51 protein-coding genes and 4 pseudogenes (2 of these 55 only partly in view) are annotated in these 57,671 nt (G+C 59.0%); 24 read left to right on the top strand and 31 right to left on the bottom strand.

The window, feature by feature from the left end:
• The 3 genes from J2X43_RS15230 to J2X43_RS15220 all read right to left on the bottom strand — a co-directional run.
• Nucleotides 1-2,086 carry the 5' portion of a CHAT domain-containing protein gene (locus J2X43_RS15230; protein ID WP_112389435.1) on the bottom strand. Its footprint begins 1,814 nt before the window's first position, so only the first 2,086 of its 3,900 coding nucleotides appear in the window; the start codon lies at nucleotides 2,084-2,086; its stop codon lies off the left edge, out of view.
• On the bottom strand, nucleotides 2,083-2,589 hold the full coding sequence (locus J2X43_RS15225) for a hypothetical protein (protein ID WP_112389436.1): 507 nt from the start codon (nucleotides 2,587-2,589) through the stop codon (nucleotides 2,083-2,085). The genes J2X43_RS15230 and J2X43_RS15225 overlap by 4 nt, the downstream gene beginning before the upstream one ends.
• Nucleotides 2,590-2,968: 379 nt before the next feature.
• Complete coding sequence (locus tag J2X43_RS15220; RefSeq protein ID WP_112389437.1) at nucleotides 2,969-4,267, bottom strand: CHASE2 domain-containing protein; 1,299 nt, start codon at nucleotides 4,265-4,267, stop codon at nucleotides 2,969-2,971.
• Nucleotides 4,268-4,494: 227 nt separating this feature from the next.
• On the opposite strand from J2X43_RS15220, the gene J2X43_RS15215 reads away from it, so the two are divergent.
• Entirely contained in the window at nucleotides 4,495-5,067 is a 573-nt protein-coding gene (locus J2X43_RS15215) for a DUF805 domain-containing protein (RefSeq protein ID WP_112389438.1), read from the top strand.
• On the top strand, nucleotides 5,064-5,234 hold the full coding sequence (locus J2X43_RS15210) for a hypothetical protein (protein ID WP_162706047.1): 171 nt from the start codon (nucleotides 5,064-5,066) through the stop codon (nucleotides 5,232-5,234). Before J2X43_RS15215 ends, J2X43_RS15210 begins: the two co-directional genes overlap by 4 nt.
• 669 nt (nucleotides 5,235-5,903) lie before the next feature.
• Here the strand turns inward: J2X43_RS15210 and J2X43_RS15205 are convergent.
• From J2X43_RS15205 to J2X43_RS15135, 15 genes are all read right to left on the bottom strand, one after another.
• Complete coding sequence (locus tag J2X43_RS15205; protein WP_112389440.1) at nucleotides 5,904-6,689, bottom strand: SDR family oxidoreductase; 786 nt, start codon at nucleotides 6,687-6,689, stop codon at nucleotides 5,904-5,906.
• A gap of 45 nt (nucleotides 6,690-6,734) precedes the next feature.
• Complete coding sequence (locus J2X43_RS15200; RefSeq protein WP_112389441.1) at nucleotides 6,735-7,508, bottom strand: SDR family NAD(P)-dependent oxidoreductase; 774 nt, start codon at nucleotides 7,506-7,508, stop codon at nucleotides 6,735-6,737.
• A gap of 10 nt (nucleotides 7,509-7,518) precedes the next feature.
• The gene (locus tag J2X43_RS15195) at nucleotides 7,519-8,853 is read right to left on the bottom strand and encodes a dihydroorotase family protein (RefSeq protein ID WP_112389442.1); all 1,335 of its coding nucleotides are present in this window, start codon (nucleotides 8,851-8,853) and stop codon (nucleotides 7,519-7,521) included.
• 16 nt (nucleotides 8,854-8,869) lie between these two features.
• Entirely contained in the window at nucleotides 8,870-10,561 is a 1,692-nt protein-coding gene (locus J2X43_RS15190; protein WP_112389443.1) for a thiamine pyrophosphate-requiring protein, read from the bottom strand.
• Nucleotides 10,554-11,462 carry an allantoinase PuuE gene (locus J2X43_RS15185; protein WP_112389547.1) on the bottom strand — a complete coding sequence of 303 codons (909 nt, stop codon included), beginning with the start codon at nucleotides 11,460-11,462 and terminating at the stop codon, nucleotides 10,554-10,556. The genes J2X43_RS15190 and J2X43_RS15185 overlap by 8 nt, the downstream gene beginning before the upstream one ends.
• On the bottom strand, nucleotides 11,462-12,499 hold the full coding sequence (locus J2X43_RS15180) for an NAD(P)-dependent oxidoreductase (protein ID WP_112389444.1): 1,038 nt from the start codon (nucleotides 12,497-12,499) through the stop codon (nucleotides 11,462-11,464). Before J2X43_RS15180 ends, J2X43_RS15185 begins: the two co-directional genes overlap by 1 nt.
• 32 nt (nucleotides 12,500-12,531) lie before the next feature.
• Entirely contained in the window at nucleotides 12,532-13,284 is a 753-nt protein-coding gene (locus J2X43_RS15175; RefSeq protein ID WP_310295147.1) for an SDR family oxidoreductase, read from the bottom strand.
• Between the two features lie 8 nt (nucleotides 13,285-13,292).
• Entirely contained in the window at nucleotides 13,293-14,726 is a 1,434-nt protein-coding gene (hydA, locus tag J2X43_RS15170; RefSeq protein WP_112389446.1) for a dihydropyrimidinase, read from the bottom strand.
• On the bottom strand, nucleotides 14,723-15,982 hold the full coding sequence (locus J2X43_RS15165) for an MFS transporter (protein ID WP_112389447.1): 1,260 nt from the start codon (nucleotides 15,980-15,982) through the stop codon (nucleotides 14,723-14,725). The genes hydA and J2X43_RS15165 overlap by 4 nt, the downstream gene beginning before the upstream one ends.
• A gap of 3 nt (nucleotides 15,983-15,985) precedes the next feature.
• Nucleotides 15,986-18,076, bottom strand: a complete 2,091-nt coding sequence (locus J2X43_RS15160) for an ABC transporter ATP-binding protein (RefSeq protein WP_112389448.1) — start codon at nucleotides 18,074-18,076, stop codon at nucleotides 15,986-15,988.
• A complete protein-coding gene (locus tag J2X43_RS15155) occupies nucleotides 18,073-18,948 on the bottom strand; it encodes an ABC transporter permease (protein WP_112389449.1) in 876 nt (291 codons plus the stop codon). The genes J2X43_RS15160 and J2X43_RS15155 overlap by 4 nt, the downstream gene beginning before the upstream one ends.
• Before the next feature lie 3 nt (nucleotides 18,949-18,951).
• Nucleotides 18,952-19,965 (bottom strand): ABC transporter permease, encoded by a 1,014-nt coding sequence (locus tag J2X43_RS15150; protein ID WP_112389450.1) that lies wholly within the window; start codon nucleotides 19,963-19,965, stop codon nucleotides 18,952-18,954.
• A gap of 71 nt (nucleotides 19,966-20,036) precedes the next feature.
• Entirely contained in the window at nucleotides 20,037-21,707 is a 1,671-nt protein-coding gene (locus tag J2X43_RS15145) for an ABC transporter substrate-binding protein (protein WP_112389451.1), read from the bottom strand.
• Between the two features lie 162 nt (nucleotides 21,708-21,869).
• Entirely contained in the window at nucleotides 21,870-22,901 is a 1,032-nt protein-coding gene (locus tag J2X43_RS15140) for a GlxA family transcriptional regulator (RefSeq protein WP_310295142.1), read from the bottom strand.
• 351 nt (nucleotides 22,902-23,252) lie between these two features.
• Entirely contained in the window at nucleotides 23,253-23,531 is a 279-nt protein-coding gene (locus tag J2X43_RS15135; RefSeq protein WP_162706048.1) for a helix-turn-helix domain-containing protein, read from the bottom strand.
• Between the two features lie 665 nt (nucleotides 23,532-24,196).
• Here J2X43_RS15135 and J2X43_RS15130 point away from each other — a divergent pair.
• Together J2X43_RS15130 and J2X43_RS15125 are read left to right on the top strand one after the other, a co-directional pair.
• Entirely contained in the window at nucleotides 24,197-24,805 is a 609-nt protein-coding gene (locus tag J2X43_RS15130) for an SOS response-associated peptidase family protein (RefSeq protein ID WP_112389453.1), read from the top strand.
• 833 nt (nucleotides 24,806-25,638) lie between these two features.
• Nucleotides 25,639-28,191 (top strand): excinuclease ABC subunit UvrA, encoded by a 2,553-nt coding sequence (locus J2X43_RS15125; protein WP_310295139.1) that lies wholly within the window; start codon nucleotides 25,639-25,641, stop codon nucleotides 28,189-28,191.
• Nucleotides 28,192-28,379: 188 nt separating this feature from the next.
• On the opposite strand, the gene J2X43_RS15120 is transcribed toward J2X43_RS15125, so the two are convergent.
• Both J2X43_RS15120 and J2X43_RS15115 read right to left on the bottom strand, forming a co-directional pair.
• Nucleotides 28,380-28,685, bottom strand: coding sequence for a putative quinol monooxygenase (locus J2X43_RS15120; RefSeq protein ID WP_112389548.1), 306 nt, complete (start codon nucleotides 28,683-28,685; stop codon nucleotides 28,380-28,382).
• Between the two features lie 289 nt (nucleotides 28,686-28,974).
• Nucleotides 28,975-29,328 carry a hypothetical protein gene (locus J2X43_RS15115; protein WP_162702709.1) on the bottom strand — a complete coding sequence of 118 codons (354 nt, stop codon included), beginning with the start codon at nucleotides 29,326-29,328 and terminating at the stop codon, nucleotides 28,975-28,977.
• A 135-nt stretch (nucleotides 29,329-29,463) separates the two neighbouring features.
• On the opposite strand from J2X43_RS15115, the gene J2X43_RS15110 reads away from it, so the two are divergent.
• Nucleotides 29,464-29,736: a hypothetical protein gene (locus tag J2X43_RS15110; protein WP_162698811.1), complete on the top strand. Its 273-nt coding sequence runs from the start codon at nucleotides 29,464-29,466 to the stop codon at nucleotides 29,734-29,736.
• An 853-nt stretch (nucleotides 29,737-30,589) separates the two neighbouring features.
• On the opposite strand, the pseudogene J2X43_RS15105 reads toward J2X43_RS15110, so the two are convergent.
• Nucleotides 30,590-31,097, bottom strand: a pseudogene (locus J2X43_RS15105) (DUF6428 family protein).
• Nucleotides 31,098-31,139: 42 nt separating this feature from the next.
• On the opposite strand from J2X43_RS15105, the gene J2X43_RS15100 reads away from it, so the two are divergent.
• The 8 genes and pseudogenes from J2X43_RS15100 to chrA all read left to right on the top strand — a co-directional run bounded on the left by J2X43_RS15100 (nucleotide 31,140) and on the right by chrA (nucleotide 37,090).
• Nucleotides 31,140-31,496: a helix-turn-helix transcriptional regulator gene (locus J2X43_RS15100; protein WP_112389458.1), complete on the top strand. Its 357-nt coding sequence runs from the start codon at nucleotides 31,140-31,142 to the stop codon at nucleotides 31,494-31,496.
• Nucleotides 31,493-32,002, top strand: a pseudogene (locus tag J2X43_RS15095) (arsenate reductase ArsC); the annotation flags it as partial. The gene J2X43_RS15100 and the pseudogene J2X43_RS15095, both read left to right, overlap by 4 nt.
• Nucleotides 31,976-32,434: an arsenic resistance N-acetyltransferase ArsN2 gene (gene arsN2, locus J2X43_RS15090; protein WP_310295995.1), complete on the top strand. Its 459-nt coding sequence runs from the start codon at nucleotides 31,976-31,978 to the stop codon at nucleotides 32,432-32,434. The pseudogene J2X43_RS15095 and the gene arsN2, both read left to right, overlap by 27 nt.
• Before the next feature lie 5 nt (nucleotides 32,435-32,439).
• The gene (arsB, locus tag J2X43_RS15085; protein ID WP_112389459.1) at nucleotides 32,440-33,513 is read left to right on the top strand and encodes an ACR3 family arsenite efflux transporter; all 1,074 of its coding nucleotides are present in this window, start codon (nucleotides 32,440-32,442) and stop codon (nucleotides 33,511-33,513) included.
• Nucleotides 33,510-33,938, top strand: a complete 429-nt coding sequence (arsC, locus tag J2X43_RS15080) for an arsenate reductase (glutaredoxin) (protein WP_162706057.1) — start codon at nucleotides 33,510-33,512, stop codon at nucleotides 33,936-33,938. Before arsB ends, arsC begins: the two co-directional genes overlap by 4 nt.
• Nucleotides 33,895-34,638 (top strand): arsenical resistance protein ArsH, encoded by a 744-nt coding sequence (gene arsH / locus J2X43_RS15075; protein WP_162706050.1) that lies wholly within the window; start codon nucleotides 33,895-33,897, stop codon nucleotides 34,636-34,638. The genes arsC and arsH overlap by 44 nt, the downstream gene beginning before the upstream one ends.
• Complete coding sequence (gene arsK / locus J2X43_RS15070; RefSeq protein ID WP_310295135.1) at nucleotides 34,635-35,876, top strand: arsenite efflux MFS transporter ArsK; 1,242 nt, start codon at nucleotides 34,635-34,637, stop codon at nucleotides 35,874-35,876. The genes arsH and arsK overlap by 4 nt, the downstream gene beginning before the upstream one ends.
• Nucleotides 35,873-37,090 (top strand): chromate efflux transporter, encoded by a 1,218-nt coding sequence (gene chrA / locus J2X43_RS15065; RefSeq protein ID WP_112389463.1) that lies wholly within the window; start codon nucleotides 35,873-35,875, stop codon nucleotides 37,088-37,090. Before arsK ends, chrA begins: the two co-directional genes overlap by 4 nt.
• Before the next feature lie 58 nt (nucleotides 37,091-37,148).
• Here the strand turns inward: chrA and J2X43_RS15060 are convergent.
• A pseudogene (locus J2X43_RS15060) lies at nucleotides 37,149-37,810 on the bottom strand (SMC-Scp complex subunit ScpB).
• A gap of 1,201 nt (nucleotides 37,811-39,011) precedes the next feature.
• On the opposite strand from J2X43_RS15060, the gene J2X43_RS15055 reads away from it, so the two are divergent.
• Nucleotides 39,012-39,365, top strand: coding sequence for a hypothetical protein (locus J2X43_RS15055; protein ID WP_148194294.1), 354 nt, complete (start codon nucleotides 39,012-39,014; stop codon nucleotides 39,363-39,365).
• 199 nt (nucleotides 39,366-39,564) lie between these two features.
• Here J2X43_RS15055 and J2X43_RS15050 read toward each other — a convergent pair whose 3' ends face one another.
• Nucleotides 39,565-39,894 (bottom strand): hypothetical protein, encoded by a 330-nt coding sequence (locus J2X43_RS15050; protein ID WP_112389465.1) that lies wholly within the window; start codon nucleotides 39,892-39,894, stop codon nucleotides 39,565-39,567.
• Between the two features lie 612 nt (nucleotides 39,895-40,506).
• On the opposite strand from J2X43_RS15050, the gene J2X43_RS15045 reads away from it, so the two are divergent.
• The 3 genes from J2X43_RS15045 (at nucleotide 40,507) to J2X43_RS15035 (ending at nucleotide 42,631) form a co-directional block, all read left to right on the top strand.
• A complete protein-coding gene (locus J2X43_RS15045) occupies nucleotides 40,507-40,650 on the top strand; it encodes a hypothetical protein (RefSeq protein WP_162698809.1) in 144 nt (47 codons plus the stop codon).
• 593 nt (nucleotides 40,651-41,243) lie between these two features.
• Nucleotides 41,244-41,573 (top strand): hypothetical protein, encoded by a 330-nt coding sequence (locus J2X43_RS15040; protein WP_112540142.1) that lies wholly within the window; start codon nucleotides 41,244-41,246, stop codon nucleotides 41,571-41,573.
• A 788-nt stretch (nucleotides 41,574-42,361) separates the two neighbouring features.
• Complete coding sequence (locus tag J2X43_RS15035) at nucleotides 42,362-42,631, top strand: HNH endonuclease (protein WP_310295130.1); 270 nt, start codon at nucleotides 42,362-42,364, stop codon at nucleotides 42,629-42,631.
• A gap of 297 nt (nucleotides 42,632-42,928) precedes the next feature.
• Here J2X43_RS15035 and J2X43_RS15030 read toward each other — a convergent pair whose 3' ends face one another.
• Entirely contained in the window at nucleotides 42,929-43,900 is a 972-nt protein-coding gene (locus J2X43_RS15030) for an alpha/beta hydrolase (RefSeq protein ID WP_310295128.1), read from the bottom strand.
• Nucleotides 43,901-43,970: 70 nt separating this feature from the next.
• Nucleotides 43,971-44,489, bottom strand: coding sequence for a Dps family protein (locus J2X43_RS15025; protein ID WP_112389472.1), 519 nt, complete (start codon nucleotides 44,487-44,489; stop codon nucleotides 43,971-43,973).
• 373 nt (nucleotides 44,490-44,862) lie between these two features.
• On the opposite strand from J2X43_RS15025, the gene J2X43_RS15020 reads away from it, so the two are divergent.
• The 5 genes from J2X43_RS15020 to J2X43_RS15000 all read left to right on the top strand — a co-directional run bounded on the left by J2X43_RS15020 (nucleotide 44,863) and on the right by J2X43_RS15000 (nucleotide 49,593).
• Entirely contained in the window at nucleotides 44,863-46,437 is a 1,575-nt protein-coding gene (locus J2X43_RS15020; protein WP_310295125.1) for an ATP-binding protein, read from the top strand.
• A complete protein-coding gene (locus J2X43_RS15015; protein ID WP_112389474.1) occupies nucleotides 46,430-47,071 on the top strand; it encodes a response regulator transcription factor in 642 nt (213 codons plus the stop codon). Before J2X43_RS15020 ends, J2X43_RS15015 begins: the two co-directional genes overlap by 8 nt.
• A gap of 91 nt (nucleotides 47,072-47,162) precedes the next feature.
• Nucleotides 47,163-47,534 (top strand): response regulator transcription factor, encoded by a 372-nt coding sequence (locus J2X43_RS15010; RefSeq protein ID WP_112389475.1) that lies wholly within the window; start codon nucleotides 47,163-47,165, stop codon nucleotides 47,532-47,534.
• Between the two features lie 26 nt (nucleotides 47,535-47,560).
• On the top strand, nucleotides 47,561-47,866 hold the full coding sequence (locus tag J2X43_RS15005) for a UBP-type zinc finger domain-containing protein (protein ID WP_112516722.1): 306 nt from the start codon (nucleotides 47,561-47,563) through the stop codon (nucleotides 47,864-47,866).
• Between the two features lie 53 nt (nucleotides 47,867-47,919).
• Nucleotides 47,920-49,593, top strand: a complete 1,674-nt coding sequence (locus J2X43_RS15000) for an FAD-dependent oxidoreductase (protein ID WP_310295122.1) — start codon at nucleotides 47,920-47,922, stop codon at nucleotides 49,591-49,593.
• Nucleotides 49,594-49,685: 92 nt separating this feature from the next.
• On the opposite strand, the gene J2X43_RS14995 is transcribed toward J2X43_RS15000, so the two are convergent.
• Nucleotides 49,686-50,801 carry an FAD-dependent monooxygenase gene (locus tag J2X43_RS14995; RefSeq protein WP_310295120.1) on the bottom strand — a complete coding sequence of 372 codons (1,116 nt, stop codon included), beginning with the start codon at nucleotides 50,799-50,801 and terminating at the stop codon, nucleotides 49,686-49,688.
• Between the two features lie 10 nt (nucleotides 50,802-50,811).
• Entirely contained in the window at nucleotides 50,812-52,035 is a 1,224-nt protein-coding gene (locus J2X43_RS14990) for an MFS transporter (protein ID WP_112389479.1), read from the bottom strand.
• A gap of 153 nt (nucleotides 52,036-52,188) precedes the next feature.
• On the opposite strand from J2X43_RS14990, the gene J2X43_RS14985 reads away from it, so the two are divergent.
• A complete protein-coding gene (locus J2X43_RS14985) occupies nucleotides 52,189-54,483 on the top strand; it encodes an FdhF/YdeP family oxidoreductase (RefSeq protein ID WP_310295118.1) in 2,295 nt (764 codons plus the stop codon).
• A 127-nt stretch (nucleotides 54,484-54,610) separates the two neighbouring features.
• Here J2X43_RS14985 and J2X43_RS14980 read toward each other — a convergent pair whose 3' ends face one another.
• From J2X43_RS14980 to J2X43_RS14970, 3 genes and pseudogenes are all read right to left on the bottom strand, one after another.
• Complete coding sequence (locus J2X43_RS14980; RefSeq protein WP_112389481.1) at nucleotides 54,611-54,904, bottom strand: type II toxin-antitoxin system RelE/ParE family toxin; 294 nt, start codon at nucleotides 54,902-54,904, stop codon at nucleotides 54,611-54,613.
• Nucleotides 54,901-55,143, bottom strand: coding sequence for a type II toxin-antitoxin system ParD family antitoxin (locus J2X43_RS14975; protein WP_112389482.1), 243 nt, complete (start codon nucleotides 55,141-55,143; stop codon nucleotides 54,901-54,903). Before J2X43_RS14975 ends, J2X43_RS14980 begins: the two co-directional genes overlap by 4 nt.
• 420 nt (nucleotides 55,144-55,563) lie before the next feature.
• Nucleotides 55,564-56,162 (bottom strand): annotated as a pseudogene (locus J2X43_RS14970) (ribonuclease activity regulator RraA); the annotation flags it as partial.
• Between the two features lie 152 nt (nucleotides 56,163-56,314).
• Here J2X43_RS14970 and J2X43_RS14965 point away from each other — a divergent pair.
• On the top strand, nucleotides 56,315-56,965 hold the full coding sequence (locus J2X43_RS14965) for an HD domain-containing protein (protein WP_310295116.1): 651 nt from the start codon (nucleotides 56,315-56,317) through the stop codon (nucleotides 56,963-56,965).
• A 9-nt stretch (nucleotides 56,966-56,974) separates the two neighbouring features.
• Here the strand turns inward: J2X43_RS14965 and J2X43_RS14960 are convergent, their stop codons facing one another.
• Nucleotides 56,975-57,671, bottom strand: partial view of a DJ-1/PfpI family protein gene (locus J2X43_RS14960; protein WP_310295114.1) — the 3' portion only. The gene runs 263 nt beyond the window's last position; only the last 697 of its 960 coding nucleotides appear in the window; the start codon falls outside the window, past its right edge — the gene reads right to left on this strand; the stop codon is at nucleotides 56,975-56,977.

Here is a 57,671-nt window from a genome sequence, read left to right as displayed (position 1 = left end):
TCTGCTCCTCATAGGTATCCGCCAGCCAAAGACTGAATATCGTTTGCGGAGGGCTTGCGGACTGATAACGCTCGATAGCCGGAAGAGCCCATGATTTCGCCATGTCGACCTTTCCAGCCTCGAAGAGCGCGGTAGAGATGAAAGCTGCGTCGAAGTCGTCAGACACCTGGTCGGCAAAGCGAGTGTCGTTCGGCGTTTGCTGGATATAGGTGTCGTGGTCCTTTGGCGTCTTGAGAAACGCCTGCTCGCGCTTCGAAAGCTTACGCTCCTGGAACTGAGCCACCTCACCAGGCGAGAACGCGGCTTTCGCCAAAGGCCGGAGGGCTGCGTATTCGGGGGCCGCGAGAAGTTTCAGAATTCGCCAATTCGGAATAGCGAAAAACGGCTTGACCTGTCCTAGCTCCAACCTTTTCGAGGCACTCTGCAACTCGGCACGTAACTGATCAGGCGAGATCGCCGCATCATCGGCGCAAAACGACGCGCGCACGATCGCCGGTAGCTCCGTTGGTTGTTGGGCGCAAATCGCCTCAGCGACCTTCGGTCCGATAATTGCCAACTTCGAAACAGGACCCGGGCCTTCCTCCTCGTCGCCTTGGAGCAACGCTGCCGCACCCAGCCGTCTCAACGCGTCCATGAACGCATCTGGTTGGTCACGGATGATGGCCGCGTAGAAGGCATATTCAGCCGATGATGGAGCATCCACGTCGGTAAGGCGCTCATACGCCGAGAGAAAGCTGTCCGGAGAGCCGTGATAGGCCTCGAAGGCAGACATCAGCCCGAGGCTGTCCGCAAGGAACTTCTTCCCGATAGGTGTTTCGCGGACGTCGGCGGGCAGCAGGTCGATACCCATCTCGACCAACTGCCGGCCCTGCCCGATGATACCTTGCATTCGCATCCATCCGGCCCACTGAACGGACGCAGCACAAAATGGAGGGATGACTGGCTGGCTACGATCGAAGCCAGGCAGGTCAAAACCACTGTATCCGGTGTAGTTCCCTGGAATCAGCCGGCAGAAGTAAGCGGCATTCTCACGGTCTCCAGAATCGTAGATTTCCTGCCATTGCGATAGCAAGGTGAACAGGTTGTTCCTCCCTTCCGCGATGAACGGCATAAGAGTGTGATCGACGAAGAATTTCGTTGCAACGTAGTCGTAGGGCCCCATCTCATAGGCGGCCTTGTCGTCGCTCCAGCTGACGGATTGGCCGGCGTCGGGATCATCGTAGATGAAAAACGGCCGCGGCTTCATCCGGCCGATGAATAGACTGCGATCGCTCTCGCTTGTCGCTATCGAAAACAAGGAAGCGATCTCCTCATAGGCCGCATCGCGTTTGCCTGCCTCAGCAAGGCCGGCAGCCTTGCTGCGAGATGCTTCGAGCTTCGCGATGAGCGGATTGCCTTCCGTCTCGGCAATTCGTAGCCGCTTGAGTGGACCATCCAGGCTCGCGTGCCCACTTCCGGTCGGAACGTTGTAGACGTTTCGCGCGATCTTAATCTCTGCTTCGGCTACCTTTCGTTTCGCCTCAGGACCTTCTACGGCGTCAAACAATGTCGGGAAAAACTGAAGTTGGTAGGCGTTGTCGTTGTATCGCTTCCAGTGAATGGCAAGTCCATTTCGCAAGTTGGACTCGGCGCTCTTCTTGTCGCCCAAGGCAAGAAACGCCATGCCTGCAAACCGATAGGCGCGCGCCCGTTGGATGATATAGCCGTCATGCTCCGCCTGATAGGGCTTCAGCATGTCTGCGCCTGACACCAGTGCAGCGGTCGCCCTCCTGAGTTTGTCGGTTTTGGCTTTGCCCTGCAGGAAATTGGCCTGCTTGTATGCCACTTCGCCGATGTCGCAGAGCAATACGCCAACCTGCCGGCTGTTCTTGCCGAACTGAACCTCGCTTGCCTCGATCAGCCGGCGAAGCACCACGACAGCGTTATCCAGTTGGTCGGATGTCACGTAGTCGGTCTGGATGATTTGCTTGATCGCGGAATGCTCCGGCCCTGTGATCATGCCTTCCATCGCCGAGCTCGCCGTGGCAGCGACGAAATAGAGCAAAGTGCTGAATGCCGTCGCGACAAACAAACGGAAGACTTTCATGGCCAGTCTCCGTATTCGATCGCGCTGGTCAGTGCAGTCTTGATGCGGGGCTCGAGTGCAAGACCCTTGATCTGCTGGACGCCTTCGAATGCCCAGTCACCGCCGCTCTTCGAGATTGCCGCGACGATTTGGGATGCCCGGTCGTAGTCATCCACGGGCTTTGCAGCTTTCTTGTCCTCGAAAGCTGCGATCCCGTAGATGTTGTAGGAAACCACCTTGGACGCATCGGCCACTTCCAGGCGAAATGCTTTGCCAGGCTCGATGAGAACGCGAACGCTGCCGGTGCGAGCGCCATCGGCTACGATGCCGTCGACCTTCTTGCCGTCAGAAGCAATTGCCTTCAGCCGGAAGGGTGGCTTGCCGTCCACCCAGCGCACCTCAAGCGTCCTGCCTCCCGCGACAAGCAAGGGCTTCGCCACATTGTCCAGGGCGGGAACGCGAAGGCCGTAGGACTCCCTGCTGCGCATCGGCTTCGACTTGCGTTCGGGGTCCCACCAGCCCAAGACTTCCGCCAGTTGCTGATATCTGCTCGAGACGTCATCTGTCAGTCCGGAGGACGGGACAGAATATGACGAAACGCGACTGATCGAACATCCCGGCTCCTCGGACCTCGATGTGTCGGGTGAGAGCAATAGTCCGCAGGCCCCGCCTCGGTTTAGTTTGACAAAGCCGGGTTCTGGAATATCGAGGCGATCCCCCTCCTCCAAAACACTCCCCAGCTGGAACTCCATCGCTGTGCCCGATCGCGTGCCGATGATGGAGGCCGCGCCTTCGTAGTCGACGATCACGGCCGCCGGCTGTCCCGCCAGAGATGCCACGGGAGCAAAGAGAATACAGCTCGCCAGTATGAAACATGTCGGTTCTTCCAACATCCAGACACGTCTACCCATTGAGAAACGACCTCCAGCTGCGCCCCTCAAGAAACCCGCGGCATATCGATTCAACAGACTCCAGTGCAATGACCAGCACCCAGATTACGATGGCGTACTGGACGACAGACTGGGCGGCGGCAGCGCCGAGATTGATGTTGCAGGCGGTGTACACAACGATGCCCACCAGCAGTGCCAACGGGGCCGAGATCAGAGATTTGAAGGTGAAGGTCAGAAATGCGACGAGACCCGCGAGGAACATGCTCGATAGGATGACGGCGGCCTTCGTCGGATACTCTGCAGCTGCAATAGCCTTTGTGGAATTGGCGACCGCATTTGCGATAACGCGCATTCCTTCCATTTCCCCGATCGGGGTGTCGTGGAAGTCCCCGTTGGAGGCGTAGCTGTTTCCAATGATGACGAAGCGATCCGCCAACGCACTGGCGGCGATGGGACGCTGCGCAAACTGGTATCCCGACAACTGAATGAGAGCGGGCACATGACCGTCTTCGACCATCATTGCGGACATCGCAGTGTCACTCTTTGGGAATGAAAACTGGATCGCCGAGCTCTTCTCTGCGTCGCTCAACCACCTTGGCACAGCACTCGGCATGTCTTGCCCTTCGCGAGCGCAGCCTACGCCGTCGCGGCTGCCAAGATATCTCTGAGCAGTCTCGACCATCGCCGCGCCACCCAACTTGAATGCATAAGACAGTATCGCCGGAGACAGGAGAGCTTGGCAGGCACCCTTAGGCACTTCCCAAAGGTTCCAGTTTCTAACCTTGGCACCGTCACCCACCTCAAAAAGAACGTTCACCCAAAAGAGCGGTTTTCCGGCTTTGAAATGCATATCAAAGTCGGACGGCGAGGCAGGGAGGCTGTTCCCGTCGGGGTCGAACGAAAGCTCTCTTGGGAAGAGCAAGGGCGGGTCTGATGGTCGCCATCTGTCGAGTAAGTCGTGCAGTACGTCGGCGTCCTTGCCACCTCCCGCGGATATATCGAGGTCAACAAGGATTGCCCGCGGACTGGATGTCCTCGCCTTCTCTATCAAGCCGGCGATGATCGCCTTGGTGATTGGAAAAGGACGTTGCCACGCCTCGAAGCTTTGGTCATCGATGCGCACCAGCGTCACCGGCACGCTGGGCAACGAAAGGAAGCCGAGGCCCTGGGAAACAGCGTGAATCTTGTCGAGAGTTGGGTTGTCCGTGATGGATTCCACCCATTCCTTCAACCAGAATGGTGCGACAGCCGCAATCAGCCCAAAAGCTAGCAATGTCACAATAACAAGCCTGTAACGGCTACGTAACTTCATCGCCCCACACGCCAGACACGAGATTTCCCCGGGTGGATCAGATCACGGAGGCCGATATTGCGCAATCATGTCCATGTAACCAATTCGGATAATGAAAATATTTTCGCTACGTATCCTGCGACTTACTGGTCGATTTGACAGCACTGAATTGGACGAAAGCGGGACATTGACTTGAGTGCGAGGCCAAAACTAGAAATTTATTCGGGCGTTATTCAAAGGGGGAAACTATGGAAAGCCTTTCGGTCTGGCATATGCTTGTTGTTCTTATTGTATTCGGGTTGCCGCTGTTCTTCGTGTTCAAGAGCCCACCGTCAGGCGTAAACCGCTTTGGGCAGGCTCCTTCTTCAATGGGGTTCGGACAGGCGATTTCGACGTTCTTTAAAAAGTACGCGACGTTCGAAGGCCGCGCCAGCCGATCGGAATTCTGGTTTTCATTCTTCTTCCTCGTCATCGTTTCGGCAGTTCTCAGTGCTATCGATCCGACGGATGCTCTGTCTGGCCTCTTTAGTCTCGGCGTCCTTCTTCCAACCATCGCTCTCGCAACCCGTCGTCTGCATGACCTGAATAGAAGCGGCTGGCATCAGCTCCTGTCGTACCTGTTTCCGGTCGGAACCATCGCGCTGATTATCTGGTACTGCACGGCCGGCACCGACGAGGTCGCGCCCGCCACTACGAAGGCCGCGGGCGGCACCATGTCTTCGAACGCCGTCGAGGTGCTCGAGCGACTCGCGAAGCTGAAGGATAGCGGCGCAATCAGTGGCGACGAATACGATGCCGAGAAGAGGAAAATCCTGGGATGACGGCCGTGCTGCAAAGCGGTCAGAACTTCGCCGTGAGCGTAGCCCGAAATGTGCGCCCAGGCGAAGGGTTCCAAGGCATCGACATAGAATTTGTCTATGAGGATTTCCGCCTGGAAGTCGAGGCGGACATTGTCGTTTATCTTATAGGTCGCGCCGCCACCGTCTAGGCACTTCCGATTGCGCGCTGACCACTGCTTGGGTTCATCCAGACACCCGGGCTGTTGGCGTAGGTCCGGCTGTAGTAGGGCTTGGAGTGACGTCCTCCAACAAATAGGAAACACCGTAGCTGAGGTTCACGTCGCCATAGTCAGCGTCGAACGTCATCGCATTCGAGACGTCTCCGCCGAACGTGTGCCCGGGACTTCCCCGCTCCGCTGGACTTTCGCTGGTCCGATTTCGAGGACGGCATCCATATCCCGCCTGAGATCGCCGGTTGACGCTCGGTAGCGAGCTATCGACGGCCTAGCCATCGTAGCCAAATATTGCAGGCTCTCGACTGCATTGTCTGTTACAACGTTGATACCGGCAACCCAAGCTGCTCGGAATAAATCGGCGTCGATTTGTTCGCGGGTCATTGCTTTTCCTACGGCCGGATCGTGCGATCGAATCGCAGCCAAGGTCGGGATGCCGCTGATGCTCCCAGGGTGCGTGGGAAGAACCGCGCCGCTCACCGGCGCGGCAACCCTTTGTGGCGTCATTCAGGTGGGTGAAATGCTCAGCCCGTCGCCAAGCTCTTGGAAGGCCCAGATCTCGTCGGCGCAAATGCGTTTACGCGCGAGCCCGGCGACGTGCTCGGGACGTCCGGAATTATGGTCAAGTCAATCAGCATGATCTCCTCAAACGCTGGCAATCAAGCCGCCATCGATGCGAATGACCGACCCTGTGAGGTAGGAAGCGCGAACGCTCGAGACGAAAGCGACGACATCGGCATATTCCTGCGGATCGCCATAGCGGCCGACTGGGATCGACGCGGTGCTCGCCGCCGATACCTCTTCGACCGCCTTGCCTTCTCGCTTCGCCTTCTGCTCGTCGAGGAAGCTGATACGCTGTGTGGCAACGCGTCCCGGCACGACCACATTGACAGTCACGCCATCGCGGCCGACCTCGCCGGCCAGGGTCTTCGACCAGCCGAGAAGCGACATGCGTAGCGCGTTCGATAGGCCAAGATTGGGAATCGGCGCGACCACGCCCGATGATGTCGAGGTGATGATGCGGCCCCACTTCTTTTGCCGCATACCCGGAAGTACCGCGTCGCTGATGGCGATGACCGACAGGACCATGCTGTCGAAATACTTGCGCCAGCTATCGGCGCTCTGGCCTGAAACGACTGTCGGCGGCGGGCCGCCGGTGATGTTCACAAGCACGTCCACCGAGCCGAACTGCTTGTCGATAGCCGCGAGATTGGGCGGCAGCACGCCGAGATCGCCAACGTCCCATTGAAGCGCCATGGCCGAACCGCCAGCCGCGACGATGTCCGCGACCGTCTTGTCGGCGGCCTCCTTGTTGATATCGGCGACAGCGATCTGCGCACCCTCCGCTGCCAGCGTCCGGGCAATCGCTCCGCCAAGTCCTCCGCCAGCGCCCAATACCAGGGCAGTCTTGCCTTTCAATCCGAGATCCATGGTCTCTTTCCTTTCCCTTATTTCGAATATTGCGCGGCGCTGTGATCAGCCCGCCATCCAGCCGCCGTCGACCATCAGGTTGACGCCGGTCATGTAGCTCGCCATGTCGCTTGCGAGGAAAAGTGCGGCACTCGCGACGTCGCTCGGCTCGCCGAGCCGCGGCCAGGGCGTGCGGCGGCGCGAGTATTCGAGTGCGTCAGGAGCGTTGGCGACACCCGGTTTGCCGGTGACGATCTTGCCAGGAGCGATCGCATTGCAGACGATTCCCGCTTCAGCGTGGTCGACGGCAATTTGCCGCGTCATCTGCACGATCGCACCCTTGCTGACGCTATAGGGAAAATCACCCGGGCAGGCGACCATGCCATGCTGCGACGAAATGTTGATGATCCGGCCGCGCGTGTCACCGACCAGCTCCTGCTTAAGAAACTGCTGAGCGGCCCGCTTGCAACAGTAAAAGTACCCGGTGACGTTGACGGCAATCACCCGATCCCATTGTTGCGGCGACGTCTCGAGGAGATTGGTCGACGTATAGATTGCGGCATTGTTGACCATGATGTCGAGCCGGCCGAACTCGGCTACAGCGTGGGAGATCAGCGCATCGACATCGGCCCAGCTGGAGATGTCAGTCTTGACAAAAACGCTCTTTCCGCCTGCGGCCACGATGCGCGAGAGGGTGGTTTCGCCCCCCTCGATCGGAGCGTCGGAAACATCGGCGATCACGACAGTCGCGCCCTCCTCGGCATAGCGAAGCGCGATCGCACGGCCGAGACCGGAGCTTGCGCCTGTCACGATGGCAATTTTCTTGTCGAGCAACGGCATGGACGTTCCTTTATGGAGCTCTGCGGACGACGAGGCCGCGTCCGGGACAAATGAGGGTTCCGTTGCTGACGATGCGCTCGCCGCGCAAAAAGACGTCGGTTAACAGGCCAACAGTCTGCTTGCCATGGAAAGGCGTGTAGGCGGCTCGGGAGACCTGTTCGGCATCGGTAATGGCATTCGATCGTCTCATGTCGACAATCAGGATATCGGCATCCCAGCCGACCGCGATCGCCCCCTTGGAGCGTCCGAGGCCGAAGCGCTGCGCAGGATTGTAGGCACAAATCCGCACCAGGTCGGCAAGTCCCAGGACCTTGTCCGCAACGAGGCTGAGTATCACCGAAAGCAACGTCTGAAGGCCCGGCATGCCGCCGGGAATGTCGGCAAACGAACCATAGGGGGCAGACTTTTCGGCCGGGCTGTGCGGTGCGTGGTCGGTCGCCATGATGGTGATCAGGCCCTCCGACACCGCATGCCGCAAGGCGGCGACGTCACCACGGCCCCGGAATGGAGGGGACCCCTTCAGCCGGGCACCGCCGGTCTTGTAGTCTTCCGAGGTGAAGAACAGGTTTTGCGGCGTTGTTTCGACGCTGACGTCAGCCATCCCCTGAAGGCGGCGCCAGGTTTCGACGCCGAGTTTCGAGTTGATCTGGCGGACATGCACGCGCGCACCCGTTTCGGCCGCAGCCAGGACAGCGCGGGCGATACCGCTTGCTTCGGCGAGTGGCGTCCGGCTTGCCAGAAACGTTGAAATGTTGCCGCTGGTGTCATGAAGCCCGCTTTCATCGAGGATCGACTGGTCACCCGGCGAAACGCCGATCACCGTAGCGGCTTCCGCCAGCCGGCGAAGCATCCGCGTCACCTGATCCAGACTGTCGAACCGGTATTCGACGGGTACGTCTGCGGTGAACAATTCAAGAGATACGGGCGAGAGCGCAAGCAGGTCATCCAGGTTCTTGCAATTCTTCGAAACCACGGCCTGAAACCCGACATCGACATTCAGCCTACCCGCGGCACTCTCCATCTTGTCTGACAGTTGTTTGGCTGTTGCCGTCCAGGGATCGTCAGTCGGCATGTCGAGGATGGTCGTCACACCGCCGAGAGCGGCCGCATGCGTGCCGCTTACAAAGTCTTCCTTTTGCGTCAGTCCAGGTTCTCGCAAATGCGCATGTGCATCCACGAGCCCAGGCAGTAGCAGCTTGCTGCCGGCGTCAATGAAATCGCGCGCCATCGCGGTCTCGCCCGGTGCGAGGATAGCCGCCACGCGCCCATCGCGAATGCCGACATCCGCGGGGCGCTGACCGTCTGCGTTGACGACCGTGCCGCCTAGAATCATGGTATCGAACACGTCCGCCTCCGCTTCTCTACCGCACGCCCGCGAGCCGTGGTTCCTCGTGCGTGACGACCTCGATGAGCGCCGCCTGACCGGCCGTGACCCTCTCAAGAGCACGCAGCAATGCCGGCCGCAGGTTCTGCGGTTCCGTCACGCATTCGCCATAGCCGCCGAGGGCTTCGGCGATCGGCGCATAATTGCCCGTCACCCGGTTCGCGCCATATTTCTGCGTGGCGACAGGCATGCTCTTCGCATAGCCGCCGAGCACGTTATTGCGAAGCACGATGGTCAGAACCGGAAGATTGCAGCGAATAGCCGTTTCGAAGTCTATGCCGACCATGCCAAAGGCGGCCTCTCCCATCAGGTTGACGACCGTCGCCTCCGGACGGGCAAGCTTGGCGCCCATCGCAAAGCCAAGGCCGCTGCCGAGCTGTGTGGTCTTGCCCCAGCCGATATAGCTGCCTGGCGTGCTCGCCACGTAAAACGGGCAAAACTGGTCGCGCGGGTTGCCGGCATCGTGCGTGACGATGGAGGTCTTCGGATTGATCGCCTGCATGATCTCCCAGACGACGCGGTAGGGCGAGATCGGCGTGCTGTCGGATGTCAGCAGCGGCATCCATTTTTCCATGAACGCCGCGCGCACTTCGGCTATCTCCGCGGCCGGCTGCGGCCGTTTTCCACGGATCAAGCGATTGTCGCGGATATAGGCGGTCAACTGCCTGAGAACGGAGGCGGCATCGCCGATCACCCCTTGGGCGATCGCGTAGTCCTTCCCGAGATCAGCTTCACCGAGCGTCACATGGAGGATGGTTTTATCTTCCGGAATGGGCAGGATGTAATAGGAGCGGGTCAGGCTGCTGCCGATGGCGAGCACGACATCCGCCTTTTCCAGGAAATGATCGATCGTCGCTGGCCGTGCCCGTCCGGCAGTCCCAAGCGCAAGAGGATGATCTTCGGGAAAACCACTCTTGCCGTTTGGCGTCGTCATGACGGGAATGTTCAACAGTTCGGCCAACGCGACCAGTTCCTGCGTCGCCGATCCGGCCAGAATTCCCTGACCGGCCAGGATTACCGGGTTGCGCGCGGCCATCAGGGCTTCGGCCAGATCGGCCACCTCAGCGTCACCGGCCTGCGGCACGCTGCTGCGCGGGCGGCGATGGTCGCCAGGCTTGGCATCAAACCTTTCGGCAAGCAGGTCGATCGGCAGTTCCAGCAGCACAGGCGCCGGTGGACCGTTTCTGACGCGCGAGATCGCCGCATGCATCAGTTTCGGCAGATCGGCGACTTGGCTTGCCGCCTCGCACCATTTGGTAATGTGTCGAAAGTTGCGGCGGGATTCGAAGTTCGGGGACACCGCTTCCGAGCCGCGCGGATAACCGGTTGGCAGGAACAGCATCGGTACGCCGTCATTGAAGGCCTGGGCGATGCCGGCAAAGGCACTCTCGGCGCCCGGGCCGTACTGCACGGTGACAACGGCAAGCTCCCTGCCAGCCGTGACCCGGGCGTAGCCCTCGGCAATGTTGACGGCGACGCGTTGGGTACGGGCGATCAGCGGCGGAATATCGAAAGCCGCCGATGCATCGAAAAGCTCGCTTGCCGGAAAACCGATGATTTGCTTGACGCCCTCTTCCTTGAGGACGCCCGCAATATATTCGGCCCCGCTTATCGTTCCCGGTTCCACCTGAATACGCTTTTCCGGCATTGCATGCGCACTATCAGCCATGATGGTCGATCCAGTATTGAGCGATGTCTTCGCGTCGCATGAAGGCAGCGCCTGGCGTCTTCTTGACGTGCTCGATGACATCCCGCAGGCCCGATGCCCTGTTAGGCTGGCCCATCCAGCGGGCGTGCACACCGATCGTCAGCATGCGCCCGCCTGTCTCGTCTGCTTCGCCGATCATGTAATCGATCGCCGAACGGCAATCCTCGGCAAAATCGCGCGGGTTGCTGTAGCCGGGGGCAATCAGGTAGCGACTGTCGTTCAGCGTCTTCGAATAGGGCACGATCAGAAGTCGCGTGCCCTCATGATCGAGGAAGTAGGGAAGATCGTCATTGCAAGGGTCGGAATAATAGAGGAAGCTGCCTTCCTTGACGATCAGATCCCGGGTGTTGACGCTTGGAAAGGAACGGCAGTTCCAGCCCATCGGCCTGCCGCCGGTCAGTTTCTCGTAGAGAGCAATCGCTTCGTGAAGCTGCTCCTCTTCCTCATGGCGCGGCATGCTGGAATACTCGCTCCAACGCAGACCATGGCCGAGCAGATCGTGGCCGCGTGCATTCATCCAGGCGACGACGGCCGGGTTCTTCTCGAGCGCAACGGCGCAGGCCGAAACCGTGACGGGAATATCGTAACGGTCGAACAGGCGTGCCAGCCGCCAGACGCCGGCGCGGCTGCCATATTCAAAATGGGTCTCGGTGCCGAGATCGCGCAACGGCGGACTGTTGGGAATATTGTATTCGCCCCAGTTGTCGTTGCGCCCGTCCTCGAGCCAGGAATATTCGGCGCCTTCCTCGTAGTTCAGCACGAGGTTGATCGCCAGCTTGACGCCACCCGGCCAGGTCACGAACGGCGGCTTCGGACCGTAACCAATAAAATCGCGCGATTGATCTTGTGCAGCGGTGCTCATCATTGTCCTTCGCTCTGATTTTCGTTTTCGACGATCCAGTCCATATAGTCATGGAAGGATTGCTTCCCGCCGCGTGGCTGCCAGCCGGTATCGCGGGCGATGCGGGCGATGTCGTAGGCACCCCACATGCCGTCTTTCAGCGAGAGGTCCTGGATGATGTTGCCGGTCTCATCGGAACTCACATCCACCTGCAATCCGGGCACACGCTCCTTCGCCCAACCGACGATGTCGCCGATCGTCGAGGTCTCGCCGCTGCCGATGTTGTAGTGGCGGTAACGCAGGCGCTCCGCAAAGAGCAGCGCGATGATCGCCTCGGCCACATCCGTGGAGGTGACATAGTCGCCGACGGGTTCCAGGCTGTTCGGCCGGATCGTCTCGTCGGCGAGCGCCATATGGGCGACGCGGTTCGGCACATGGCGAAAATTGCGGCTGCCGGTGACCCTGTCCATCGGCCCATAGACCGACGCGAGCCGGACAGAGGCGGCCGACAGGCCGAAGAGATCGGCGTAACGGTTGACCACCATCTCGGCCGCAAACTTGGAGATGCCGTAGAGCGTCAGCGGCGCGACATAGCCGTCCTCGGGTAGCGGTTCGCCCGTCCAGTCCGGCCCGTGATGGCGGTAAACGGAGCCCGAGCTGACAAAGACCAGGCGCTGAATACCGGGCCGTTTTCTCAGCCATTCGAGAATATTGACAGTGCCCATCAAATTGACATCGACGATCCTGGCAGGATCTTCGGCTTCGGGCTGACGCTTTGCCTCCGCGGCACTGCCGCGAGAAATCGGGGTGACGGTCGCGCCATGCACCACATAGCGGATATCGTGGCTGTCGAGGACGGCCTCCCACTGCTGGGGATCACAAATATCGGCCGTGACGACCGTGAGCCGATCGCGGACCGGCGCAAAATAGCGTTCCGCCATGGCATCCAGGCCCGCACGGTCGAGAGTAACGACGCGCGCCTTGGCATCACGTTCGAGCCATGTCCTTGCGAGGACGCTCATGACGAAGCCGGTTCCGCCGGTAACGAGAAGGGTCATTTCAAATCCATCCAAAAACTTCAGCAAAAATCTCAGCGCGTCGCATAACCACCATCGGCCATGAGATCGGTTCCGGTGATGAACGAAGCATCCGGTGACAGGAGGAAGGCGGCAGCGGCGGCGATTTCGTCGGGCTGGGCGATACGGCCGAGCAGATGCGCCGGTCCAAGCCCGGTATTGGCTGCCGCAAGGTCCGGCCAGCGTTGCAGCAATCTCGGGGTAGACACAGCACCCGGCGAAAGGCTGTTGACGCGAATGCCATCGGCCGCGTGATCGACCGCCATGGCCTTGGCGAGATGCACCAGACCGGCTTTGGCGGCGCAATAGGCAACGGCTTTGCCGGTCGCCACATGGGCGAATTGCGACGCAATAAAGACCACCGATCCGCCGCCACCGCTGGCAATCATCGCCGGGAGCGCGTGCTGGCTTGCCAGAAAGGCGCCGGTCAGAATGACGTCGATCTCCAGCCGCCATTGCTGTTCGGCGAGATCGATGACCGTGCCGTCCATCGATGGTGCAGCAGCGTTGTGCACGAGGCCATCGAGGCGACCGAAATGCTTTACGCCGCCGTCCATCGCATGCCCGACCGACGCCTTGTCGGTGACGTCGCATGGGACACCAAACGCCTGGGGACCGAGGGATTGCGACAGTGCAGCCACCTCATCGGACGACCGATCCGCACAGATCACTGAGGCGCCTTCGTCTATGCAGCGGCGCGCGATCGCCGCGCCGATACCGCTCGCGGCACCCGTCAGAAAGATCACCTTGCTTTCAAGGCGTGTCATCGGCGCCGTCATGATGCGAGAACCTTCGAAAGCCCCTGCTGTGGCGGGAAGGAGCGTTCTCTGGCAACGAACCGGCCGCGGCCGGGTTCAGTCAGAATCTTTCCGTCATCCCAGACGATATCGCCGCGCGAGATCGTCATGATCGGCCAGCCTTTGACGACCTGCCCTTCATAGGGGGTGTAGTCGGTGGCGTGATGCAGCAGCGAATTGGTGATCGTTACGCTGCGATCCGGATCCCAGATCGCGATGTCGGCGTCCGCGCCGGTGACAATGCTGCCCTTGCGCGGAGCAAGCCCGAACAGCCGCGCCGGAGCGCCCGACGTCAGATCGGCGAATTTCTGCAGCGAGATCAGGCCGCCATTCACACCCGCCGAAAACAGAAGGGCAAGCCGCGTTTCGATGCCCGGAATACCGTTCGGAATACGATGGAACGGTGTCCCCGGCCCGCCTGCGATCTTGTCCGCATAGTGCCAGGGCGAATGATCCGAGGTGAAAACCTCGAGCGTCCCGTCCAGGATGCCTGCCCAGATCGCCGGCTGGTTCGACTTGTCGCGCGGCGGCGGCGTGCAGACGCATTTGGAGCCAGACAGATCGTGCGTGTCGATATCTTCGGCCGAAAGGAAGAGATATTGGGGGCAGGTTTCAGCGTAGATCGGCAGGCCGCGGGCTTTGGCGCGGCGGATCTCCTCGACAGCGCCCCCGGCTGCGACATGGCTGACGAGGATCGGCGTCTCGATCAGTTCCGAAAGGCTGATCGCCCGGAAGGTCGCTTCACGGTCGCCGATCGCCGAATGCGCCTTTTCGTGGTAACGCAGTTCGGTCTTGCGGGCGGCAATGAATTTTTCGGTCAGCCAGCGGATGCAGGCGTCATTTTCCGCATGCACCATGACCATCGCGCCTTGTGCACGAGCGAGATCGAGAACGTTCAAAACCTCGTAATCATCGAGCTTCAGCCCGTCGTAGGTCAGATAGATCTTGATCGAGGTGCAGCCCTCGGCAATCAGCTGAGGGATCTCGTTGCGCAGGACCTCCGCCGAGGGATCACCGACGATCAGATGAAAACCGTAGTCGATATGTGCTTTCGGGCCGGCACGCTGATGATAATCGTCGACAATGTCGCGCAGCGACTGGCCGCGCATCTGCATGGCAAAAGGTACGACGGTTGTCGTGCCGCCGCACATCGCCGACAGCGTGCCGGTGTTGAAGTCGTCTGCGGTCGCCTTGCCCTCCCAAGGTTGCTGATCCATGTGGCAATGGCTGTCGACGCCGCCGGGCAGCACGATACGCCCCTCTGCCGCGACTTCATTCTTGCCCTCGGGCAGATCCGGCTCGAGCGCGGCAATCACACCGTCACGAATGCCGATATCGATCTGCTTTGTCGCGTCCGGCAGCACCACACGGCCACCACGGATGACGAGGTCAAAAGGCTTCGTGGACGTCATTCGCTTCCTCCCGGGACGAGGCAAGTTTTGGTGGCGCCGATCGGACGGCGGATGAGATTGAAGCAGGCGGCCGCGGCAACCAGGAAGGCTCCGCCCCCAAGCAGCAAAAAGAGCGCCTGTGGTGCAAACAGCTCCATCAGCTGTGCGGCAAGCCCGGGGGTCATGATGTTGCCGATCGAATAGAGCAGCAATAGGCTGCCCGATGCCGAGACCATATACCGGCTGTCGAGCTGCGAGTTGGCATAGGCGATGCCGACAGGATAGATCGTCAGTGCAATTGCGCCATAAGCGAAGAACAGGCCGTAGAGCAGTGTCTGCGAATAGGTGCCCGGCCATGAGATGGCCGCGCACAGTCCCGCTCCAGTCAACCCCTGGATCAGCAGCAGAACGCGCCGATCCATGCGGTCCGACAGCCATCCGACCGGCGCCTGCGCCAGCATGCCGCCGAGACTGAAGGCGGTTACCAGCGTCACCGCGACGGACGCGTCGAGTTTGATGCGCTCCGCGTAAATCGGCGTCATCGTGTAGACATTCATGTTGGTCATGCCTGCCTGGAACACGCAGACGACGGTGACCGGCGCGAGAGCGGCGAGCCGCCAGATGCCGTAGCGATGTCCGGAATGGGCATTGCCCGCTTCGACAGTGACAGCCAAAGGCAGTCGCAACGCAGGCCACGGCCGGCCGACGAAGCGGGCATAGAACAGTCCGAACAGAATGACGCCGAGACCAAGCTGAAAGAGATAGGGAGAGGCTGCGCCGGCCGCCTCGACAAGCAGTTGCGCAAACAGCGTCGCCAGCGACGTCATCAGCATATAGAGCGAGAAATAGGCTCCACGGTTCTTCTGATCGGCATAAAGGTTGATCCAGCTTTCGGAGACGACGAAAAGCGTTGCGATCGAAAAGCCGTTTATCAGCCGCAGGCAGAACCACACTGGAGCCGCTTCCGTCAGCATGTAGCCGGCAGAGCCCAGCGCGGCGAGAAATGCGACGATATGGAAGGCGATCTCATGCCCAAATCGGACAACCAGGAAGCGGGCTGACAGGCAGCCTCCCAGAAACCCGATCGGAAACGCCGTCAGCAGCAACTGGACGACGTGCGGATCGAGCGCGGGATCGCTGAGATGCAGCGACACCGTCGTTGTTAGAAGCGAATTACCGGTGGCAACGATGCAGATGCTTGCCATCACATGGACGATCGCACGCAGGCCCGCGGCGCTTCGCCACAACTTGCCGATCGTTCCGTCGGGCTCGTGCATTGCTTATGCCTTTCCGGCCTGGGGAAAAACGGAGGCCTGGGCGGCGAGAGCTGCCTCGTCGATATGACACAGGATCTCATGCGTGCCGGACATCTTGCGGAGCGGCGGCGCAAACGTGTCGCAGATGCTGCCAAGCTTGCGGTGGCACCGCGTCGAGAAGCGGCAGCCGGCTGGCACGTTGACGGGGCTTGGTGTCTCGCCGGACAGGTGAATGCGCTCGCGCGGCAGTTCGTCCAGATGCGGGCTGCGGATAGCGGAAAGAAGTGCCTCGGTATAGGGATGCGACGCACCGCCGAACACTTCCTCAACGGTCCCCTGCTCCATGATCTTGCCGAGATACATGACGACGACCTTGTCGGCGACATGACGAACCAGTGCCAGATCGTGGCTGATGAACAGCATCGTCGCATGCTTCTCCCGCTGAATGTCGAGCAGAAGGGTGACGACTGCCGCCTGAACCGAGACGTCGAGCGCGGAAACCGGTTCGTCGGCTACGATCAGCGAGGGCTCGGCCGCAAAAGCGCGGGCAATGGCAATGCGCTGCTTCTGGCCACCGGAAAGCTGGCTCGGCTTCCGCTCCGCGACTGCCGGAGACAGCCGCACCATTTCCAGAAGCTCGCGCACACGCTGCTCGATCTCGGCCTTGCCCTTGCGGATACCGAACTTCTTGATCGAACGGCGAATGGAGAAGGCGGCGGAATGCGACGGATTGAGCGTGCTGTCGGGATTCTGGAAGATCATCTGAACCTGTTGCAGCAACTCGCGCGGGCGCTCACCGGCCTGCAGTTCGGCAATATTTTCGCCGGCCATTCGGATTTCGCCCGACGTCGCCTTGTCGAGACCCGTGACGATGCGTGCCAGCGTCGATTTCCCGCAGCCGGACTCGCCGACCAGTGCGACGATCTCCGCCTTTGCCGCTTCGAAGGTGACCGCTTCGTTAGCCTTGACGAACTTATGATGGCCGACAGGATAGAGACGGCTGACGTCGGACAAAGCTATCGCGGTCGATTTTTCAATGACCGTTCTCTCGACAGGGGCTAGCGCCGCCTCCGTCGTGGAGATCTCAGGCCAGCGGACGCATCGCACCAGATGGTCGTTGGCCGCGCGCTCCATGGCGAGTCCGGGGCGATCGCAAAGACCGGAAACGAAACTGGAACAGCGCGGCCCGAACAGACAGCCTTGCGGCCGTTCCTGCGGCAGCGGGATCGAGCCCGGGATAGCCGCCAGCGTGCGGGTGCGCTTGTCGCCTGTGATGTCGGGGATGCAGTCGATAAGACCGCGTGTATAAGGGTGTTTCGGCCGGCGGAACACCTCTGAAGTGGTTCCCTCTTCAACCATTTGGCCGGAATACATGATACCCAGACGATCGCAGCTTTCCGCGATCAGGCCAAGATTGTGCGAGATGAACAGCAGGCTGGTGGAATAGCGCTGGCGCAGTTCGGCAATCAGGTCGATGACCGCAGCCTCGACGGTGACATCGAGACCGGTCGTCGGCTCATCGAGCAGCAAGAGGGACGGCTTGGCGAGCAGTGCCATGGCGATGACCACGCGCTGCTGCTGGCCGCCGGACAGTTGATGCGGATAACGCCGCGTCATCTCGCCGGGATCGGGCAAACGCACATCTGAAAGCATCGCCTCGGCCATGGCCAAAGCGTCTTTCTTGCTCGCGCCCATATGCAGCAGGGGGACCTCCGCAAGCTGCGCACCGATTGTCTTCACCGGGTTCAGCGCGCTCATCGGGTCCTGATAGACCATGGCGATCTGGCGCCCGCGGATGGAGCGCAATTCCTTCGCAGATGCGTTGACCAGTTGCTTGCCGTTGAAACGGATGCTGCCGCCGGCAATCACACCGGTATTGCCGAGATAGCTCATGATCGCCATCGCCGTCGTGCTCTTGCCGCAGCCGGATTCTCCAACCAGGCCATAGCTCTCCCGGGGCATGACTTTGAACGACAGATCGGGGATCGCGACCACCGTCTCGCTCTTGCCGCGGAACTCGATACGCAGGTTCTGAATGTCGAGAACCGGTTCAGGATCGATCGATGGGGTGATGGACATGGCCGCTCCTTGGAGATTGGACGCGATGACGTTCATGGTTTCCATGCCTCCCGCACGCCATCGGCAAGCAGATTGAAGCCGAGGACGAGGCTGACGAGCGCAGCCGACGGGATCAGCGACATGTGCGGCCAGACATTCAAGACAGTCACGCTCTCCTTGACCATTCCGCCCCAATCCGGGTTCGGTGGCGGCAGGCCGAGGCCGAGGAAGCCGAGAATACCGATGGTGATGATCGTGTAACCGATGCGAAGACAGGCATCGACAATCAGGAGGCTGCGGCAGTTCGGCAGCAATTCGACGATCATGATGTAGAGCGTACTTTCCGCCCGCAGCTTTGCCGCCGAGATATATTCCTGCTGTTTCAGACCGAGCACCAGGCCGCGGGTGATGCGGCCGATACCCGGCGCCGAGGCAATCATCGTCGCGATGACGATATTGAGGACCGATGGGCCAATATTGGCAATCAGGATGACGTAGATGACCAGGACCGGGAAGGCGAGGATGATGTCGGAGAAGCGGCTGATGAGAACGTCGACCCAGCCACCGTAATAGCCTGCAACCATCCCCATCGTGATGCCGACGACCATCGCGACCGCGACAGACAGAGGCGCGACGGAGAGAACGGTGCGGGCACCGAAGATCAGCCGCGACAGCATATCTCGGCCAAGAATATCGGTTCCCATCCAGTGGGCCGCCGAGGGATAGGGATTGCCCATCGCCATCACGTCAGAATCCGTCGGCGACGGCAGCGGCAGGATGGGCGCCAGAAGGGCCGCGAGCACCCAGAAGAGAACCAGACAGAGCCCGACAACAGCCGTGGGCGAGTGCAGGATGCGCATCCAGTTCGCCCGTGCGGCTCGCCTCGGCGGCGCGATGACTGCCCCGGTGATATTGTCTTGAACAGCCATGATTTACCTCACCCGGATGCGTGGATCGAGCAGCATGTAGCCAAGGTCGCCGAGCAGCTGCGTGATGACGGCGATCGCGACGGTGATCAGCGTGGCGGCCTCAAGCGTCGCGATATCGCCGAACAGGCTTGCGTCGAGGATGAGACGGCCGAAACCCGGATAGGCAAAGACGAGTTCGGTGACGACAACGCCGCTGATCAGGAAGTTGATTTGCAGCAGAAGCACGGTGAAGGGCGCGATCATCGCATTGCGAAGCGCGTGGCCGAGGACCATCCGTCGTGTGCTCATGCCCTTGAGGATTGCCGTGCGAATATACGGCCGCTCCATGACGCCGATCATCGAGACGCGGATCATGCGGGCCACATAGCCGAAGTCATAGATGACGAGGACCGCGACGGGCAGCACGAACTGGTAAGGCACTGCCCAGCCGCCATCGCTGTTGAGCGGGCTGGTGCCCGGCAGTATCGGCCAGAGGATGACGAAAAGCGTCACCAGGAAGACGCCTGAGGCAAATTCCGGAATAGAGGTGAAGGTGATGCAGATGACCGAGAGTGTCCTGTCGAGCACGCCGCCCTCCCTCAATCCCGATAGGATACCGAAGATGATCGATAGCGGCACGATCAGCAGGAATGCCAGCCCGGCGAGGATAGCGGTATTGCCGAGGCGATCCCAGATAACGTCATTGACGGGCAGCTTGTTCAGCGTCGAATAACCGAAGTTACCGAAATACTGGGCACCGCGCGGGTCCGTGAAGTTCAGGCCGGTGGCCGGATCCTGAAGCGGATCGGGGACTGCGCCAACGAGTACGCCGAGCCAGCGGCCGTAGCGTACGAGCAACGGATCATTGGCCTTCAGTTTCTGCGACAGCAGGTCGACCTGCTGCTGGGTGGCGAAAGGACCAAGCGACTTGCGTGCCACGCTGCCGGGAGTGAACTCGCAGACGGCGAACACGAGAAACGAAGCACAAAGCATCGTCACCACCATCATCGCCAAACGCTTGAGAAGAAAATTCGCCATAGCCGGAGCAATCCGAATGTCCGGGCCCAGTGCCCGACCGCGCGAACGCGGCCGGGTCGCCAGCCGGGAGGTTAAGCCGAGATCGCGTACTGGTGCGCGAAGATGTATTGCGAAGGATGGAGCTCGAAGCCCTTGACCTTCTTGTCCATGACGGTCGAAAAGACACGCCAGAAAGGCTGAACGATCGGCCCGTCGTCCTGCATGATCGCCTCGATCTTCGCCATCACCTTGCTGCGTTCCTTCGGGTCGAGAATGCCTTCGGCCTCGGTTAGCAGCTTGTCGAAATCCGCGTTGGAATAATTGGATTCATTCCATGCAGCGTTCGAGCGGTAGGCGAGCGACAGCGTCATGATTGCCAGCGGCCGGTGGCCCCAGGCCGTCAGGCTGAACGGCGACGTCGTCCACACTTCCCAATACTGGGCGCTCGGTAGCGCCTTGATATTGACCTTGACCCCGATATCCTTGAACTGTTCGGCAAGGACCTGGGCCGTATTGAGTTCCCAGATCGGGTCCGGGCGCGTCGTCATGTCGAATTCGAAACCGTCCGGATAGCCCGCATCGGCAAGAAGCTTTTTGGCCTTCTCGACGTCGCGCGGATATTTCGGAAGTGCCGCGTATTCGGGATGCGAGGGCGCGACATGGTGATCTTCGGCTGGAACGCCAGCGCTGAGAAGTGCTGTCTGAATGACCTTGTCGCGGTCGATCGCATAACGCATGGCCTGGCGAACGCGCTTGTCCTTGAACTGCTCGATATCCGGGTGCATGCGGGCGACGACCGTCTGCGTCGTCTCGACCTGATAGACGCCGACATGCGGGAAGTTCTTCATCGCGTTGATCTGCACCGCATCGGCCTCCGACAGGCCATCGACCTGCTTGGAGGCCATGGCGGCTATACCGGCACCGGGATTGTCGCCGAGGTCGACATATTCGAAGGTGTCGAGATAGGGACCTGTGCCCCAGTAATCGCTGCGAGCCTTGTACTTGGCACCCTTGCCAACGACATATTCGGTAATGGCGAAGGGACCCGTGCCATTCGCATCAGCGCCGAAGGCACCTTTTTCTTCCGGATCGATGATGAACATCGGGTAGTGATAGAGGTGCTCGGGCACGGCGATCTGCGGCGAGGAACAGTTGAGGCGAACGGTGTGATCGTCGACCTTCTCGATGGCGTTGTCGGCCCAGAGCTTGCTCGACTTCTTCGGGTTGCCCTTCTCGTCCTTTTCGCCAGTTTCGTATTCCTGGACGAGGTAGCCGGTGAAGAGGCCGAGCATCGATGAACCGATTGCCGGGTCGCAGACACGCTTCAGATTCCAGACGACATCGTCGGCCGTCAGAGAACGACCCTTGCGCCACTTCACATCCTTGCGAAGGTGCAGCGTCCATGTCTTCAGGTCGTCGCTCACTTCCCATTTTTCTAGAAGATAGGGATGCGTGATGTTGTTGCGGTCGGTCAGGGTGAGATACTCGCAGACCTGACGGATGACGTTCGACTTCTCGGCGAAGTCGGCCAGATGCGGATCCTTGATTTCCATGCAGCGCATGCCGATGCGTAGGTTGCCGCCCTTCGGCATGTCGTCTGCCAGAGCGGCGTCGCCGGGCATCGCCAGACCGGCCAGAGAATAGGCAGTTGCGGCAGACACGCCGAGCAGTGTCGCTTTGCGAAGAAATTCGCGTCGCCCGATCACGTCGTTCGACATCTGTTCGACCAGGGTCGGGATATAGGAATGCTGATTGTTGTCCACTGCAGTGGTCTCCTGTTGGCGCCTAGCTGTTCCAAATCTTATCGGTTGGCCCGCAGGCAGTCGTCGCCTGACTGGGCCTGCAGGCTTTTGCCCGTCGACCGTTCCGTCTTCAAAAAAGTAAGACTAGGCTACCCTACATTATATGCACCGATGCGACGTCTTCTATGCGTCAATCGACATAGTGCGCAAGGTGAGCCGCTCACGCTGCTTCTCAGCGCGCCGCGTGGCCACCGGGCTCTCTTTGAAAAGCCGGCGATAGAAGCGGCTGAAGTGCGAAGCGGATTCATAGCCGCAGATCTCTGCGATCTCCGCCACGGAGAGCTCCGTATCGACAAGCAACTCTCTGGCACGTCCCATGCGCAGATCGATATAGAATTGCGACGGGCTTTTCCCGAGTGATGCGCGAAATAGACGTTCGAGCTGTCGAAGGGAAAGTGCGACACTCTCTGCAAGTCCAGATATTTCGACCGGGTCGCCAAGCGTCGCCTCCATGCGGCGAACGACGAAGCCGAGCTTGGCATTCTTGATGCCGAAGCGATCTTCCGGCGCCATGCGCTGCACATCGTCCTGCCTTCGAATCCGCGGATGGTTAAACTGATCCGAAATCAGCGATGCAAGTCCGTGGCCTTCGACGGCGGCGATGAGATATAGCATCATGTCGAGAGTGACCGTGCCGCCCGAGGACGTCAGAAAGCGTCCGTCGATGGCAAAAATATCGTCCGTCGCAAAACAGTTGGGAAATTCGCTGCGGAAGCTTGCCAGCGATTCCCAATGAACCGCGCATCGGCGGCCCTCGAGCAACCCGGCCTTGGCGAGAAAAAAGACAGCCGTGCTAACAGCGCCAAGTATGCAGCCTTCCGAATAGATTCGGCGCAGCCACGCGAAGATATTGCTGTCATATGCGTCTGAGTAGTTGATACCAGCGCAGAGGATGACGACATCGCATCGCGGAGCTTTGCTGATAGCCGCATCGGCATCGAAGCCGAGTCCGCTGCTGGAGCGGACATGTAATCCGTCGAAAGAGATGAGCACCCACTCGAAGCGCTGGGCCTTTGCCAATCTGTTCGCCTGTCTTAGCGAGTCGAGAGCCGCAGCGAAGGTCATCAGTGGGAAGTTCGGAACGAGATAAAACCCGATCCGCACTGGCCGGTCGCCCGTCGCCAAATGCTTAAGCGAGGAGGTTTGATCGTTCATCGAGGCTATATTCACCGAATAGTGGCAAACCACTTAACCGACCACCCATTGTAATCGCTTCTCCCAAATTGGCGCCGCAAACATATTACAACTTGTGCGGACCATAGGGTCCGAGTGGAACTATTGCACATAAAGCGGACTGTCGGAAGCACTGTCGGAGGAATGGGTAATGAGATGTGCTGCCGACATCCGGCAATCTACCATGGGTGGCCTTTCCTTGTAGAGCGATGGGGGATTGGCGGAAGTGCCATAATTCCGCGAGCTCTAGCGCTTGCCCGCGATATCACCATTAGCTTTGCGGCAGTTGACAGCAAGCCCCAGGGCAACGGATGAAACGGCTCGCATGGAAGATCAATCTTGAGGGACGGCAACATGCCTAGAGGAGATCATGCGGCGCAGGCCCTGTAGCGAGATTACGCCGCGTTCCTGCAGGTCCGTGGAGGCCCTGCAGACTGTCTCGGCGGAGATCCCCAAAATGTCGGCGATATCGTATCGCGAGATGGGCAGCGCGAGACCGAAGAGATCTCCCGGCAGGTAGATATCGACAAGCTGCCGGCGCCCGTCGGTACGCATCAGATATTTGCAGGCTGCCCCCCGAAACGACACGGTACCAGGTGTCGGTGCGCTCATCTTGGACGTAAATGTCCTGCTCGCGGCGGAAGGGGCGAAGGTGGGACAGGGCCCGGAGCCTTGGCGGCTCTGCCGTCAGCACTTCTGGTAGGCGATGCAGGGCCATGGGAGTTTCCAGAGCGTCAACCATTATAAATCCCCTTTTCTCGACGATGCGGAAGGCTTGATATCAGCCCTGCTTGTTCGAAAGGAAATTAGGGACCTCTCCGTACCGTAAAATCCCTTAATCTACCGACATGATTATCTCCCTGATGCTGACGGACGTCAGTGCAGCCCTGAAATTCAGTGGTATGCAACAAGCTCATGTTCTTCACGTTGTGGCGATAGTGTGCGAAGATCTCTTTCCGGGTCCTGCCCGAACCGGCAACCCGACAGCACGTGTCGTGACATGCGTTGATCAGTCGAGCCTTGAAAACACCCTGCAGGGATCGAGTACGCTCTGCGTGATCCGTAGCGGCTCTTGGCCGCCCCGGAAGGATCGTCCGATGTTGTCGGGCCGACCCCAGGGTATCGGCTGTCCTAGATCGAATGTCAGCGTGCGGAGGAGCAGCGTCCCTTGCTGACGGCGGACGTCGAAGTCACCAAGCACGACTGAGCGTCAGCACAGCTTTAACCGGTTCTCACGGAGATACTCCGTGAAGAATCCTAAATGATCAGGTTTGACGATGTGCAGCGAATACGAACAACGCATTTGCTACGCCGAATACGGCAATGTGATGCAAGATCTGGCGCTTGGGATCCCGGCACGACAATCGGAACTGGATTTGGCGCCGCGTGCCCAAATCAAAATCGGCGATATGGGTGCCGTAATACGCTGTGTGGGCGACAATACTGTCGAGCTAGCACAGATGAAGTTCGGTTTTCCGCCGGCCAGGAAGCACGGTCCAGTATTCAACATTCGATCGCAAGGAAAAAGTTTCAGCGATGGTCATCGGTGTCTCATTCCGGCTAGCGCATTCTTGGAGTCTACCGGAAGAAGGCGTTCGAAGGGCAAATATCGCTTTGAGCTCGTTGGCGCGCCATTTATGGCCATCGCCGCGATCTGGCGGCCCGGCCGGAAAAGCCAGCCTTCGGCGTTCGCGATGTTAACGACACACCCCGGGCCTGATGTGGAGCAGTTCCATAATCGACAAGTCGTCGTCCTCCGACCGAGTGATTGGAAGGCATGGCTTGATCTTGAAAGGTCCCCAGCTGAGTTATTGCAGCCGCTATCACGGGGCTCGCTGAAGGTGGAGGAAGCCAAGCCGCCCGAGTTTGGGATGGGATTGAGCTAGCTGCTTGTGCGTCAAGCTATAGCCGACGCCTCGGATGGTCGTGATGGCGCAACTCGCGACATCGAGTTCTGCAAGCTTGCCGGTAACCGCCTAAGTGTCCAGTCGAAAGTGGGTGCGTTCATCGAGGGCATATTGCCACCCAGTGGACTGTGCATGCCCACTGATTGTAAGTAACTACTCCTCGGACAATGGCACTCATAGCCACCAATGCGGCGGCTGTTATCCCGACAAAAGCGTACACCTTTTGCCCGAAAGTTAAGACAATACGCTTCGCGTTGACTTGCTTTCCCGGCCAATAAAACCCGCCGTGCTTGTCAATGCCCAGACAATCCAGTTCATCCATCCCGATTTTCCGCACGCCCTTAGGCCAATAGTTGACGGCGGGCCGTCGCAGGGGCACTTCTTCCATTTCATGTGGTTCGTCATCGTCCGCCACGAAGCTTCCTCCACCTCTTTAAATCGCGACAGAGACTAGACGGAACACATTACGGTCGCCTCGTAGCACTGAGGGACAAGATGGGCAGAGTCTGCCCCAAAGTTGATGCCCGTGGGTGACGTGTCCCTCGGGATGCGAGGGATGGCATCACCGACTTCGGAGCGGATCAAACCTTCAGCCTAGGGTGCCATTTTTGTGACCGTCATCTCAAGGTCCATGCCAAAAAGTTGTTCCTGTACGCATTCGTGAGTAACAATAGGGTGTTTGACGGTCGTCGTAGTTGACGACCGTCAATTTGTGTCCAAAGTCTCGGGGCTATCCTTGCGGCGCGACGCTCTCCGCTAAGTGCAGGATCTCATGTACAATCTCCGTCCGACGTGCAACTGCGGGAAACCCAATGCCGAATCGACCTATCGACAATGCTGTGGAGGCGACCGAAAAGCTTCAAGGCATCGTTCGCGTGCGAGGTGCACGAGAACATAACCTTAAAAACGTCGACATCCCGCGGGACGCGCTCGTCGTCTTCACGGGCGTCTCCGGTTCCGGAAAATCCTCGCTCGCATTCAGTACCCTCTACGCCGAGGCCCAGCGCCGGTACCTCGAATCCGTGTCTCCCTATGCTCGCCGTCTCTTCACCCAGATGAGCGTACCAGACGTCGACCAGATCGAAGGCCTCCCACCCGCTGTCGCCCTGCAGCAGCAACGCGGATCGCCAACGGCACGCTCCTCGGTTGGAAGCGTGACGACAATCTCGAACCTCCTTCGGATGCTGTATTCGCGGGCGGGCACATATCCGCCGGGCCAACCGCACCTCGATGCAGAGTCGTTCTCGGCGAACACGCCGGAGGGTGCCTGCCCGCAATGCCACGGTCTCGGTCGCGTACACGAGGTGACCGAGGCGTCCATGGTGCCCGATCCCTCGCTGACTATCCGCGAGCGCGCAGTTGCGGCATGGCCATTGGCATGGGGCGGGCAGAACCTCAGAGACATCTTGATCACGCTTGGCATCGACGTCGACCGGCCGTGGCGGGAGCTTCCAGAGAAGATCCGCCAATGGATCCTATTCACGGACGAACAGCCGGTCGTCCCGGTCTACCCGGGTCTCACGCGTGATCAGGTGAAGCGTGCCATGGCACGGAAGGACGAGCCATCCTACATGGGCACCTTTTCCAGCGCCCGACGACATGTCACCCATAGCTTCGCGACGACGCAGAGTGCGATGATGAAGAAGCGGGCTGCCCGCTACATGATCAGCAGCGCCTGTCCGCTCTGCGAGGGCAAGCGGCTGCGGAAAGAGTCACTCTCGGTGAGGTTCGAGGGCTTCGACTATGCAGAAATTAGCAGACTGCCGATGGCGAGGTTTTCCAACATCTTCGCACCTTATGCGGATGCCGATGCCAGGAAGCTTAAGACCATGCGGAAAGAACATCCGGAAAAAGCCATGGTCGTCCAGCGGATCGCAGCAGACCTCTGCCGACGGATGGATGTCCTTCTCGATCTCGGCCTTGGCTACCTCACACTCGAGCGGAGCACGCCGACCCTGTCTCCGGGCGAGCTCCAGCGGCTTCGCCTGGCGACACAGGTCGCTTCAAACCTCTTCGGCGTCGTCTATGTCATGGATGAGCCCTCTGCAGGCTTGCACCCGGCCGATACCGACGCGCTGTTGCGGGCGCTCGACGGGCTGAAGGCGGTCGGAAATTCGCTGTTCGTCGTGGAGCACGAGCTCGACGTCGTCCGCCACGCGGACTGGATCGTCGACGTGGGTCCGGCAGCCGGCGAGCTGGGCGGGGAGATCCTCTACAGCGGCCCACCGGAAGGTCTGCGGAAGGTCGAGCGATCGGAGACCGCCAGGCATCTTTTTGCGGAAGCCGGCAAACCGGCTGGACGTCGGACAGAACCGGATGGATGGCTTCGCCTATCCGGCGTCACAAGAAACAATCTCCGTGATGTGGATTGCAAATTTCCGCTGGGAGTCATGACGACGGTGACCGGTATCTCTGGGTCTGGCAAGTCGAGTCTGGTCAGCCAGGCGCTCGTCGAGCTTGTCGGCGAGGCACTTGGCGTTCCTGTTCGTGTGGTAAACGATGCTGAGGACGAGGCCGCCTTGGAGATAGAGCCGGGGACGCCGACGCAGGGCAGGATCGAAGGTGGGCTCGACAAAATCCGGCGCCTCATAGAGGTCGACCAGAAGCCGATCGGCCGAACGCCCCGGTCCAACCTCGCGACCTATACCGGGCTCTTCGATCATGTTCGCTCGCTGTTCGCCGCCACACGGGAAGCGAAGAAGCGTAATTACGACGCCGGTCGGTTCTCCTTCAATGTCGCCAAGGGCCGCTGCCCGCGATGCGAGGGAGAAGGCTTTGTCATGGTCGAGCTACTCTTCCTGCCAAGCGTCTATGCCCCGTGTCCAACTTGCCACGGCACCCGCTACAACCCGCAAACTTTGGAGATCCGGTACCGGGGCAAGAACATCTCGCAGGTCCTGGGACTGACCGTCGCGGACGCCTCGGACTTCTTCGACGACGCTCCGAGCGTACGGGCATCCCTGAAAGTTTTGCGCGAAGTAGGCTTGAGCTACCTCAGGCTTGGTCAGCCTGCAACCGAGTTCTCTGGGGGCGAAGCACAGCGCATCAAGCTGGCGACGGAATTGCAACGTGCCCAAAAAGGTGGCGCGCTCTACGTGCTGGACGAGCCGACGACCGGTTTGCATCCTTCGGATGTCGAGCGGCTGCTCGCACAGCTCAATGCGTTGGTCGAGACCGGCAACACGGTGATTGTCGTCGATCACGACATGACCCTCGCTGCGGCCAGCGACTGGGTCATCGACATCGGGCCAGGTGCCGGAGATGAAGGCGGCCGGATCGTCGCAAGCGGAACACCGGAGCAGGTTGCCCTTGCAGGAAATAGCCGGACAGCACCTTATCTCAAGCGCCTTCTCTCGCCCAACTGACAATCAAGTCAATCGAGACCATCAGCTTAAAGGTCGTTGCGCTTCAAGCAAATGCCGTTCGGGTCGCGCTGTCAAGCTCATGCAAACAGGTATCATTCCGGGTAGCGAGCGTCGGCAGCATCGAAGCCGCGCACTTGGCAGACTGAGAGCTATGCCTCATTTTCGTCAGTACTTTGAGGTTCTGGCGCTCATGGCCGCTTGTCGGCGAGGATAGCCAACTTATGGATCTGTGGCGGCTTGGCAAACAGGTCTCCTGCCTCTGCCTTGGCCATCAAGGCCGCAGCGACTTGGCCATTTAAGTGAGCATCTCTTCCATCCTCGTCGTCAAACGTATCGAAGATCGCAAACGAACTCGGACCTTCCTGGATCGCATACCAGGAAATCGTGCCTGGCTCGGCGTTGACGAGAGGTATGGCTGATCTTAGGAAATCGGCGACCTCCTGTTCCTTGCCGGGTTTTGCTTCAAGCGGAACGTAGAGCGCGAATTTGGTCATGACCATCTCCATGGGCACCTGATCGTGCCGCAAGCTGCTATACCACGTTTAGCCGCCGAATGTTTCGAGATCGGGCAAATAAAAGAAGTCCATAGGAAAGCACGGGTTGATCTAAGATGGCGACCCCCTCGGAATGGTTGGGTCGGCACTGTCTCGGCCAAAGGCGATGAGGAGATCGGCAAGTATCTCGCTGAAGCGATGGAAAAGGTCGGCAATTAAGGCCTGGACCTCAATACTACCGTATAAGCACCGGTGCGATTGCAGGGCTGCAAGCCGACCACGGGTGAGATTACCCTTTTTTATCGCGATCCACGTGATGTTTTGCATTTGCTGCCTGAGCCTCATCCTCTGTTTGTTGATGTTGCTCATCCGCATGTTTCCACTCTTCAACCCCTGGCGCAGCCCCGTCTTCGTTGCCAGGTGTTGGCCCGGGTCCATCTCGTTTCTTACTGTCATCCATCTCATCACTACCTTTAAACCAACCACGCTGCCGTCCGAACTCCCACAGCCCCGCATAGTTCCCCGGCGTGAACCAAGAGTCCCCGTTGTGCGGTGCCGGCGCGTTAACCGGCGAATTGGTCACCAGAACAATTCGTACCAATAGCGGTTCGCTGCTGGGTTTTCTTTTTAGTCGCAACTTCATTAGATGGACGGCGGCACTCTTTGCCCGTCTGAATGCTACCCAGCGACTGCAGACATAAACGCCCGTCAAGTTCTCCCTAGGCGAGCCTTTTTGTGTGTCGGAGGCAAGTGTATATTGGTGACGGGAGGCGTCGAGATGGCATCGGGAATAGATCATGTGGCCCACGGGTGGGCTTTGCTCGCGATACGACTTCCGGAGCTTCGTCCGCTTGCAACAGAGCGCCGCCGCGTTGCCGAGCTGTGCGAATGTTACAGCATCGCGGTGCTGCACTTGCGCAAGCTTGCACCCGATTCCAAGTACATCGGTGAATATGAGGATATGATCTCCGGCATCGAGCTCGAAGTATCCGTCTACCTTGAGCAATTTGCCGGCATAAGCGCTGGGCGCGGGCTTCCAAGCGATCCGTAGCCACTGTCTCATGACGGCGGCAAACCAAATCCATGCAATAGGCGCGATGCAAGCGTCCGACACCTCGGCGATTACGAGCAGGCTACTAACGCCCCTCCGAGCGTCTTAATCCGTTTCACTCCTCGATCGTCGGCGCGGCGACCTCCGCATGGTTCTTTTTTATGTGTTCATCCAGGGCTGCAATCTGATCCCGCCGTTGCGCCTCGACCTGTCCGCTAATCGTCAGCAGCGGCGGTAGCGCTCTCTACCGCTTCAAAGTTCCGTCAAACAGACCGGGGTCCGAGATCGCTTACAAGTGTCCAGATTGACCAGCGCTACGTCGCAACAGAGGAGCAGTCCGGAACGCGGCGGATCGTGGATACGGCGACTGGGCTTCCTGCGGCAACAAACGGCAGAGAGTTCGTCCAGCTTACTGCAAAAGACGTGGAACCGCTGGTGGCCTCCTCCAAAACCGACGCGCCGGATGACGGGGGCGGCCCGTGCTCTGTGCTCCTGTGAACGAGCGCCTTAACGAGATATGAAGCCATCGACACGTGAATAGGCTGATGAGCGGTCCCAATGGTTGCCGAGATTGCATCAATTTCTGAACCGAACCCGCAACTGGGCTGCGACGGGCGGAAATGGAGATACCGCAAGAACGTACGGGTGAAACTGATATCGTGGTTTCTCGCTGACTTTCGGGTTTGGTGGAGCGATACATCCCCTGTCCATGGTTATGCGGTTCTTCCTCAATTCCTGTGATCCAGCGGCATCATTCTCGCCCTCATTAGTTCCGGGCCGGCGCGACCGTACATTGCTCCTTCAATACCTTGAGGCGGTTGATTTGGCCCGAATTTAATCAACACAGTCAAATCTAAATGCAGCACGCTGCCCCGCAGCAAGTGGATTGAGCAGGCTCCGCAGCAAGCCAGCGATCACGCGGCTCGCAACTAGCCGCGCGCGGCGACAGTTCGACATGCTGTGCGCCATCGCGAAGCCTTGGTATGCCGGCGCAATAGAGCGACATTGGCCGCACACCGTCGCTGACCTCGAATGTCAGCTTGGCGGATCCGTCCAGCTTCAGATGCCCCGAGGCGCCTTGCAGATGATGGCCGAAAACTTTCCGCCCGGCATGTGAGGTCGATCGTCCTCATCAATGTCCCACAGTTGGACGAAGATCTCCGACCATGCTTCCGGGTTTGCACCGCAGTCCAGTGCCGAGAGATGTCCGGCCTTGACCTCCGTCACATGGTAGCCCGCCTTCACCGGGTGCCCATCGTAGTGGAACACCAGATGCACGTCCTTGGCGCCGGCCAGTGTGTCGAGAAGGAAACCCAAGCTGATGTCTTCGGAAGAATTCTGCTGTTGTCGATCGCGTTTATTTGCGGTAATCCTCGTTTCAACTATTCAAGGATGATTGAAATATGGACCAGCGTCAAGCCCTCGGTGCGTTCGCCGCCCTCTCTCAGGAGACCCGTTTGCAGATCGTCCGCATCCTGGTGGTCGCTGGGCCCGATGGGATGGCGGCCGGGGCATTGGCCGAGAAGGTCGAGGTCTCGCCGTCGAATATCTCGTTCCACCTAAAGGAACTCGAGCATTCCGGGCTGATCGCTGCGCAACGACAATCCCGCTCGATCATCTACACCGCGAACTATGAAGCTCTGAGCGGGCTGGTGCGCTTCCTGATGGAAGACTGCTGCTCAGGTCATCCCGAAATCTGCGCGCCGGCCGCCGAGGTTGCCGCCTGCTGCGCTCCAACGGCCAAGGAGAACCTGCAATGACTGCCGACCGCGTTTATAATGTGCTCTTTCTCTGCACGGGCAATTCCGCACGCTCGATCCTGGCGGAATCCATCCTCAATACCGAGGGAAAAGGCCGTTTCCGCGCCTTCTCGGCTGGCAGCCATCCGAAGGGACAGGTCCATCCCTGGGCGCTGAAAACTCTGGACGCGCTTGGCTATCCCACGACCGGATTCAGCTCGAAAAGCTGGGATGTCTTTGCCGAGGCGCATGCCCCGCAGATGGACTTCATCTTCACCGTCTGTGACAACGCGGCGGGGGAAGCCTGCCCGGTCTCGCTTGGCCATCCGATGGCCGCCCATTGGGGTGTCGAGGACCCTGCTGCGGTAGAGGGTTCCGATATTGAGGTTGGCCGCGCCTTTGCCTTGGCGGCACGCTACCTCAAGAACCGTATTACCCTCTTCATCAACTTGCCGATCACCTCGATCGACAAGTTGGCGCTCGAAACTCAACTCCGTCAGATCGGTGCGACCGAAGGCGCCACCTCGCCGACGCTCCTTCCGTTAACCGGACATGAAGACGCACTCCGTAGCGCGCTCGAAAATGCCGACCTTCCAACGGATGATCTTGACGACGCAGGGCGAACATTCTTCCGGATTGCCCGTGGCGTCGATACGGTGGGCTATGGTGGATATGAGTTGCATGGCGACAATGCGCTGCTGCGGTCGGTGGTGATCACGCCTGACAACCGTCACAGGGGCCTGGGCCGTCGTGCGACTGACCTTTTGCTGCGACGCGCCTATGCGGACGGCGCACGCACGGGCTACCTTCTGACCACGAACGCCGCTCCCTTCTTCGAAACCCTCGGCTTCAGGCCGATAGACCGTGCGACGGCGCCGACCGCAATTTTGCAGACCCGTCAGGCGGCCAGCCTTTGTCCCGCGTCAGCAGTGCTGCTCGCCAAGCCATTGCAGGGATAGCAACGATGTCCTCATTTGAACGCTATCTAACGGTGTGGGTATTTTTATGCATCCTTGCAGGCATCGCCCTTGGTCACTTGATGCCGGATGTCTTTCAGGTGATCGGCGCCGCCGAAGTCGCCAAGGTCAACATTCCCGTCGCCGTGCTGATCTGGCTGATGATTATCCCGATGCTGGTCAAGATCGATTTTGCGGCTCTGAGCCAGGTCGGCCGGCATTGGCGCGGTATCGGTGTGACGCTGTTCATCAACTGGGCAGTCAAACCCTTCTCGATGGCGCTGCTGGGCTGGCTGTTCATCGGTTATCTGTTCCGGCCAATGTTGCCGGAGGTGCAAATCGATTCCTATATCGCCGGTCTGATCATCCTTGCCGCGGCACCCTGTACGGCGATGGTGTTCGTCTGGTCGAACCTGACCAAGGGCGAGCCCCTCTTCACGCTTTCGCAGGTCGCGCTGAATGACGCGATCATGGTGGTGGCGTTCGCGCCGATCGTCGGCCTGCTGCTTGGTCTTTCCGCCATCACCGTGCCATGGGCGACGCTGGTATTCTCGGTGGTGCTCTACATCATCCTGCCGGTGATAGTCGCCCAGATCCTGCGCCGCAGCCTGCTTGCTTCCGGATCATCGGCATCCCTCGACCGACTGCTGAAAACACTACAGCCACTATCGTTGGTGGCGCTCCTTGCCACGCTGGTGCTTCTGTTCGGTTTCCAAGGGGAGCAGATCATCGCCCAGCCGACCATCATCGCCTTGCTGGCGGTGCCCATCCTGATCCAGGTCTACTTCAACTCCGGTCTTGCCTATCTGCTGAACCGGGTGTCAGGCGAGCAACATTGCGTCGCCGGTCCGTCGGCCTTGATCGGCGCCTCGAACTTCTTCGAACTGGCGGTCGCCGCAGCAATCAGCCTGTTTGGCTTCAACTCGGGCGCGGCACTTGCAACCGTCGTCGGCGTTCTCATCGAGGTGCCGGTGATGTTGTCAGTCGTCTGGATCGTCAACCGCAGCAAGGGTTGGTACGAGTGCGGCGGCGCCGTGCGAGCAACTTCCCATTCCAAATCCGAAGCCATTGAAAGGGTCTGACCATGGACGCCATCATCTATCACAATCCGGATTGCGGAACGTCTCGCAACACGCTGGCGATGATCCGGAACGCCAGCATTGAACCCACGGTGATTGAGTACCTGAGGAACCCGCCCTCACGCGATCGGCTTGTGACGATGATCGCTGACGCCGGTCTAACCGTGCGCCAGGCGATCCGTGAAAAGGGCACGCCCTATACGGAATTGGGTTTGGACGACCTATCCTTGACCGACGATCAGTTACTCGACGCCATGCTCGAAAACCCGATCTTGATCAACCGGCCGTTCGTCATTACGCCGCTCGGCACAAGGCTTGCGCGTCCGTCGGAGGTGGTTCTGGAAATCTTACCGGAAACGCATCAGGGCGCCTTCACCAAAGAGGATGGTGAAAAGGTACTCGACAGCGAGGGCAAGCGCATTGTCTGATTTGGCTGCTGCATCGTTGGAACACCTGCAACAGCCGGTTCAGGCTGCATTGCGTCCGGCGTTCTCGACCCACAAGCCGCGCATCCTTATCCTCTACGGCTCGCTGCGGACCATCTCCTATAGCCGATTCCTGGCATTCGAGGCTGGTCGGCTGCTCGAGCACTTCGGCTGCGAGGTTCGGATCTTCAATCCGGAGGGTCTACCTCTGCCTGACGCCGAGCCGGTGAGCCATCCGAAGGTACAGGAACTGCGCGAGCTCTCGGCATGGTCGGAGGGTCAGGTGTGGGTCAGCCCGGAACGCCACGGCGCGTTGACTGGGATCATGAAGGCGCAGATCGACTGGATTCCGCTGTCGATCGGATCGGTTCGTCCGACCCAGGGAAAGACGTTGGCGGTAATGCAGGTCTCTGGCGGATCGCAGTCGTTCAATGCCATCAACCAGCTTCGTGTTCTCGGTCGCTGGATGCGGATGATCACGATCCCCAACCAGTCGTCGGTCGCCAAGGCCTTCCAGGAGTTCGACGCGGACGGGCGCATGAAGCCATCCTCCTACTACGATCGCGTCGTCGATGTCTGCGAGGAACTGGTGAAGTTCACCCTTCTGACACGGGATGCGTCTTCCTATCTCACCAATCGCTACAGCGAGCGGAAGGAAGAGGCTGAAAAACTCGAACAACGCGTGGGCCTGAAATCCATATGATGGAACGTCCGCCGATTGCCGCCATCCTCGCTTTGGGCCTCACGCAGATCATCGGCTACGGGACGCTTTACTACAGCTTCAGCATTCTCGCGCCAGACATGGCACGGGATCTGAACTGGTCGGCGGAATGGATATTCGGTGCGCTTTCGGCGGCACTTCTCCTGGGCGGACTGAGCGCGCCGTGGCTGGGCAGGGCGATAGACCACTTCGGCGCGGGCCGCGTGATGACGGCTGGTTCCGCAATTGCCGCTTCGGCCCTTATCGCCTGCGCTTTCGCGCCCGGCAAGATTGCCTTCGTCGCGGCGTTGATCGTGATCGAGATCGCCGCAAACCTGGTGCAGTACGGCGCAGCCTTCGCGCTGCTTGTCCAGATCCGGCCGCAGACCGCCCAACGCAGCATCACTTATCTGACCTTGATCGCCGGATTTGCTTCAACAATCTTCTGGCCCATCACCACGACGCTGCATGCCCATCTCTCCTGGCAAAACATCTATCTCGTGTTCGCCGGACTCAATCTCCTGATCTGCCTGCCTCTCCATGCCTGGCTTTCCCATGGGCTTGCCAAGGGTCGCCGACAGGAACAGAGCGGATCGGTAAGCGTCGTTGACGGGGCTTTGCGTCCGGACGTCAGACGCCTTGGGTTTATTCTGATGGTCGCCGGTTTCTCGTTGCAGTCGCTCGTTAGCGCGGCAGTGTTGGTCCACATGGTGCCGCTATTGTCGGGCCTCGGTCTGGGCGCCACGGCTGCAACAGTCGGCACACTGTTCGGCCCGTCGCAGGTTTCGAGCCGGTTCACGAACATGGTGCTCGGCGGCAATCTGCCGCCACTGGCTTTGGCAACGATCGCCGCGGCGCTCATTCCGGGTGGCGTGCTGATCTTGATCCTCACGACGCCATCTGTGACCGGAGCGATGGCTTTTGCGATCGTCTTCGGTCTGGGCAACGGCCTGTTCAGCATCGTCACCGGCACCCTGCCGCTGACGCTGTTTGGCAGCGAGGGCTATGGCAGATTTCAGGGTAAGGTTATGGCGGCGAGGCTCATAGTCTCTGCGACCGCACCGTTCGCCCTGGCGTTTGCCATGGCCGATATAGGCGCAACCTCGTCGCTCGCGATCACAACGGGGCTCGGCGCACTTGCAATTCTGGCGTTTCTGACGATCGCGAGACTGGCAAATAAAGGCCCGGCGGTTGTCAGGATCCAACTGAGAGAACTCAAGGGCGAGGCAGGAGCAGAATGACAGACAGCACGAGCACGGCCCAGACTCAAACGCCTGCCGGCACGCCCGCAGAAGTCTTTCTCACGTTCCTGAAGCTCGGCCTCACATCATTCGGCGGACCGATTGCTCATCTCGGGTACTTCCGGGAAGAACTCGTGCACCGACGCGCTTGGCTTTCCGATCACGCCTATGCCGATCTGGTCGCCCTTTGCCAATTCTTGCCGGGTCCAGCATCCAGTCAGGCGGGTTTTGCTTTAGGCATGATGCGCGCGGGCTGGCTAGGGGCCCTGGCGGCCTTCACGGCCTTCACCTTGCCATCTGCGCTGATCCTGTTGGTGTTTGCCATGTCTGCTGCAAGCATTTCGGGGCCGGTCGGCACGGGCGCGCTGCATGGCCTGAAGATCGTCGCAGTCGCCATCGTGGCGCAGGCCGTCTGGGGCATGGCGAAGAACCTCTGTCCGGATAAAGAGCGAGCGGCAATTGCGGTCGCGGCCGTGGCGGTGCTCGCATTCATGCCGGGAGCCTTCGGCATGGTGAGTGCGATCCTGATTGGCGCAGGCGCGGGGCTGGCACTTAGCCGCGGCACTGGCACACCAGTGAGTGGCCATGTCACAATGCCGGTGTCCCGACGGGGTGCGGCTGCGGCACTCGTCGCTTTTTTCGGACTACTTGTGATTCTGCCTCTGCTCGCGAAATACGGCCAGGCATTCGCTGTCGCTGATAGCTTCTACCGCGCCGGTTCACTCGTGTTCGGCGGTGGCCATGTAGTCTTGCCTCTTCTCGAGGCCGAAGTCGTGCAACCTGGGTGGGTATCCCCCGATGCATTCCTGGCAGGCTATGGTGCCGCACAGGCGGTCCCTGGGCCGCTGTTCACCTTTGCGGCCTACCTCGGCACTGTACTTGGACCGCAGCCGAATGGCATGGTTGGCGCAGTAATCGCACTGCTCTCCGTCTTCCTGCCAGGATTTCTGATTCTCATCGGCGTACTGCCCTTTTGGGACCGGTTTCGCTCGTTGGCGACAGCGCAGTCGCTTATGCAAGGAGCAAACGCTGCGGTTGTCGGCATCCTCGGCGCTGCCCTCTATTCGCCAGTATTCACAAGCGCCATCGGCAACATGCGTGATTTCAGGCTGGCCCTCTTCTGCTTTGTACTTCTGATGTCGTGGAAGCTTCCGCCGTGGCTTGTTGTCGTTGTGGCTGCGGTTTGCGGCGTAGGACTGGCTCTGATTTCTTGAGAATGCCCAACGGAGGTCTCGTCCGTGAGGACAAAACAGATGGTCCGAATTCTAGGCTTCAATCTCCTTCAGATGGTCGCAGCACCGAGAAATCGACGCTCGCATCTTCTTCACCATCAAAGAATTCCTCGGCCGCGACGGAAATGTCGTCGCCATAGGGGATGGTTCTGCTCAGCAATCCATCGTCTTCGAGTGCCTCGATATCAGGAAGATCGTGCAGGGTATCGAAGCCAAAGGCTGATAGAAAATGCTTCGTCGTTGCAAAAGTGTATGGCGCTCCTGGAGCCGGACTGCGTGGTCCAGAAGAAATAAACCCGGCGCCGCGTAGGGAGCCAATCGTGTCGCGGCTGACTTCCTTGCCAAAGATCTCCGATAGTTTGCTGCGGGTGATCGGTTGGAAATATCCCACCGCCATCAGCACTATCGCACGAACTCCGACAGTGCCGCCGTCCCTTCACTTGTCGGAGCCGGCAGGCGTGGATCGTCTCGGCGAACCGCGGGCGGGTTCGATGCTGCCAACCACCCGCGACCGACACCAGCTCATCGGGCCGGGAACTGAGCTCCTCGCGCAGATCATCGATGAGAAGAGATGCTGCAGTCTTTTCCGACCACCTGCGCCAGCGTCTCGCGGCTAACGGGTTCGGCAGAAACAAAGATCACCGCCTCCACGCCCATTATCCAAATTTGAGGGCAAGCCGATCGCGCCAGTATCCAAGCCATGGAGGGTCGGCGCGATGCCGTAAGAAATGCAATCGAACTCCCTGAGCAACGGTCAAGCCGAAGGTCAGATCAACCGCCTCAAGGTACTGAAGCGAGCAATGTACGGTCGCGCCGGCCCGGAACTGATGAGGGCGAGAATGATGCCGCTGAATCACAGAAATTGAGGAAGGACCCAGTTAAGTGCGAAACGACAGCACGTTCATCGCCCGCACTCTCACTTCCCCACCTTGCCCCCGGCCGCACGCTGGGGCGTTTCTTTTCCCGTCGCGCTCGTGTCACGTGACTAACATCATCAGTTTTGATTAATTCCCGCCGGTGATACGTCTTGGCGGCCACCTTGTTGCATGAAGGGCTCGCCTGCGTATGGCGAGCCCTTCTCAAACGAGACGTGCCCTGGCATCCCTGCTGCGCAAGACTACTCGTTCGCGCCGGGCTCTTGAACACCGCTTTTGGCGTTGAGGGCTTGGGAGGGAATCCTGGAAGATTAATTCCAGTGATCCTAATGGCTTTTTGACGCCGCATTTCTCATTGACGAAACCGCGGCTGCAACACCAGCGATTTCATCAGGCCCAATTCCCTCGGCAGCCTACGACCTGTCCGCGCGAAGACACTAGCGCGGAACCGGTATGCGGCCTTCCGAGTTACGCTACCGATGTCAATTTCCCGGACATCATACTCCACAGCACCCCCTTGCCCCGCTCTGAGCCGGGTTTTTCTTTGGCAACGGCATCAGACCAAAGTCCTAGGCATGGAACCGCGTTCAGTGGCCGGCGTTTTGAGCGCGTTATCACCTGTTTGGAGTAACTCGAATGAAAGCTATTATCATCGCAGGCATGATCGGCCTGGCTTCTATATTCTCATCGGCCACTCCCAGTCTCGCGGATAGCGTAACAGTGACGGTCGGAGACAGTCATCATGGCCGGTCATGGGATCGCCATCATGACCGTCGGGATTGGCGCCACGGCCGAAACTACTATCGTCATGGCCCGCGATGCCGCGTCAAGACCGTTCGGTACCGGCACCATCACCGCTGGGTCTACTCCAAGAAGCGTATCTGCCGCTGGTAATGCTCACGAGCGGCGCCATCCACGCTCGGAGGCGCCGCGAGCCTCTTCATGTCGATACTGGAAAAAATACATTCAAAAATTGCAATCTAATCGCGGTATGAGCTAGGTTCCCCGTCGATACGTTGGAGGCCACCTTGCCTGATCAATCTGATGAAAGCCGCCACTTGATGAAAACACTGATTTTCACATTGGGTGTCATCACTGAAAGCAATGAACGAGAAAAGCAGCAAATAGCCGACGCCTACTCGGAGGCTCGTTCTCTGGCCGCCTCGATCCCCTGGGCTGACGGATCTGCGAGACCAAGAATCACTGCCTGTCTTGAGCGCTTCAACGAGTGCAAGGAAGCGGAAAGCGTCGAAGCCGCCGCATGGCTCTTAACTGCCACGCAGGAGCGTGTTGCCGAGAAGGATCTGCCGGATTGGGAGACGCTTAAAATCGTTGCCGACAAGGCTGCAGGAATGTTGCCTCGACCTCGTAGAATGCATTGATCGCCCACAAGCTATGGCTTGTCCGCCCGCCCTTGTCTTCGTGTCGGACAGCTCTCGTTCAAGCCGCTGCTGGTCCGTCTTCAGATCCATGATGACGTGCCTGGCGCCGCACACGCTGCCCTGCGATTCCTTCATGTCGCTGAGCTGTCGCTGTTGGTCGAGGAACCGCTGATCATATGCCGCGAAGACGCGATCGAGTTCAGCGCGCGGCACCTGGGCGTCTTGAAGGTCTTTGACGGCATTCCACACCGCGCTGCGTCCGCCACTGCATCTCGTCCTTGCTGACCATCTTATCGACCAGTGTTGCAATAGCCGTCGAGGTGCTGGCGGTTTGAACCTTCGCGTCTTCCCGGATCTGCGTAATGTTGTCCTCAATTGGCTGCAGCGCAAGAAACCCAAAGCCGGCAAGGTTGGTGATCGTCACCGAGCTGAAGCCGATGATGATAGACCACTCAGACTTCGAGCCGCCGCCGACCTCGTTGGAGAGGGTGTTGATCGCGGCGTTGAGCTGCTGGAAGCCCGTGTTCATGTTTGAGCGAAGATCGGAGAGATCCTTGCCTGGTTCTCGACGCGCTCCGATAGGCGAGCCCAGGAGGCCATAAATCGAAACCGTTTCCGTTGTTGCTCCATTTGCAGGCTCCCTGCCCTTGCCCTTGCCCTTTCGATGCCATGCTATGCTCGATTGTCATGCCTTAAGAAAAGCCGCCCCCGATGAGCCGCTTGGAGTGTTCGGTTGCCCACAATTTATGAACGGCCGTGGGGTAAGGCATTGAAATTCGACCACCCGGAATTACTTGGAAATACCGTTGGTAATGAGGGTGCCAAAATGTGCTTACTGAGAGAAGTTGAAGAGGCCGAGCAACAGGGGCGTGTCCTTGCAAGGTCTGGGGGTCTTGCGTCTTCAAACCCATACGCCGACCGCCTAGATCTGCACTCCGCTTGGCTGAGAGGATACCGTTCGGCGTGGGCAACCGTGATAGTCCCAGCCCTTCCAGATGGCGACAAAACAGAGAAACGATAACGTTGCGGGGGGGCGCGGAAGGAGACCATCCGGGGCAAAAATTGGCTCCCGCTCGTTAAGCTTCGATCAAGATATATTAGACGACACTCATTCGCGTTGGAGGACGCGCCGGAGGAGCAAATGACCAAGCCACTTCTTGTTGATCATCTTACCGTTTGCGCCAAGCTTGCCCGTTCTGACGGGAACCCACTGATCGAATATTTGATACGCATGGCCCTTCTGGAAGCCAAACCAAAAGGGACGAGAGAGCAGAGCGGGAATTGATACACCCGCAACGCCGCCACTTTCGGCGCGAAGGCCCGGTAGCAGCGTTACCGGGCCTTTTCCGTTAGTGGACGCGGTTCCGACGTGCCCACTTGTGATGCCACGCTGTGCCTCAATCGCAGCAAGAGAACCCTTACGGTTGACAGAGGGTTATTCGTTGATGGAAGGAAAAAGCCGCCTCACGCGAATGAGGCTCAGGGAAGCCTTAGGAACGTGAGGCGGCTCGATACGATGGCAGTGACACTCATCGTATTTGTAAACTTGGCGAGGTCATCAACGCGGCTTTGGAGAGCGGACAATGACCTCTAAACAGATGTCACCAACTGTCTAGATGAAGGGTAGCGGATAAAACTCCAGATGCAAACGGTCGTGGCCGAGCTTTTATCCAAAGCTTGACGGAACGCGCTCCTGCCAAGCGCGTTCCGCATGGCGTTAAAGCCGAAGGAGGGAGGCTTACGCCACTCAACAACATCGAGATGAGTCGAGAGTTTCGTCAACCTTTAGTGATCCAGTCGGCCGGAACATCAAGGTTCAGCACTTGTTCTCTCCCCGTGTTGCCATCCGGTGACAATTCCTGAAGGAGGAAACATTAAATGAAAATGAAACTCGTAGCCGCATCGCTTCTCGCTCTCGGCATGGCAACTTCGATGTCGTATGCTCAGTCCAACCCGGTTCCGAACAATATGGCGACCGACAAGAACGCCAATGAAGATGCCGGCGGCGGCGCCAATGGCGACATGGACAGCACTGGCACCAAGACGATGAAGCCGATGTCCACCGATGGTACGATGACCAATAGCACGACCAAGACCAACTCAACCGACTGCAAGGACGGCTCCAACACCAAGGGCGCTCTCCAGACCCAGGCGGGCAAGAGCGACGCTACTCCGCAGGGCGTGGCTTGCGGCGAGAACAACCAGTAAAATCTCGCTTTATCGAGAACGAGGCCGGCACGTCCGGCCTTTTTCTTTGCGCGGAATTTATAACCGTGCGCCGTCCCTACCCATAGGTAAGACCTGTATAATGCGACGGTGGAAAATCACATTCAAGGGCGTCGGTCAAACGGGGGCAGTTTGAGCCGTGAACGTTGACCATCAGCCCAAGCAGTCGCATAGGCCTCGAATTTGAAGCTTTGGCTGGTCACGACCCCACCGTCAAGCACGTAGACTGCCCAACCGTCGCCCAACTTCACCACTTTTACAGAATTTTCCACGTCGCTCCCCGCGCAAGGCAGATGGCGATGATAGACCGGTTCAACAGGAGGGAAAAGCCCATTTGTTTGCTTCATTGTTTTCAGATGAGGGTGGAGGCTTTAACGCCTGCTTCGCCGACTATCGGGAACTCCCATGCGCTCTACATTCGGAAGGGGTCCACACCCCCACCGCATAGATTCCGGCCGCGGTATCGTCGATCGCTTTCTGATCTTTCAGCGTGGCGCCAGAGGCGCCCCGGCGATCTCGCCGAGGCGCTTAAACTGATATGAACCGACGACCTGCCAAAGCGCAGACCGCAACTTATGGACAATATTGTACAATTCTCTCGCTTGTCTCTAGGACCGACCAATGGAGCTGGTCGTCTTTACTCCCCTCGGTTCCTCCGATGCAAACGCAATTGCCTTGCTGAAACCGGCTTAGTGTTGTCGGCATGCCGGGGATGGTCTAACAAAGCCGCGCGGACGCAGTGTGACGGCCGACAGAGAGACACCAAATCGATGGCACGCAAGCACAGAAACGATTTCGCTTCGCAAGATGTCGAGTCAGAGCCGGTCATCTGCCCGCTCTGCGAGCGGGTAATACCTGACGACCAGATCGAGGACCACCATCTTGTTCCCAGGAGTAAGGGTGGCAAGATCAAGGTGCCATTGCACGGGATATGCCACAGCCACATACATGCAGCCTTCACGGACGCCCAGTTGGCGAAGAAGTTCTCTACTGTCTCAGCTATTGTCGAGGATCCAGAGATTCAGAAGTTCGTCAATTGAGTAAAAACAAAACCACCTGGCTTCGATGATGAGGCAGAGAAGCGTAGCCGACGTCGTTGAGAATTGGCAAACAGACTGCCCGCGTAAGGCTTGATTTAAGATTTCCAGCACATTGTCCGCCGGATACAACGCTTTTACTCTATACTGGTAAAGCAATAATTCGGCATACTTCGCGTTGAACGGATTTGAACCAGTACTTTACGGAAACGGAGTTTTTGCCCAGCCAAGGCCCGTAGAGATCAGTGAGTATGGCGGCCTGAACATCAGCCGCCATACTCGTATTAGAGCTGAAGGCTACTACGCCTTGATGAACGCCAACAGGTCCGGATTGATTACGTCGGCATGGGTTGTCAGCATCCCGTGCGGGAAACCTTTATAGATTTTCCGGGTGCTGTTCTTCAGCAGTTTTGCTTGGAGTTCCACGGCGTCCTTGTAGGGAACGATCTGGTCGTCATCGCCTTGTATGACCAGCATCGGCACGGTGATCGCCTTGAGGTCTTCTGTCTGGTCGGTTTCAGAGAAGGCCTTGATGCCGTCGTAATGCGCCTTGGCGCTGCCCATCATGCCTTGGCGCCACCAATTGTCGATCACGCCTTGCGACACTTTCGAGCCTTCCCGATTAAAGCCGTAAAATGGGCCGGAAGCAACATCGAGGAAGAACTGCGCGCGATTGGCCGCGAGAGCGTTGCGGAAACCGTCGAACACTTCGATCGGTGTGCCATCCGGATTACCTGCGGTCTTGACCATCAGCGGCGGAACGGCGCTGACAAGAATAGCCTTGGCGACACGGCCCTGCGGCTGCCCATATTTAGCGACGTAACGAGCGACTTCGCCACCACCTGTCGAATGGCCGATATGGACGGCGTTGCGCAGGTTGAGGTGCTCGGCGACAGCTGAAGCGTCGGCGGCGTAATGATCCATGTCGTGACCGTCGCTCACCAGTGACGAACGGCCGTGGCCGCGGCGATCATGTGCGACGACGCGGTAGCCCTTGCTGACAAAGAACAGCATCTGGGCATCCCAATCGTCGGACGACAAAGGCCAGCCATGGTGAAAGACGATCGGTTGAGCCTCCTGCGGCCCCCAGTCCTTGTAGAAGATTTCAATGCCGTCCTTTGTGGTCACGAAACTGTGGGTCATTGATTCAATTCCTTGCTGATGAGGAGAAATTTTCTTTTCAGATGCCGAGGCCGGAATAGCCAAAGCCAAAGAAATGGTGGTGCCAGTTAGCAGAACCTGCCGACGGGAAAGGGAAAATTCGTTGGTCACGAGATGTCTCCAAGATGTCGAGCCGACCAAGTCCGTATCGGCCGGCATCGCCGTTGACGGGCCGATATGTTTACTGGGCGCCGCGGGTGCTTTCGAACAGGAACCAGGCACGGCGCTCGGCCTCATCGACCCAGTTTTCGATCAGGCTTGCAGTCGCGATATCGCCGTGCTCGTCGCAGAGATTGTGGGTCTCCTTCATCAACGACACCAGCGTGAGGTTGTCCTCGCGGAGTTCGGCCAGCATGTCGGCGGGGGTCACGAAATCAGCATCGTTGTCGAGCAGGCGCTGAACCTTGGAAATATGGCCGATCGAGCGAATGGTCGTGCCGCCAATCTTGCGAGCCCGCTCGGCGACATCGTCCGTCATCGCAAAAATCTGTTCGCCCTGCTCATCGAGCATCAGGTGATAATCGCGAAAATGCGGCCCGCTCATGTGCCAGTGGAAATTCTTGGTCTTGAGATAGAGCGCGAAGACATCGGCCAGAAGCGTTGTCAGCGCGCCAGCGATATCGTTGGTCGCGTTCGTGCCAAGCATTGTCGGGGTTGTGAGCGGCGACTTGCGGTGTTTTTCAGCGAGCGTGCGGTCCATGATGATCTCCATTTGGGTTGTGCGAGTTGATGGAATTTTTTTAGACGAGGCAGCCACTCCACGGTATCCAATGCTTGGCTAGTCGAACCCACACCTTGGTATAGTTTCGCATCTCTCTTACTGAAGTTAGGTTTCCGGGGTCTTCGATCCTCCCGAGAAGACGTGCTGGGCTTCATGCCCTGGAAGGTTGGGGCCCCCTCTCCCGAACCTTCGGATTCGCAATCCAAAAAGGCCATTCCAGCCGCTCTGGGATGGCCTTTTCTTTAAGGCACCTTTGAGATTGAGTGTGCAGCGGAATAGCCGATTTTGGGTTTGCGTTTTTCTGGCCGGGATGGCTTGATGGCGTAATTGGCATCCATCTGGAAAATTGGCATTGCGTTTATTTGGTCTTGTGAACCCGAAACAACGGTTATCACCCTATGAGATAGGGGTTGTCTCTTTCGCTTTTCTGCTTGCCGCCACGCTTTTCTATCTCGACACGTTCACGGACATCCAAAGCGCGCTTGCCACACTCTACGTTATCACGTTGCTTCTGTCGGCGGAAACGTTGACGGAAAGAGGGACGCTGCTGCTGGCGGGCGTCTGCATCAGCCTTTCGGCACTCTCCTATGTCGCCGGTCATGGGCTGCAAGGCGACCTTGCCGCAGCACTTCGCCTGACTGTTGCTATTGCAGCCATGGTTATCACCTGCCTCCTGATCATTCGAAACCAGCGTGCGCGTCTGGCTTTGATAAAATTCAACACCGACTTACAGAGCAGTGAGGAGCGGTACCGAACGATCTTCGAACAGAGCCGCGTCGCCCTGTGGGAGCGCGACTACTCTCAGGTCCGCGCACTGTTAGTGAAGCTCCGTGAAAATGGCGTTTCCGACCTGCAGGCTTACGCCCGGAACAATCCCGACTTCATCGCAGATTGCATCGCTTGCATCCCAACGGTCGCCGCTAATGCCGCTGCACTCGAGCTCCTCGGCCACGTCGATGCGCGGAATGTCAGCTCGATGCGCCGCTATATTGCGCAGGACGACGCAACGTTTCTCGAACTGATGGTGGCAATATTCAATCGAGAAAGCTCCTTCGAAGGAAAAGGCTCTATCATCACCAGCGACGGCACGACCAGGCTGGTCTTGCTGACGGTTGGGTTTCCGGAAGATGTCGCCAACTTCGACCGGGTCATCGTTGGCATGTTCGATATTACCGAGCGCGAGATGGCGCAAAAGGCACTGTTCGAAGCCCAGGCGGAACTCGCGCTCGCATCGCGAGCCGCAACGGTCGGTGCGCTTTCGGCATCGCTTGCACATGAACTCAACCAGCCGCTCGGCGCGCTTGTTGTCAATGCGCAGACCTTGCAGCGCTGGCTTGATCGCGATCCGCCGGATCTGGCTGCTGTGTCCCGCTCGGCTGAGCGGATCGTCAGAGACAGCCAGCGTGCCAGCGACATCATCCAAAGCACCCGCTCGATGCTTAGCGAGCGCACGCCGGTCCTTGAGTCGGTGTCACTTGCCGATCTCGTCAGCGAGACGCAAATGTTGATGGAGAGCGAGCTCGCCAAAAACCGGATCGCATTTGACACCAGTGAAACGCCTGGGATAACGGCGGTCAGCGCCGTCCGCATCGAATTGCAGCAGGTGATGATCAACCTGTTCACCAATGCTGTCCAGGCCATGGCAGCAACGCCAGAGCAACATCGACGGATATCGGTGACGATCGAACTGGCGGAGTGCCAGAGCGTCAGTATCAAGGTTCATGACAGCGGCCCCGGCCTCAGCCCCGAGGTGCTCAAAAATCTGTTCAAGCCGTTTTGCACCACCAAAGCAACCGGTCTCGGCATGGGTCTTGCAATCTGCCGCAGCATGCTGGAAGCGCGGGGCGGTACACTGACCGCCGACAACCACGCCGAAGGCGGCGCACTGTTCCAAATGACTGTACCGATCGAGGCTGTCCATGAATGATGCCAGAAAGTCCGCAAAAGCTCAGGGCAATGACACTCCGGTGGTCTATGTCGTTGACGATGATCCCTCGATCCGCGACGCACTGGTCGATCTGTTCCTGTCGATCCGAACCGAGGCGCACGCCTTCGAGGGCGCCCAGGACCTGCTGGACAAGGCCGATCTCAAGCGACCGGGCTGCATTCTGCTCGACGTGAGGCTGCCCGGCGCCAATGGTCTCGACTTCCAGCTTCATCTGGAAAAACTTGGCAACCAGATGCCGATCATCTTTATGACCGGCCACGGCGATATACCGATGACCGTGCGCGCGATGAAGGCAGGGGCTGTCGATTTTCTGGCCAAACCGTTTCGGGACCAGGATATCCTCGATGCAGTCTCCGTTGCTTTCCAAAAGGACCGTGAAGTCCGTCAGCAATCGGCGGCCAATGGCGCCGTTGCTGACTTGGCAAAGACGCTGACACGCCGCGAACATGAGGTCATGGCAGCCGTCGTGCAGGGCCTGATGAACAAGCAGATTGCCTTCAACCTCGGCATCAGTGAGATCACGGTCAAACTGCATCGCGGCAATGTCATGCGCAAGATGGACGCGCGCTCGGTAGCCGATCTGGTCCGCAAAGCCGAGCTGCTTGGGCTATAGATGGGAGAACCTAGACTCTTGTATGGTACAAGGACCGGTCTCGAAGGGGCATATACCGGGTTGTTGATCCAACACGGCAAGGCCAGAGAAATTGCACAAAACACCAGTCATAGCCATCGTCGACGATGATCGGTCGATCCGCGAAGCGCTTGACGATCTCATTTTGTCCTGCGGCTATCAAAGCCGGCTGTTCACATCCGCGGAAGAGTATCTCGCTGCGCAGGATCGCGCGTCGATCGATTGCATGCTCGTGGATGTCAAAATGCCCGGTCTCAATGGCATCGAGCTGCAGGCTGCGTTGAATGAACAGGATGCGCGCAAGCCGCCAATGATCTTCATGACGTCCTATAGCGACAATAAAACAAGGGCGGCGGCGATGAGTGGCGGCGCTTTTGCCTTTCTCGGCAAGCCCGTAAATTTTAGCCAATTGGTCCAGTGTCTCGAACAAGCGCTGAAGCACTGATCCACATGCCAACGAGGAGTAAATCCATGTCGCACGGCTGCTATCACACATCGACGATCCGGACGGTTCGGCCCAAAACCCTCGGCTGCGAGGAATGCCTGGAAACAGGACAGGCGTGGTTTCACCTGAGACTCTGCCGCGAATGCGGCCATGTCGGCTGCTGCGACCAGTCGCCTGGCCGTCACTCGACCGCGCATTTTCATGCGACAGGGCATCCGGTCATCGAGGGCTACGACCCGCCCGAGGGCTGGGGTTGGTGCTATGTGGACGAGATCATGGTCGATCTGCCGGATCAGACGCCGCAACGTGGTCCGATACCGCGATATTACTGAATGGAAGCGCCCATCGGCATTCGCCAGATGACATTGTAACCACGGGAGAATTCATGGCGGATCTCAGCACCCGACAGCACCAGATGTTTCCGGTGCTTGAACCCCATCAGATCGCCACGGCAAAACGTTTTGCCAGTGGCGACCCACAACATTTCAAAGCCGGGGATTTTGTCTATAGGGTGGGAGATCACGCAGCCCCTGCCTGGCTGGTGCTTGAAGGATCGATGGATGTCTTTCACCATGATGGCCTGTCGCATGAGGCGCCTATCACCACACATGGCGTTGGCCAGCTGTCCGGCGAGGTCAATCAACTTTCGGGCCGCCCGACATTGGCCGGTGCACGGGCCGGTTTGGACGGCTGCACCGCGGTTGCGTTCGATGCACCACATCTTCGCGCCCTGGTGATTGGCTCGGCGGATGTCGGCGAGATTATCATGCGCGCCTTTATCCTGCGTCGTGTCGGTTTGATCGATGCCGGGGCAGGCTCGGTTCTGATTGGTGCTCCCGGCAATGTCGCGTTATCCCGCCTGCAAGGGTTTCTTTCCCGTAGCGCCTTTCCCTATCTCGTGCTCGATTCTTTGTCCGAGGGTGAAGGCCGCTCGTTGATCGAACGCTTGGGCATCCTCGCCTCAGAGCTGCCTCTTATGGTCTGCCCCAATGGCACCGTGCTGAAAAACCCGACCGATGCGGAAGCCGCAGCGTGCCTGGGCATGACGCCTGAACTCACGCCCGGCAAGCTTTATGACGTTGCCGTTGTCGGCGCCGGGCCCGCCGGCCTGGCCACCGCCGTTTATGCCGCCTCCGAAGGGCTCGAAGTCATCGTCATCGACGAGCGTTCGGTGGGAGGACAAGCAGGCGCTTCCTCACGCATCGAAAACTATCTCGGCTTCCCGACCGGCATATCCGGCCAGGCACTGGCCGGGCGCGCCTATAACCAGGCACTTAAATTCGGCGCGGAAATGGTCTTGCCAGTCGCGGTGAACAGCCTGATTGCGCCCGAGGGCGATACCGGAGTGCTGACGCTGGAGCTCGCAGGTGGAAAAGCCGTGACGTCGCGATCAATCGTCATTGCGTCCGGTGCGCATTACCGGCGTCCGAATATTGCCAACATAGAGAGCTTCGAGGGCAATGGTATCTCTTATTGGGCATCGTCAATCGAGGCGAAACTCTGCGCCGGCGAAGAAATCGCCCTCGTCGGCGGCGGCAATTCGGCTGGCCAGGCCATCGCTTTTCTCGCACCTCAGGTCAGGAAACTGCATCTCGTCATCCGGCGCGCGCTCGAAGAGACGATGTCGCAATATCTGATCGATCGCATCAAGGCTTTCCACAATGTCGAACTGCACATGCACTGCGAAGTGGATGCGATCGAAGGCGCTCCCGCAGGCGGCCTGAAATCCGCTACCCTGCGCAATCGGCTGGATAACAGCGAACGACAGCTGTGCCTCCATCACCTTTTTCTGTTCATCGGAGCCGATCCCAATGCAGGTTGGATCAGTAACCGCGTCCATACCGATGAGAAAGGCTTTATCGTTACAGGCCAATCGTTCGATGCGCTTTGCAGCTTTTCCCGCCAGCCCCTACCGCTGGAGACCAGCCTGCCGAATGTTTTCGCCATCGGCGATGTGAGGGCCGGATCGACAAAACGGGTGGCGGCCGCAGTCGGGGAAGGTGCAGCCGTCGTGTCCCAGATCCACGCTGCGCTCAGCCTGATGAAGACCCCGCACTGAAGCATTCGGATTTCTTGAAATCAAACGACCCGCTGGCGGATGCCAACGGGTTTAAATGTCATTCTCTAACGTGATAGACAATCGGTCGGCGCTCAAATTGCCGATGCACCAAGCTGCCGACCGTAAGCAACGATTTCCCGCCCGACGACGCTGCGATCAGCCTCGAACCGCTGCAGGGCGGCAGCAAGGTCAACCGCGGACGCCAGGCAGTTACTCAACGCCATGACATCGCCGGCTGCTTTCGACACGCCCATTGCGGTGTGCGGCCGCGCGACGAAGGCGGCGTCACCGATCAAGACGATTGAACGACCGATCATACGGGGTGCCTCGTAGTCGAAAATACCTTGGATCGACGGGCTCGGCTCCGCTTCAACCGCCAGCGCAAATTGGGTCGGGAGTATTTGTCTCGCATCGGCACGCAAGGCTTCCAGACGGTCGCCCGACAGACCGCCACGCGGCAGCGAAAACGTATGCATCCGCTTAAAGAGATCGGTGAACGTGCCGGCAAGTTCGCTTGGCTGCACCTTGCGATACCAGACCCAGTTGTAGCGCCTGCTCTCGATATTCATCTCGCCCTTCGAGCCCGGCACCAGATAGCCGAGAATATGAACCCCCGGCCGAACATAAAATGAAAACCGATCGAGAAGCAGAGCGGCGCTAGAGGGCAGACTGGCTTCCGGGATCAGCCCGCGCCATGCGACATAGCCGGAATATCCGTTCTGGAAGTCCTCCGGGTTGGCGCCCTTCCGCACCACCGAGCCGAGACCATCGGCGCCGATGACAAGATCGGCTGTCTCCCGCGACCCATCGCCGAAGACCAATTCGGCGCCACTGTCACCATCCAACACGTCGATGACATCCCTCCCCAACAGGTAACTCCCCGATGCGATACGCGAGGCCACCGTTTCGAAAAGGACGTCCCATGAGATTTGCATCTGGGGCATGTTGACGGTCTGGGCGACGCTGCCATCCTTATTGAGATAGATGCGTTCCTTAGCGAGCACACCGACACGCGCGACATGCTCGCAGCCGATCAGCCGGAGGATATGTAGAAGGTCGGACTGGCCGACCAGGCCCGCTCCCCGGCCGGCAAGACCGTTCTTCGATCGCTCGTAGATGCGAACATCGTGGCCGGCCTGCTGTAACATGATGCCGGCAAAGAGACCGGCGAGCGAGCCGCCGACGATTCTGATGCGAAGCTGTTTCATGGTCCCCACCTCAGTGTCCCATAACCGTTGGCGAATGCCGGCGATGATGAAAGATTTTAACGGAGAAGGCTGCGATGCCGAGTGCCGCGCCAAGCAAGCTGACGGAGAGCCAGCCGCCCTCGCCCCAAGCCAATGTCGCCAGGGCGGAGCCTGCCGCCCCACCGAGAAACATACCGGTCATGAACACCGTATTGAGCCGGCTGCGCGCATCGGCATCGAGCGCATAGATGATGTGCTGGTTGGAAATCAACGCACTTTGTATGCCGAAGTCGAGCACGATAACGCCTGCAACCAAGGAAGCGATCGATGCCCAGACGCCGAAGATCAGCCAGGCGACGATCGTCAGTGCGGCGCCCAGCCAGACAACGAAGTGAGGTCCCCGCTTATCGGCAACCCGGCCTGCGAGCGGCGCTGCGAATATGCCGACCGCACCGACGATACCGAACAGACCCGCAACGTCCGCACCGAGCTGGTACTTCGGTCCCGCGAGATAGAGCGCCAGGACGGTCCAGAAGGCGGTGAACGACGCAAACAGGAATGCCTGAATGATCGTTGCAGCTCGCAATGCCGGATGGCGCTGCCACAGCTGGCCGAGCGACCGGATCGCCTGATGATAGCGTAGGGTCGATGTCGGCCGGTGGTGCGGCAAGACCGCCAACATCAGGCCTGCGGCGACAAGCGCGAACGGCACCGCGATCCAGAACATCTCCCGCCAACCGGCATGTTCGCCGACAAAGCCCGACAGGGTGCGGCTGAATAATATACCCGACAGCACGCCTGCCATGACCGTTCCGATCGTGGCGCCGCGCTTTTCCGGCGCGGCCAGAGACGCGGCGAAGGGTACAATCTGCTGGGCGACAGTGGAACACACGCCGACGATAACCGAGGCTACGACCAGCATCCAGGCAGTCGGCGCAAGTGCCGCGAGCGCCAGCGCCGCCGCCAGAACCACGAACTGACCGATGATCATGCGACGGCGATTGACGAGGTCACCAAGCGGCAGCAGCAGGAACAATCCCAAGGCATAGCCGAGTTGCGTCGCCGTCGGAACCATGCCAGTGATCGGTTGCTGACTGAATTCCGCCTCCATAAGGCCGAGCATCGGCTGATTGTAATAGATGTTCGCGACTGCAATGCCGCCCGCGACGGCCATGGCCAGCAGCGCTACTTGTCCGATCGTATCATTGTGGGTGGCGCTTGCCACACTGCCCTGCATCTGTTCTGTCTTTTCCATCATCCTGCTCCATCGTCAATTGATGTGAGCAAGCTATGTCCAACGGCGTTGCACGCACACCCAATGGACGTCTACTCGAACCTATACATCGGTCTAGGTTCGCATCGATGCGTTCGATGCTAGACCTATCGAATACCATGAAGGGAAATTGCGATGAGCGAGAAGCGGCCGGATGGGATTGAGAGTTACACAGCGCCAGCTGGTGGCTGGGGCGCGCTGAAGGCCGTTGCCAAAACGCTGGCCCGTCAACAGATCATCGCCGAGGGCGCGGCGACACTGTTGAAGGCCAACCAGCCCGAGGGTTTCGACTGTCCCGGCTGCGCCTGGCCCGATCCAAAGCACACAAGTTCTTTCGAATTCTGCGAGAACGGCGCGAAGGCGATCACCTGGGAATCGACAGCCAAGCGCGTTGGCCCCGATTTCTTTGCTTCGCATTCGGTGTCTGATCTCTGGGACTGGAGCGACCACAAGCTTGAAGACCAGGGCCGCCTGACACATCCGCTGATCTACGACCATGGCAGTGACCGCTATGTCGCGATCGAATGGGAGGACGCATTCAATCGCATCGCTGCCGGGCTGAACAGTTTGCCCGACCCTGACATGGCCGAGTTCTATACCTCCGGCCGCGCGTCGAATGAGGCGGCATTCCTGTTCCAGCTGTTTGTTCGCGCCTACGGCACCAACAATTTCCCCGACTGTTCCAACATGTGTCATGAGGCCACCAGCGTCGGCCTGCCGCTGTCGATCGGCGTTGGCAAAGGCACGGTGACGCTGGAGGATTTCGATCATGCTGACGCGATCTTCTCGTTCGGTCACAATCCCGGCACCAACCATCCGCGCATGATGACCACGCTGCACGAGGCTTCGCGCCGAGGCGTGCCGATTGTCGTCTTCAATCCACTCAAGGAGCGGGCACTGGAGCGGTTCGCAGCGCCGCAGAACCCAATCGAGATGACCACCCTCTCCTCCACGCCGATCGCGTCCGCCTATCACCAGGTTCGTACCGGCGGCGATCTCGCCGCCCTCAAAGGCCTGATGAAGCGTATCTTTGAGCGCGACGCGGTTGAGATCGCGGACGGCAGAGCCGGCGTGCTCGATCGCGAGTTCATCGCCACCCATACGACCGGCCTCGATGCGCTGAGAGCCGATGTCGAGCAGACCGAATGGCCTGAGATCATCGAAAAGTCCGGTCTGTCGTTTGAAGCGCTGGACAGCGCCGTCGATGTTTATCTCAAGGCGAAGAACGTTATCCTCTGCTATGGCATGGGCATTACCCAGCATGCCCATGGCACTGCGAACGTACAGCAACTCGCCAATTTCCTGATGCTGCGCGGCAATATAGGCCGGGCGGGCGCAGGTATATGCCCGTTGCGCGGCCACTCCAATGTCCAGGGCGACCGGACGGTTGGCATTACGGAAATTCCAAATGCCGCCCTCCTCGACGGCATGAAAAAAGCCTTTGGCTTTCGACCACCTTCGGAAAAGGGCCACAATGCCGTGGAGGCGATCGAAGCCATTATCGACGGCAGGTCAAAGGCCCTCGTCTGCCTTGGCGGTAATCTCGCCGTCGCCATGTCGGATCCTGAAGCGACGTTCGCCGGGATGCGCAAGCTCGACCTGGCCGTGCATCTTACGACGAAGCTCAATCGCTCACATCTCCTCCTGGCAAAGACGTCGATCATTCTGCCGGTGCTGGGCCGCACGGATCTGGACATTCAGGCGTCGGGGCGTCAGTCCGTCACTGTCGAGGATTCCATGTCGATGGTGCATGCGTCGCGGGGGTTCCTAAAGCCGCCAAGCGACCATCTGCGCTCGGAACCCTGGATCGTTGCCGGCATGGCCAAAGCAACGCTTGGTGACCGGTATGGCATCCATTGGGACGACATGGCCGGCGACTACGGCCTGATCCGCGACAAGATCGAGATCGTCTTTCCAGATTTCCATGATTTCAACACCCGCGTAAAAACGCCCGGTGGCTTTCGCCTAACTGTGGCCGCATCGGAACGGGTGTGGAATACACCATCCGGCAAGGCCGAATTTCTCGTCGCGCCGGGGCTCGATGAGGATGCGCGCTTGCGCGATCGCGATGCTCTCGTGCTGACCACATTGCGCAGCCACGACCAGTACAACACCACCATCTACGGCCTCGACGACCGGTACCGCGGCGTCTTCGGTCGTCGCGATGTGATCTTCATGAACCGCAAGGACCTTGAAATGCGTGGTCTTGCCGACGGCGACCTTATCGACATCGAAGCGATTTCGGAAACTGGTGGCAGAACCGTAGCCGGGTTTACTGCGGTTGCTTATGACATCCCGCCGGGTTCAGTTGCCGGATATTACCCGGAAATGAATAAGGTCATTGCGTTGGCCGACTACGACAGGAAATCAGGGACACCGGCTTACAAGGGGATTCCAGTCAGGATCCGCGTGACAGACCTCGCCCCCTGATCAGGGCGCAGCCTGCCGCGGAAAAACACGGCGGTCTATTCGGCTGCATCACCTGCTGTTGAAGTTCAGTCGCCTTGAACCAATTCGAACCTAAGGCACACAAAACCCCACAGCTCCATCCGTGGCGCTACATTGAAATACTTGCCCAATCTTCATGCCCGTGGCGAATTCGTACTACGAAAATTTTCTCATCTTCTTCAACCCGATAGACGATGAGATGTGCTTTGAAGGGATGAATTCTGACGGGCGGTTCGATCTCATTCCGTTCGCGTGCGATGCGTGGGTTAGCAGCTATCAGATCAAATAATACGAAAAGTTCATCGTGGTAGCGTTTTGCTTGATCTACTCCGAACATACGGGCACCCTGCTCGGCGATCGCAATGATGTCTTCTTCCGCCTCGACAGAAAGCTTAAAACTCATGACTCGCTGGCACGAGCCATCGCCTCAGCGAATAGTTCATCCTTTGATCGAATGCCAACGCCACTTTGGAGCCCGGCCTCGACGAAACTTTGCATGGCGGCAATCTTGTCGTTTCGTGTCTGGTCGCGTCTGATCAGGTCGCGTACGTAGTCGCTAGCGTTCGAATATCGCCCAGTTCTGGCCTGCGCCTCCACCCAATCCTTCATCGGGTCTGGAAGAGATACGTTCATTGTCGCCATCGGAAACCTCCATTTGAAGGGATCATATTCGATTTTGGCAAAGTTTGTCAAATATCCCATATCTGTGTGTGTCAGAACCGTCCCCCATTCTTTCTTGAGCTCCCTGCTTCGATACCTCCGAGATCGACGCCCGCGAGCCGCACCAACTTTTCTATGGAATCGCCACTCGCGAGCAAATATGAGACGACAGCAGTCGGATAGACGTTTTCACCACATGCAACATATCGAGTGGCTAGAACCTGCCCTCGACGTGACGCCAGTTTCGGCGTCGGTAGTTGGCCAAACTTGCGTCGACACAGCGAAGTAAAAGAAGGGCGGTGACGGCTACACCGATTAGCAGGATTTCCATTCTGCGAGTTTCCTGATGTTTTCAGAAGCGCCAGAGCCGAGCGCGGACCCAGGCGTCCCTACGACCGTTTATCAGGCGTTGTTCTTCTTCCACTCTTCGTAGCGCGCCTTGTTTTCGGCGTTGGCAGGGTACAGGCCGGACAGCGCTGCGCCATTGTCGACTTCTTGCATGATCCAGCCCTCCAGGCGCTCCTGCTCCGTGGCGGCTTCGAGAATATCATCAATCATGGCTTCCGGGATGACAACAGCACCATCGTTGTCGATGATGATGACGTCGTTAGAGAATACGGCAACACCACCGCAGCCCACGGGCTGGTCCCAATCGACGAATGTCAAGCCGGCGACGGACGGAGCGGCCGCGCCAGAGCACCACACCGGCAGGTTTGTCCCCAGCACTCCGTCAAGATCACGCACCACGCCATCCGTGACTAGCGCGGCGACGTTCCGTTTCGCCATACGCGCTCAGAGAATGTCGCCGAAATGCCGGCATCCTTGATGCCCATCGCGTCGACGACCGCAATGCAACCGTCGGGCATGGCTTCGATGGCCGCGCGCGTGGACTTGGGAGAGGACCAGGATTCCGGTGTCGCCAGGTCTTTGCGTGCAGGAACAAACCGAAGCGTGAAGGCACGACCGACGATGCGGCCCCGGCCAGGCTTGATCGGGGAAGCGCAATGGCAAATTTCCGCCCCTTGTTGGCAGGATCTGGCCCCTGAAGCGAATTGATCGAATACTGCAAACAGGAGGAAGATGAGACCTGCGGCGAGTGATCGACCGCATCGGCGCAGGTGTGCCGCTTACCTTTAAATCATGAGGTTTTCCAATGACTAACGAAACGAAGGTCGTCGCTGGCATCAAGGTCCCTGATAGCGCGATGGCGAAAGCGGCAGCAGAGCTGGTCCGTGACGCCGAGACGGATCTTCTCTTCCATCACTCCAGCCGCGTCTTCCTGTTTGGCGCCCTGACAGGAGAACGCAAGCAGCTCAACTACGATGCCGAGCTTCTTTACATCGGCGCCATGTTCCATGACATGGGCATCATGGATCGGTATGCCAGCGACACGGAACGTTTCGAAGTTGACGGTGCCAATGCCGCGCGCGACTTTCTTTCGGCCTATGACATCTCGGAACGCGACGTCGACGACGTTTGGGACTCGATCGCCTTGCACACGACCCCTGGGATTCCACAGCATAAGCGCCCGACGGTCGCGCTCGTGACCGCCGGCGTCGAAATGGACGTGCTCGGAATTGCCTATGACAGTTTCACCGATGCACAGCGACAAGAGGTCTGCACATGCCATCCGCGAGGGCTGAAGTTCAAGCACGGTATTCTGTCCTCTTTCTGCCTGGGAACGATCAGAAAGCCGGAGACCACATTCGGCAATGTCAAAGCCGACGTGTTGGCCTACATGGACCCGACCTATAAGCGTGAGAACTTCGTCGATCTCATCCTGAACTCGAAATGGGAAAGCTGACCGGCAAGGTCAGTTGATCAGAAACTGATCCCAATACTGTGTCGGTAGGATTCCGAGACGTTTCACAAACACCTCCCGCATGCGCTTGGGATTGCCGAATCCGCATTCGTGCGCAATCAGCTTCAGAGGCTTGCTGGTTCCCTCCAACATAGCGCGGGCCGCATCGATGCGCGCACTTTCAACGAACTGGGCCGGTGTGGAGCCGGTGCTTGCGCCGAACGCCCTGGCAAAGTTGCGTTCGCTCATCCCACATGCGGCTGCGAGGTCGGCAACAGACAGGTTTCGACCGAGGTGTTCCATCACATAAGTGGCCACCCCGGAAATTGGCGATCCGGCGTCCAAGGAGAATTCGATGTATGGGCTGAACTGCGACTGCCCTCCCAATCTCTGAGCAACAACGACGAGCCGCTTGGCAACGGCCAGAGAGATGGCCGGTCCGTGGTCCTCGCGAACCAAGGCCAACCCCAGATCGATCCCCGCAGTCACCCCTGCCGACGTCACCAAAGGACCGTCCCGCAGATAAATCCGGTCATAGTCAACATCCGCACCTGGATATCGGGTAGCCAGTTGCTTGGCATTCTGCCAGTGCGTCGTGACTTTTCGGCCATCAAGAAGTCCAGCCCCGCCCAGCAAGAACGCACCTGTACACACAGAGCCGTAAACATCGCTGAGCAGTGCGAGGCGCTGAATGCAATCGACAATTTCA

This window comes from Rhizobium sp. BE258 (assembly GCF_031457345.1).
In the GTDB taxonomy this organism is placed as follows: domain Bacteria; phylum Pseudomonadota; class Alphaproteobacteria; order Rhizobiales; family Rhizobiaceae; genus Rhizobium.
The sequence above is the reverse complement of the archived record's forward strand: the minus strand, read 5'-3'. Positions and strand labels throughout refer to the sequence as shown.

Bases quoted from the DNA above. Each gene is read 5' to 3' on its own strand.
- J2X43_RS15220 (WP_112389437.1), bottom strand. From the start codon at position 4,267: ATGAAGTTACGTAGCCGTTACAGGCTTGTTATTGTGACATTGCTAGCT.
- J2X43_RS15100 (WP_112389458.1), top strand. From the start codon at position 31,140: ATGGACCAGCGTCAAGCCCTCGGTGCGTTCGCCGCCCTCTCTCAGGAG.
- J2X43_RS15035 (WP_310295130.1), top strand. From the start codon at position 42,362: ATGGCACGCAAGCACAGAAACGATTTCGCTTCGCAAGATGTCGAGTCA.
- J2X43_RS15005 (WP_112516722.1), top strand. From the start codon at position 47,561: ATGTCGCACGGCTGCTATCACACATCGACGATCCGGACGGTTCGGCCC.
- J2X43_RS14975 (WP_112389482.1), bottom strand. From the start codon at position 55,143: ATGGCGACAATGAACGTATCTCTTCCAGACCCGATGAAGGATTGGGTG.
- J2X43_RS15050 (WP_112389465.1), bottom strand. From the start codon at position 39,894: ATGAACACGGGCTTCCAGCAGCTCAACGCCGCGATCAACACCCTCTCC.
- arsB (WP_112389459.1), top strand. From the start codon at position 32,440: ATGTCCTCATTTGAACGCTATCTAACGGTGTGGGTATTTTTATGCATC.
- hydA (WP_112389446.1), bottom strand. From the start codon at position 14,726: ATGACGTCCACGAAGCCTTTTGACCTCGTCATCCGTGGTGGCCGTGTG.
- J2X43_RS15175 (WP_310295147.1), bottom strand. From the start codon at position 13,284: ATGACACGCCTTGAAAGCAAGGTGATCTTTCTGACGGGTGCCGCGAGC.
- J2X43_RS14995 (WP_310295120.1), bottom strand. From the start codon at position 50,801: ATGAAACAGCTTCGCATCAGAATCGTCGGCGGCTCGCTCGCCGGTCTC.
- J2X43_RS15120 (WP_112389548.1), bottom strand. From the start codon at position 28,685: ATGACCAAATTCGCGCTCTACGTTCCGCTTGAAGCAAAACCCGGCAAG.
- J2X43_RS15045 (WP_162698809.1), top strand. From the start codon at position 40,507: ATGACCAAGCCACTTCTTGTTGATCATCTTACCGTTTGCGCCAAGCTT.
- J2X43_RS14990 (WP_112389479.1), bottom strand. From the start codon at position 52,035: ATGGAAAAGACAGAACAGATGCAGGGCAGTGTGGCAAGCGCCACCCAC.
- J2X43_RS15215 (WP_112389438.1), top strand. From the start codon at position 4,495: ATGGAAAGCCTTTCGGTCTGGCATATGCTTGTTGTTCTTATTGTATTC.
- J2X43_RS15185 (WP_112389547.1), bottom strand. From the start codon at position 11,462: ATGAGCACCGCTGCACAAGATCAATCGCGCGATTTTATTGGTTACGGT.
- J2X43_RS15180 (WP_112389444.1), bottom strand. From the start codon at position 12,499: ATGACCCTTCTCGTTACCGGCGGAACCGGCTTCGTCATGAGCGTCCTC.
- J2X43_RS15155 (WP_112389449.1), bottom strand. From the start codon at position 18,948: ATGGCTGTTCAAGACAATATCACCGGGGCAGTCATCGCGCCGCCGAGG.
- J2X43_RS15165 (WP_112389447.1), bottom strand. From the start codon at position 15,982: ATGCACGAGCCCGACGGAACGATCGGCAAGTTGTGGCGAAGCGCCGCG.
- J2X43_RS15000 (WP_310295122.1), top strand. From the start codon at position 47,920: ATGGCGGATCTCAGCACCCGACAGCACCAGATGTTTCCGGTGCTTGAA.
- arsH (WP_162706050.1), top strand. From the start codon at position 33,895: ATGGTGAAAAGGTACTCGACAGCGAGGGCAAGCGCATTGTCTGATTTG.
- J2X43_RS15150 (WP_112389450.1), bottom strand. From the start codon at position 19,965: ATGGCGAATTTTCTTCTCAAGCGTTTGGCGATGATGGTGGTGACGATG.
- J2X43_RS15140 (WP_310295142.1), bottom strand. From the start codon at position 22,901: ATGAACGATCAAACCTCCTCGCTTAAGCATTTGGCGACGGGCGACCGG.
- J2X43_RS15200 (WP_112389441.1), bottom strand. From the start codon at position 7,508: ATGCCGTTGCTCGACAAGAAAATTGCCATCGTGACAGGCGCAAGCTCC.
- J2X43_RS15040 (WP_112540142.1), top strand. From the start codon at position 41,244: ATGAAAATGAAACTCGTAGCCGCATCGCTTCTCGCTCTCGGCATGGCA.
- J2X43_RS15115 (WP_162702709.1), bottom strand. From the start codon at position 29,328: ATGAAGTTGCGACTAAAAAGAAAACCCAGCAGCGAACCGCTATTGGTA.
- J2X43_RS15210 (WP_162706047.1), top strand. From the start codon at position 5,064: ATGACGGCCGTGCTGCAAAGCGGTCAGAACTTCGCCGTGAGCGTAGCC.
- J2X43_RS14980 (WP_112389481.1), bottom strand. From the start codon at position 54,904: ATGAGTTTTAAGCTTTCTGTCGAGGCGGAAGAAGACATCATTGCGATC.
- arsK (WP_310295135.1), top strand. From the start codon at position 34,635: ATGATGGAACGTCCGCCGATTGCCGCCATCCTCGCTTTGGGCCTCACG.
- J2X43_RS15130 (WP_112389453.1), top strand. From the start codon at position 24,197: ATGTGCAGCGAATACGAACAACGCATTTGCTACGCCGAATACGGCAAT.
- J2X43_RS15125 (WP_310295139.1), top strand. From the start codon at position 25,639: ATGCCGAATCGACCTATCGACAATGCTGTGGAGGCGACCGAAAAGCTT.
- J2X43_RS15135 (WP_162706048.1), bottom strand. From the start codon at position 23,531: ATGAGCGCACCGACACCTGGTACCGTGTCGTTTCGGGGGGCAGCCTGC.
- chrA (WP_112389463.1), top strand. From the start codon at position 35,873: ATGACAGACAGCACGAGCACGGCCCAGACTCAAACGCCTGCCGGCACG.
- J2X43_RS14965 (WP_310295116.1), top strand. From the start codon at position 56,315: ATGACTAACGAAACGAAGGTCGTCGCTGGCATCAAGGTCCCTGATAGC.
- J2X43_RS15205 (WP_112389440.1), bottom strand. From the start codon at position 6,689: ATGGATCTCGGATTGAAAGGCAAGACTGCCCTGGTATTGGGCGCTGGC.
- J2X43_RS15025 (WP_112389472.1), bottom strand. From the start codon at position 44,489: ATGGACCGCACGCTCGCTGAAAAACACCGCAAGTCGCCGCTCACAACC.
- J2X43_RS15160 (WP_112389448.1), bottom strand. From the start codon at position 18,076: ATGAACGTCATCGCGTCCAATCTCCAAGGAGCGGCCATGTCCATCACC.
- J2X43_RS14985 (WP_310295118.1), top strand. From the start codon at position 52,189: ATGAGCGAGAAGCGGCCGGATGGGATTGAGAGTTACACAGCGCCAGCT.
- J2X43_RS15190 (WP_112389443.1), bottom strand. From the start codon at position 10,561: ATGGCTGATAGTGCGCATGCAATGCCGGAAAAGCGTATTCAGGTGGAA.
- J2X43_RS15110 (WP_162698811.1), top strand. From the start codon at position 29,464: ATGGCATCGGGAATAGATCATGTGGCCCACGGGTGGGCTTTGCTCGCG.
- J2X43_RS15015 (WP_112389474.1), top strand. From the start codon at position 46,430: ATGAATGATGCCAGAAAGTCCGCAAAAGCTCAGGGCAATGACACTCCG.